The organism is Paraburkholderia sp. BR10937, from assembly GCF_040965695.1.
Taxonomy (GTDB): domain Bacteria; phylum Pseudomonadota; class Gammaproteobacteria; order Burkholderiales; family Burkholderiaceae; genus Paraburkholderia.
Genome location: NZ_JBFRCL010000012.1, coordinates 57,672 through 115,122 on the forward strand (window position 1 = coordinate 57,672; position 57,451 = coordinate 115,122).

Here is a 57,451-nt window from a genome sequence, read left to right on the forward strand (position 1 = left end):
CACCGACATTTCGATGTCGCCGTGCGCGGTCATGAAAATGATGGGCATGTCCACTTCGTAGCGGTGCGCACTCTGCTGAAAGGTGAGGCCGCTCTCGCCGCGCAGGCGCACGTCGAGCAGCAGGCAGCCCGGCACGTCCTCTTTCGGCGCCAGCAGGAACTCGTCGATGCGCGTGAACGTGCGGGTCGCGAAACCGGACGAGCGCAGCAGGCTGGAAAGCGCCGCGCAAATCGACTCGTCGTCGTCGATCACGTAGACCACTGCACCTTCTACCCCTGGCGCACTACGAACTGTGTTCTTTTCCATTACCGTTCCCCATGCAGCCATGCACGTTGTCTCCGCCGGATCTTTCATCAATCGCGCGCAAGCGGATCGTCCATCGACTCGACATCGCCTTCGATCTGCAGCGACCGGACTTTTCGCACCAGCTCCGCCGTCGTGCGCGCGGCGAGTTTTTTCATCGCTCTCGCACGGTAGATCTTCACGGTCATCTCGCTGAGTTCCAGCTTGCTCGCGGCCGCCCTGTTCATATATCCCGCCGCAACGAGCAAGGCAATGTCGCGTTCGCGCGGCGTCAAGGTCGAAAACTGCTCTCTGAGCGTGCTCGACTGATTCAGTTTCATCAAACGCGCCGCGTCGCGCTGCAATGCCTCGGTCACGGACTCGATCATGTCCTGCTCGCGAAACGGCTTGGTCAGAAAATTGATGGCGCCGCCTTTCATGGCGCGCACCGACATTTCGATATCGCCATATCCGCTCATGAAAATGATCGGCATGACGATTTCGTTTTCCGCCGCCCAATCCTGAAACTCGAGCCCGCTCTCGCCTTTCAAGCGCACGTCGAGTATCAGGCAGCTCGGAACATCGCCCTGCACGCGCTGGCAAAATAGCACCGTCGACGGGAAGGTCTCGACATGAAACCCCACCGATTCGAGCAGGCTCTTGAGCCCTTCCCTGAGCTTTTCGTCGTCGTCGACGACAAAGACTTTCGACGCGTCCGGTTCCGCGCAAGCCCGATTCGCGTGTTTCGCGTGGTTCATCGCGTCGAACCTGAAAGGCGATATCGATCCATTGACACCGCTGCTCATCGCCGGTCGTCCTGATTCGCAATGGTCATGAGAGCCTTTGCCTCGGTGGCCGTGGATAAATCGCGATGCGGCAATGCCGCCTCGACGTAGAAACTGTCACCCGTGCCCGGACAGAACGTCTTGACGCTTCCGTCAATCACAATTTCGAAATGCACGGACCCGCGCTCGCCACGATCGATATCGATCTGGTACATGCCAAACTCCACCGGTTGCCGATTTCAGGCGTCGAACCAAAGGGAATGCCGCGCGCGAGGTGCACGATTGCGCAACTGTTTTGTAGGCGTTGTCTGCTGAGCGAGAGGCCGTACGGTGGGTGAACCCTCCTATCCCCCTTGCATCTTACCTACGGATTGCGGCAAACCCTATCTATACCTGCGTATGATTCCGGCGGGCGGAGCTCTCCTGTAAGCTTGGGCCGCGTACACGCGACGAACCACAGCCATCCTGCCTTCCAGCACGCCATCGGAGATATTCATTGTGTACGCCACAAGTTATCTGGGTGGTTGACGACGACCCTTCGGTCCGCTCCGGCCTCTCCAGTTTGCTACGCTCACTCGATTACGACGTCGTGACATTCGAATCCGGCGTGGATCTGCTGGCCGCCGCGGGCGCCCGGCACCCGCACTGCATCATTTCGGACGTCCAGATGCCCGGCATGACCGGCGTCGACATGTTTTTGCGCCTGATCGGCGCCGGTATTCGCATACCCACGATTTTCATCACCGCCTACCCCATGCCCGAACTCCAGAGCCAGGCGCTGGACAATGGCGCGAGCGCGTTCCTCATCAAGCCGGTCAGGGCCAGGGAGCTCGCCGCCGCCGTTGCTGCGGCAGCCGCCACCGCAGCGTAAACCGTCCTCGCCGCATCCCGCGGTATAGGACGCTGTTGACATTCGTATAGGGTGAGCGCCACCCAACGTCTGATAGAGCCAGGACGGCCGCCGGTCTATGCTTTCCACCGGGCAAGACCCGCATTGACAACTCCTCGATCCTACTCAACGTCAACAGGTGATTCCATGACGCTTCGCTCCAAGGCGCTGACGGCCGCATTCGCCGTGCTGCTCTCTTCCGCCGCTCTCGCACAAACCACGACGACCGCCGACACGCCCGCGCTCACCAAGCAGCAGATCCGCGCGCAAATGCGTGCCGACCGCGCCGCCAACCACGCGTTGGCGAAGAAGGTTCACGAAGCCCTCTACAAGAACCACGACCTGAACGATACGGACATCGCCGTGTTCGCCAATACGCGCACGGGCAAGGTGATCCTGGCGGGTACGATTCTCGACGAATCGCAGGACCAGGTCGCTCAGGACGTCGCATCGAAAGTGCCGGGCGTGCAGTCGGTCGCGACCAAGCTGACGCTCTACGCAGCACCCTGATGCCCGCGTTGTCGCCGTAAGCGCGTGCGCCGGCCACGCCGGCGCACGTCAGGATTCAACCCGGTTGTGAATCAGGCGGCAACGGCCTCACCCAGCACGGCGCTCGCTTCGTCGAGCAGTCCGGGCATGGCGGTATAGCTCGCGTGCGTGAGGCGCAGCACGCCCCCTTGTGTGCAGACGCCCACGACCTGGTCGTCCGCGAACCCCGAACTCACGATCGGCCCCCACAGCGCCTTCAGTGCGAAGCCTTCGTAGGTCGAAGCGACCGGTTCGCGGCCGAGGTTCGACAACAGCACGTCGAACGCCAGCATGTGCGAAAGAAAACCCGCTGCATCTTCAATGGACGGATTCGACGACATGAACGCATCCAGCGCTTTCGTTTCCTGCACGACCGAGGCGAGCGTTTGCGCGGGTGCCAGCGATGCCTTGACCTCCCGAGCCGCCTGCCAGAACGGCGCGCCGCGCGGACGATCGTCCACCGTCACGGTCTGCGTGATGTACACGCCGTTGGCCTGGCCCATGCCGCCCACGGTGCGGCGCACGTCGATCGGCGACACGGTACGCACCGGCCGCTCGCGCCACGCCCGCGACAAGCGCCGCCCCGCTTCATGAACCGCCGCCGCGACCGCGCCGTGCACCGTCGTGCGCTCGATGCGCGAGCGCTCCACAACGGCGCGCGTGAGCTGCGCACTGAGAGCCAGCGCGGCGACCTCGGCGCGCGCGCCAGTGGCCGCGCGGAACCGCTTCGGCTCGGGTGCCGGCGCCATCGCGCCGGATACGGTGGCCGTGGTCATTTGCGCTCTCAGCAGGCTTTCCAGTGGTTGCACGAGGGGCAGGCTCATGAGCGAGCCGCCCGCGAGCGCGCACAGCAAGTCCTGCATCACAGAGGCGCCGCCCATGCCGTCCAGCACCGAGTGATGGGCGGCAAGAATGACGGTCGAGCCGCCCTCGCCCTGCAACAAGGTTGCGCGCACAAGCGGTGCAGTCGACCAATCGAACGGCGTGTTCACCTCCCTCGCCGCCTCGACTTCCCACGACGCCCGCGCATTCTCCACCACGCGCAGCGGAATCCGTGCGTCGGGATCGCGATAAAAGGCAGGAGCAGCTTCACCCTCGGCGACGATCCGCGCAACGAGCAAAGGATGCCGCTGCTGGAGCGCAAGCAACGCAGCGCGCCAGGCGCTGGGCTCGAACACGCGGTCGATTTGCGCGACCAGCGCGAAATGAATCGAACGATTGCGGTCGAGCAGCCAGAACAGATGTTCCGTACCGCCAAGCGCCCGCACCAGAGCGGGGTCCTGTTTCAGGTTGTTTTCGCTATCCGTTTGTTGATTTCGCATCTGAATTCCGTGTTCTTCAAAAGGGAGGGAAACGTTGAACGCAATCGCTTCCTCACCCAGAACACCTCTCGAGCGTTACGCATTCCACGGTGCATTCGAAAATCAGCACGACGATTTGTGTCGCAATTTGTCTGGCGTCCGGCATTGATACAAAGATTTTCAATAATCGTCTGACCAGACATATGACAGATACCTTCTCTGGTTTTAATGCGTTGTGCCTCCTGCCCGCCTTGCGCCCGTCTCGTCTTGAAGGGAAAGATGTCTGGCGATATTGGGCGCGTATGGAATTTCGTTCGCCCGCCGGGTGTTCTGGTCAAGGCGACGGTTTTGCCGTTTAACCCTATCGTCGAAAAATGAAATCTACCGAGACGATGACTGTCGCCGAATTGTCCGCGCTGCTGCCTGCCATGCTTCCACGCCTGTGGGCATTCGCGCTGCGCATTTCGGGCGATCAGCACGATGCCGAAGATCTCGTGCAGCGCGCGTGCGTGCGCGCACTCGAACGTGCTGATCAACTCGCACCGGGCACGGCGCCGCTGAGCTGGATGTTCTCCATCGTTCAGTCCACGTGGCTCAGCGAACTGCGGGCCCGCAACGTGCGCAAGCGCTCGGGCACGGAATGGGATGACGGTCTCCTGGAGACCGTTCCCGATCCCTCTGCACGCACACCGGAAGAACAGGTCATGAACGGGCAGATCATCCGCGCCGTTCAGCAATTACCCGAGGCACAGCGCATTGTGATGCTGCTCGTCGCGGTGGAAGGGTTAAGCTATAGCGAAGCCGCCGAGGTGCTGGACGTGCCGATCGGCACGATCATGAGCCGGCTTTCGCGGGCACGCCAGGCCATCGGCGCCCTGTTCAACGATCAGAAAAAAGAAAAACGCGCGAAAGACGCGGCGAACAGCAAGGAAATTGGGGCATGACAATGGATGACATCCTGCTCATGGCTTATGTCGACGGCGAACTCACGCCGCGTGAGCGCGAGGACGTGGAGAAGACGATCAGCGTGTCGCCCGAGATCGCGGAGCGCGTCGCGCTATTCGCGGCCTCGGCGCTGCGGTATCAACACGCTTTTGCGCACCAGAAGCTGCCGCCGGTTCCCGAGCGGCTCACGCTCGAGATCGCGCAGCTCAGCCGCGCATATACTGAGGCACCGGAAGCTTCGGGCAGCGACGGACGCAGCGCTGCCGAACCTGGGGGGCTTGCGCGGCTTTTCGCGCGCTTGCCCTTTCGCTTTCCGCCCAAGCCATCGCTGCCGGGTCTCGCCATGACGTTCGCCGCGAGCGCGCTAAGCTGCGCACTGGTGCTGCACTTCGCGACGGACTGGGCGCGCAGCGACCGCGGCGCAAGTGCCAGCGCGTTGCACGCCGCGGCAGCGAGCGTTTCGCCGTGGGTCGCGGCGGCGGGGAACTATCAGCAGCTTTACACGCGCGACACCGTCGCCTTCGACGCGCTCACACCGGAGGTGGCCTCGCAGGTGATCGCGCGGATTCACAGCGACGACGGCGTGCCGATACGCGTGCCCGACCTGCGCCCGGCGGGGCTCACGTTCACGCGCATTCAACGGCTGCGTTTTCACGACAGGCCGCTCGTGCAGATCGTGTATCTGCCCAAAACGGGTTTGCCCGTGGCCCTGTGCGTCATGAAGGACGAAAAGCCGGACGCGGGCATGACGCATGAGCATGTCGAAAGCATGAACGTTTTGATGTGGCGGCGCGCCAACCTTAGCTACGCGCTGATAGCGTCGCTCGACGACGATCAACTGCTGGCAATCGGCAAGCAGATTGCCAAAGGCCAGACGGACGCAACCATAGGCCAGCTGGTGCCGCGCGGCAACGCCGCGGGTTGAATGACTTCGCGCATTATCCGTTATTCCGGATTCCGAATTGTGTCGGGATATCTCTCCCCCGGCGATAACAACGCAGCGTAGACCAGACCAGCACACCAGCTGGAATAAACACCGATAACGGACTGTTCTGATTGCGCGGCCGGACAGCTCGCCCTCCGGGGCGAATGCACTGGCTCAACCTTCATGTTCAGTCAGGCGCCGCCAGCGGCTCCGTTACGTTATCGGCACATCATGACTTCCTTTTCCCGCATGCTGCTCGTGTATGACGGCACGAGCGAGGCCCAGGCCGCGCTGCACCGCTGCTCGCAGCTCTCGCTCGCCTTGTCCGCGCCCGTCGACGTAGTCGCCGTCGTCGATACCGAAGCGGTGAATGCGAGCTCCGGCGGTCTGCTGACCGACGTTGCCTATACCCACCTCGAGGAAATCGCCCGCAACACGCTGAGCGATGCCGTCTCGCATCTGGCCAGTATCGGCATCGCCGCGAACGGCTACGTCAAATACGGGCGAATCGCCGATGTCGTCGCGCGCCACGCGCAAACGTTCAACCCCGATCTCATCGTGCTCGGTCATCGCGCGCAAGCGAGGCGCTGGTGGAGCGGGCGTCCCGCTCATGCCGATCTCGCCGAGCGTCTGTGCGGAACCACGATCGTGACCGTGACGCTGGCGTCTGCTTAGTCATGCGTAACACAGCGCCGGTGGCCCGACGATTCGATCAGCCCGTCTCACATTGCCACAAGCGGCAGCGTGAGACGCGCCTCCAAACCGCCTGCGCGCCGGTTTTCGAGTTCGAGCTCGCCGCGCATCGCGAGTGTGAGGCGTCGAGCAATGGCGAGCCCAAGCCCCGAGCCCGACGCCGATGCCGCCGTTTCGGGCGCGCGATACCACGCGGCGAACACCGCTTCCAGACGGGCGGGAACGATCCCAGGCCCCGAATCGAGCACCGCCAGCACGAGACGCTGCGCCTCGACCTTCACGCTGAGACGGACATCCACACCGTAGCGCAGCGCGTTGTCGATGAGATTCACGAGCACGCGGCGCAGTGCATGGGGACACGTCACCACCGGACGCCCCACGCGCCCCTCGAGCTCGACGGTGCGCCCGGCGTCCCGATAGTCGGCGATCAGCGCGCCGAGCAGGCTGTCCGCATCGACGGATCGCATGGGCTCCTGGGCGCTGCATTGCATGCGCGCGCAGGAAAGACTGCCCTCGACCAGTTCGGTCATCTCGGCGAGATCGCGGGCGAGCGCGTCTCTCACCGGCGCGTCCTCCACGAGTTCGGCGCGCATGCTCATGCGCGTGATCGGCGTGCGCAGATCGTGTGCATAAGCGGCAAGCACGTGCAGCAGTTCGGCCTGGCGGCGCGCGCGCTGGCGTGCGCACACATTGAACGCGCGAGCGAGACGCGCAGCGACAGCGGGCTCCATGTCTTCGGGCAGGATCGCTTCCGCACCTTCGCCGAAGCCGCGCTCGACCATGGCCTCCATGCGTTGAATGGACACGTGCAGGTCGACGAACTTCAGCACCGCGAGCGCCGCTACCAGTATGGCGGGCAGTGCCAGGGGCAAGCCGGAGCGCGCAAGTACTTGCCACGGGACGCCATGCGTCGCGTACGAGGCGTAGGCACAGGCCGCCGCAAGCAGCACCCATGCGGGCCGCGACCACGCCTCGAAAGACCGCGGCGCACCGCAAGGTGGTGAAGCGCGCCCGGTGGTTGCGTTCAGGGATGCGTTAGGGGAATCCGTTGGGTCGATAGCGTGCGCGTTCATTTCCGTTCTCCTGTACTGACCAGGCCTTGTCGGGCCGGGCCGCTTTGCACCACAGGGGAACGCGCATTTAACAGACAGCCGGCACCTTGCCCGGAAACATCTGCTTCGTGGTACGCCCCTGCCCGGCAGCGCCAGAATAGGGCACGTGATGCGCAAGGCGCCATTATATGAACGTATAGGCTCGGACCTACGGATGGGTAAAACCGCGCGTTTCGTGCCCCGCACGCCAAAGAAGTTGAGCGTACGGGACACGCCAGGCTTTATGCGAGCTTGCGCATCGGCCTGAATCCGGCGCGAACCTCCTGCGCGAACAGCAGCGGCTCTTCCCACGCAGCGAAATGACCGCCCTTGTCGACCGTGTTGAAGTAGACGAGATCGTGATAGCTGCGCTCGGCCCAACTGCGCGGCGCCTGATAGATCTCACCCGGAAACACGGTAATCGCCGCTGGCAAGCCGATATCCACCGCGTTGAAGTTATTCGAGTGATCTTCCCAGTAAATCTGGGCCGACGACGTTGCGCTGTTGGTCAGCCAGTAAAGCGAAATATCGTCGAGAATTTCGTCGCGGGTCAGCGAGCGCTCGGGAACGCCGCCGCTGTAGGTCCATTGGGAGATCTTGTCGTACATCCATGCCGCCTGGCCCACCGGCGAGTCGGCCAGGGCGTAGCCCACCGTCTGGGGGCGCGTCACCATCATGGCCGAGTAGCCGCAATTGTCGCGATAGAACACATTCAGCTTGTCGTATGCACGTTTCTCGTCCGGCGAGAGACCCGCAGGTGCAGGCTCGCCCAGCGCGAGCAGCCGCGCGATATCGGGCGGCACGGTTGCCGGCATATTCACGTGAATGCCGATCAAGCCCTTGACGTGCTGCATGGCCATGCGGTGCGAGACGACCGAACCGCAATCGCCCCCCTGGGACACGAAACGTGTGTAGCCAAGGCGCGCCATCAGTTCGCCCCACGCGCGCGCGATATGATCGGAGCCCCAGCCCGGCGCGGTCGGCTTGCCCGAAAAGCCGAAACCAGGCAAGGACGGCACGACCACATGGAAGGCGTCGTCGGCGCTCCCGCCAAAGGCGGTCGGATCGGTCAGCGGTTTGATGGCCTTGGTCAGTTCGAGAATCGACCCGGGCCAACCATGCGTCATGATCATCGGCAGCGCATTCTCGTGGCGCGAGCGCACATGAATGAACTGAATATCCAGCCCGTCGATTTCCGTGATGAACATGGGAAATTCATTGAGTTTCGCCTCGCCCTTGCGCCAGTCATAATCGCTGCCCCAATACTGGACGAGTTGCTGCATGCGCGCGAGGCGAACGCCCTGAGATTCATCGGCCACTGTTTCTTTTCCAGGCCAACGCGTATTGGCGAGACGCCGCCGCAGATCGACCAGCGCGGCGTCCGGAATATTCGCCTTGAATGGACGTATTTTCGCGGCCTGCGTGTCGGCGTAAATCGCTTTGGGAAAGAGCGCAAGCGCGCCAACCGCGGCCGTCGCGGCAAGCAGGCTGCGTCGCATCGGGGAAAAGTCGTTCGAAGACATTGCTGGCATCCTGTTTATAAGGAATAGTCGAATTCACGTGGCGACATCGCAACGAGTGTCTTTCACGCTGACGATCGCTCCTGGAAAGTCGCCCCTCATTAAAAACAGGCAATGTATCTCGCGTTTGTCGGCTATGTAATGTTTCGTACGCCACGTAAAAAATGCAATCAAGCCAGTTATATTTCGGATTAAGACGGGAATACCAATATACGAAGGTATGTGGCAGCTTATCCTTAATTATCTGTCGCCTCAATCCAGAATGGCATGGCCCGATCGTCTGCTTCCGACTACTCTGCTGGCAGCGGTAGAAACGCGCCGCTGCTCCGCTTATGACGATCATGGAAAAAATCGATCACGTACTGGTTGTCGACGACGATCGCGGCATACGCGAACTGGTTGCCGGTTATCTCGAACGAAACGGCATGCAGGTCACGACCGCGTGCAACGGCAAGGAGATGCATGAGTCTCTCGCCAGGCATACACCCGACCTCGTCCTGCTCGACCTGATTCTGCCCGGCGAAGATGGGCTCACACTCTACCGCGGCTTGCGCGAAAGCCGCCATCGCGCGCTGCCCGTCGTGATGCTTTCGGCGCGCTGCGATGTCACCGACCGCATCGTCGGGCTCGAAATGGGCGCGGACGACTATATGGCCAAGCCATTCCAGGCGCGCGAACTGCTCGCCCGCATCCGCGCCGTGCTGCGCCGCACGCGCATGCTGCCGCCCGACCTGCAGCCCGTGGACGACACACCGGTGCTCGGTTTCGGCGAGTGGCGCCTCGACACTACCGCGCGCCATCTGCTCGAATCCGACGACACGGTCGTCACGCTCAGCGGCGCCGAATATCGCTTGCTGCGCGTGTTTCTCGACCACGCGCAACGCGTCTTGACGCGCGACCAGTTGCTCAACCTCACGCAGCGGCGCAACGCCGATCCATTCGACCGGTCGATCGATTTGCTGGTGAGCCGGCTCAGGCAAAAACTCAATGACACGGCGCGCGCGGCGCGTTACATCAAGACGCTGCGCAACGAGGGCTACATTCTTTCCACGCCGGTGACGGTTCACCACGACGCGAGCGACGCCGCGCAAGCCAGCCGCGCCTGCGTGGACAGCGAAGCGCTCTGCGTCTAGCGGCCCCGTTCGCGCCCTCTTCGTCTCGGCTCTCGTCGCCGCTCCCGCACTCGCCTTCGCCCAGTCGCCGGACACGACCGTCACGCGCGCGTCGGTTCGCGCGGAACTGGTGCAGTTGCAGAAGGCCGGCTACAACCCGGCCAGCGACAACACCCAATATCCGAAGAACATCGAAGCCGCCCAGATGCGCCTCGACGCGCAGCGAAACGTCGCATACGGCGGTACACCCGCCAATGGCACGGCATCGGGGTCGCGCAACGAAACGGCGCAAACGCCGGCTCCGCAGCAGGATGTCGTCGGTCTCGAGCCGATCTACGGGCACTCGTGATCGATGGCGCCCGCGCCCATGCGAAGTTGGAATGCCGCGGCGCGGAATAAGCGCACTGTCTCGCGTGTTCCTGGAAGATCAGCGCATTGGGGCGCGATGGGAGGCAGGATGCGGTTTTCGGTTCTCGGCGCCGGCGCGGTCGGCTGCTACTACGGCGGCATGCTTGCGCGCCACGGCCACGACGTCGTCTTTATCGGGCGCCACTCGCATGTTGCGGCGATGAGCCAGAACGGCTTGCGCCTTCAGTCGCAAGCGTTCGATGTGCGCCTGCCCGTGCGCGCCGCGACGCAGATCGAAGCGACCGCCGGCGCCGACGTCGTGTTCGTGTGCGTGAAGTCGACCGACACCGCCGAGGTCGCGCGCATGCTCGGCCCGGTGCTCGCACCGGGCGCCATCGTGGTGAGCCTGCAAAACGGCGTCGACAACGCCGCGCTGCTGCGCGCCGCCATCGCGCAGCCCGTCATTTGCGCGGCAGTGTATGTCGCTTGCGAAATGGCCGGTCCCGGACACCTGCTGCACCACGGCCGGGGCGATCTCGCCATCGAGGCGTCGCCGCATAGCGAAGCCCTCGCAAGCGTCCTGCTCGCGGCGAAGATTCACACCCAAATCGCCGCCGACGTGCACGCGACGCTGTGGCAAAAGCTCATTCTCAACTGCGCCTATAACGCGGTCTCCGCCATCGTCCAGTTGCCGCTCGGCGCCATGACGCATCGCGACGCGCTGCGCGAAACCATGCGCGAAGTGGTCGCCGAGTGCCTTGCCGTCGCAGCCGCCGAAGGCGTCCATTTCGAGCACGATGCCACGCGCATGGTCGAGCAGATCGAAGCGACGATTCCCGCCACTCAGTATTCATCCACCGCCCAGGATCTCGCGCGCGGCAAACACAGCGAAATCGACTTTCTCAACGGCGCAATCGTGCGGCGCGGTATGATCGCCGGTATCGCGACGCCTGCCAACCGCACGCTCCACACCCTCGTCAAGGTGCTGGAAGGGAAACCCACCGCTCACGCCTAACCGTCTCCCACAGCCATGCAATTCTCCGACTTCTCCTCGCCCGCCTTCTACGCCAATCCTTATCCCCTGTACGAAAAGATTCGTGCAGCAGGGCCGATTCTGCCGGTTGGACCCAGGGCATTCGTGACCGGGCGCTTCGAGATCATCGACGCCTTGCTGCGCGACCCGCGCATGGGCAAGACCTATCTGCAAAGCGTGGCCGCGCGCTACGGCGAGGCGGCGGCCGCGCAGCCGGTGTTCCAGTCGCTGAGCCGCACCCTGCTGATGATGAATCCGCCCGTGCATACACGGCTGCGCGCGCTGTTGATGCAGACGTTCAACGCGCGCGGCATCGAGAAGCTCACTGCGGTTGTCGAGGCGACGACGCATGAACTGCTCGAACGCGTGGGCACGCACGCCGAGTTCGATCTGGCCAGCGACTTCGCGCTCCCCTTGCCGGTGCAGATCATCTGCCGGCTGCTCGATGTCCCCGTGGCGGACGCGACCGCGCTTGGCGACGCGGCAAGCCAACTCGTCGCGGCATTCGATCTCGCGCCGCTCGACGAAAACGGCTTGCGCGCGGCCGACGAAGCCGCGCTCACGCTCGAGCATTACTTTCACGGCGTCATCGAGCAGCGCCGCGCACAGCCCGGCGACGATCTGGTTTCCGCCATGCTCAGCGTGGAAGACGACGGTTCGCGGCTCAGCGACGAAGAAGTCGTATCGAATGCCGTGCTGCTGTTCATTGCCGGCCACGAAACGACGTCGAACATGATTGGCAACATGATGATCGCGCTCTTTCGCCATCCGCAGCAGATGGAGGCGTTGAAGCAGGAGCCGAAGCTGTTGCCGCGGGCGATCGCGGAGTGCATGCGCTACGACGGCGCGGTGCAGATGCTGGTGCGCACGGCGCTCGAAGACATCTCGCTCGGCGAAGCCGCGCTCGCGCGCGGCTCAGTGGTGTTCATGCTGATCGGCTCGGCCAACCGCGATCCTGCCGCATTCCCCGCGCCCGACACGCTGGACTTCGCGCGCAGCGCGAGCACGCCTTCGGTCGCGTTCGGCGCGGGCATTCACTATTGCCTGGGCGCGCGGCTCGCCGCGCTCGAACTGGACGTCGCGATGCGGTCCCTGCTTGCCCGCTTCCCGGCAATCCGCCCTGTGGATCTCGACGGGCTGGTCTGGCACCGACGCAACAATCTGCGCGGCGTGACGTCGTTGCGCGTCTACACGCGTTGATTCCGTCGGCCGCCATTGCGGCGCGCGGGGCCTTATTGCTTCGTATCTTCGGGGCTATACGTCACGTACAGCTTCGTATAGCCCTGCGTGTCGAATTGGCCCGTCCAGCCTTTGGGCAGCGTCACGGCTTCGCCCGTGCCGAAGTTCAGCACCGAGCCGTCCGACGAGGTGAGCTTCACGCCGCCCGAAAGGAAATACAGAAACTCGGTGTAGGCGAGCCCCTGCGGTCCCTTGATGACTTCGTGCGACGGACCCGACTTGAACACGCCCGTTTGATAGGCCTTGTCCGGCGATGTAAAGCCGACCACGTCGGTCATCTGCGTGCCGTTTTCAACCGACTTTTGCGCGTCCTTGCGGTTGAAGACGGCGCCGTCGAGATCGGCTTTCGAAAGCTTCACAGGTTTAATCGTCTGCGTTTGTGCCTGCGCGCATGAGCACGCCAGCGAACAAACCGCCAGAACTGCAGCGAGAGCGGATCTACGAGTCTTGGCCATGACCATGAGTCATCCGTTGAATATGCCTGGGATCGCAAGCGTTGGAAGGGCCGCTACAGATGCTGAACCTGCAGCATGGCATCGGCAAACGCCTTGGGCGCTTCCTGCGGCAGATTGTGGCCAATGCCGCCGCTGATGTCGCGATGCTCGTACTTTCCCGTGAACTTCCCGGCGTAAGCCGCCGGCTGCGGATGCGGCGCGCCGTTGGCGTCCCCTTCCATCGTGATGGTGGGCACCGCGATCGTGGGCGAGAGCGCCAGTTTCTTTTCGATATCGTCGTACTTCGCCTCGCCCTGCGCGAGACCCAGCCGCCAGCGGTAGTTGTGAATCACGACCGCGACATGATCGGGGTTATCGAAAGAAGCCGCCGTACGATCGTAGGTGGCATCGTCGAAATGCCATTGCGGCGAAGCGAGGCGCCAGATCAGCTTGTTGAAATCGTGGCGGTTCTGTTCGTAGCCCGCCACGCCGCGTGCCGTGGAGAAATAGAACTGATACCACCAGGCCAGTTCGGCCTGCGGCGGTAGCGGGTTGGCGTTGGCGGCCTGGCTGCCGATCAGATAACCACTCACGGAAACGAGCGCCTTGCAGCGTTCGGGCCACAGCGCTGCGATGATGTTGGCCGTGCGTGCGCCCCAATCGAACGCTCCGAACACGGCCTGCTTGATCTTCAGCGCGTCCATGAACCCGACGATATCGACGGCGACAACGGCTTGCTGGCCGTTGCGCGGCGTATCGGCGGAGAGAAAACGCGTCGAGCCATAGCCGCGCAAATACGGTACGAGCACGCGATGCCCCGCCGCCACGAGGATCGGCGTGACCTCGGCGAAGGCGTAGATATCGTAAGGCCAGCCATGCAGCAATATGACGGGCGGGCCATTCTTCGGCCCGGCATCGACGTAGCCGATGCTCAGGTGATTCGCCTGCACCTGATGAATCTCGCCGAATGAGGCCGCCGGCGCGGACTGCGCGCGCGCCAGCTCGCTCAAACCCGCGCCCACCAGCGCCGCGCCTGCGAGGCCCGTTCCCAGAATACGGCGGCGACGTTCATTGATCTGTTCCGACATGATCCCTTTTCTCCCGGCAATCGAAGTCAAGTGAATATTGACGCGCGTTTTAACGAAGATTCGTTCGCGCGAGTTCGACGATCTCGTCGCCGCGGCCGCTAAAAATCGCGCGCAGCATATACAGGCTGAAACCCCTCGCGTGCTCCATTTCCACTTTGGGCGGCATGGCGAGTTCATGCTTCGAAATCACGACATCGACGAGCGCGGGGCCCGGATGCGCGAAGGCCGCCTTCAGCGCGCCCGCCAGGTCCTCCGACTCCTCGACTCTCGTCGCGTAAATGCCCGCACCCTGCGCAATCGCGGCGAAATCGGTCTTGTCCAGATCGACATTCGCATCGAGGTAGCCGGCTGCCTTCAGTTCCATCGAAACAAAACCGAGCAAGCTGTTGTTGAACACGACCACCTTGATCGGCAGACCGAGCTGGCGCGCAGTCAGCAGATCGCCAAGCAGCATGGAAAGCCCCCCGTCGCCCGACAGCGAAACGACCTGACGCCCGGCATATGCACCTTGCGCGCCGAGCGCCTGCGGCATCGCGTTGGCCATCGAGCCGTGATTGAACGAGCCATGCAACTGCCGCTTGCCATTCATGGTCAGATAGCGCGCGGCCCACAGCGCTGGCGTGCCCACATCGGCGGTGAAGATGGCGTCTTCGCTCGCGGCCTCGTCGATCAGTCTGGCGAGGTATTGCGGATGAATGGGCCGGCCGGGTGCGGAGGGCGTGGCGAGATCGTCGAGGCCTTGGCGCGCCGCCTGATAATGCTTGCGCGCATTCTCGAGAAATTGCCGATCGGCCTTGCGGGCGAGCATGGGCAAGAGCGCCGCGATCGTCTCGCGCACCGTGCCCACCAGCCCTAGCTCGAGCGGCGCGCGGCGGCCCAGCTGCGAGCCTTTCCAGTCGATCTGGACGACCCTGGCATTAGTCGGATAAAACGGGCGATACGGGAAGTCCGTGCCCAGCATGACCAGCGTCTCGCACGAGGCCATCGCGTGGTAGCCGGAGCTGAAACCGATCAGCCCGGTCATGCCCACGTCGTACGGATTGTCCCACTCGATAAACTGTTTGCCGCGCAGCGCGTGAACCACCGGGGCGCCCAGCGTATCGGCAAGCGCCACGACCTCGTCATGCGCGCCGGCCGTCCCGCTGCCGGACAGCAGCGTGACCGCATCCGATTCGTTGAGCAGCGCGGCGAGCCGTTCGAGGTCCGCTTGCGCGGGTACGATCGCAGCCGGCGCCGAAGCTTCGCTCCAGCCGATCGACGCCTGCTCGAGTTCTTTCAATGCCACGTCGCCGGGCAGGACGATGACGGCCACGCCGCGTTCCTCGATGGCGGTGCGCATGGCGCGCGCCAGTACACGCGGAAACTGCTCCGCGTTCGTCACGAGTTCGACGAAGTGGCTGCATTCCTTGAAGAGTTCCTGAGGATGCGTTTCCTGGAAGTAGCCAAGGCCGATTTCAGTCGAGGGAATATGCGCCGCGATGGCGAGTACCGGCTGATGATTGCGGTGCGCATCGTACAGGCCGTTGATGAGATGCAGATTGCCCGGCCCACAGCTGCCCGCGCAAACCGCGAGGCGCCCCGTCGATGCAGCGTCGGCGCCCGCGGCGAATGCCGCGCTCTCTTCGTGGCGCGTGTGCATCCAGCGGATCGAATCGATCTTCTGGAGGCTCGCCGAAAGGCCGTTCAGGCTGTCGCCCGTCACGCCCCAGATCCGTTCGACGCCGGCTGCGGCGAGCGTGCGCGCGAGATAGTCCGCGATCGTCATTCTGCCCATGAATTCCCTCTCTACACGATGTGGGGGTTGCAAGCAATCGGAACAGCGTGGGGCGTCGCGAGTGAATTCGAGTGAACGAATTCACTCGCAAGCTGATTTACGAATCTTTCGTTATCCCCAATAATTGCCGTGAGCATTCATGTTGCGTGGCTTGACACGGGCACACAGGAGACGCGACAGCGTACCATCGCGCCGGGAGACGGCACTATACCGCGATCGGTTGAGCATACTATACGCAGGTATAGGCTGCGCGATGCGTGGCTAGCGCTTGCGATCGCGCGGCGACGGCAAGCCCAGCTTCGCCGCCATATGGACCAGTTCCGGTAGAGAATCCGCGTTCATCTTTTGCATGACCTTGCCGCGGTGCATCTTCACGGTAATCTCGCTGATGCCGAGTTCGCCGCCTATCTGCTTGTTCAGCAAACCCGAAACCACGAGCGCCATGACTTCGCGCTCGCGCGGCGTAAGCGCCGCATAGCTGTCGTGAAGCGCGCGCCGTTCCATGTGGCCGTCGAGGGCTTCGCAGCTGCGCTCGATGGCGTCGCGGATGGCCTGAAGCAAGGTCTCGTCGTTGAACGGCTTGGTCAGGAATTCGACCGCGCCGGCCTTCATGGCCTTCACTGTCATGGGCACGTCTCTGTGCCCCGTGATGAAGATGATCGGCATGTCGGGCCGGTCGGCAGCAATGCGCTGCTGCAGTTCCAGCCCATCGACTTGCGGCAGCGACACGTCCAGCACCAGACAGGTGGGCGCGAACACGCGCGGGTGAGCGAGAAAATCTTCGGCGCAGGCGAAGATCTGTGCGGGCAGCCCCGCACTGCTCAACAAGAGCTCCAGCGATTCGCGAACGGAAATGTCGTCGTCGATGACGAATACCACGGGTTCGGCTTGCGAACCGCTTGACGGCAAGGCGCCTTGGCCCGCGCTACCTGCTCTACCGGTTCTACCTTCAGGCACGTTATTCCTCTTTATCGCCCCGAAGCCCTGAAACGCCTTCAGTTCTCGCCGAGCGCCAGCTTGAGCGCCGCGAGAAGCGCCGTATCGCTGAAGGGCTTGAACAGGCAATCGCACGCGCCCTGCGCGATCAGGCGATCGCGAACGGCTGCGTCTTTGTGAGCCGTAATGAAAACGACCGGCACGTTCTTGCCAAGACGTTTCAGCTCGCGAAAAAGCCCCAGCCCGCCCATACCCGGCATGTTGATGTCGAGGACCAGACAACGGGTTTGATCGACGACTTCGGACGCGAGAAAAGCCTCTGCGGATGAGAACGCGCTCACGGCATATCCGAACATACTCACCAGATCGGGAAGCGACTCCCGCACTGCTTCGTCATCATCGACCAACGTTACCAGCATGATTGCCCGCAATCAAGTCTCGTTGAGACCGCTACCCCGTATCCCTGAGGATGCGTGAACCCGGGTGGAGAATCTACGATACCTTGGTATCACTCGAATAAAAAAATCGGTCCGCTGCCGCTTCAAAGCCGCTCTGAAGCGACGGTCGCCGACCGCCGGCCCCTTGCACGCGCGCCGCCGGGCTGCCACGCAGCCTGGGTCTGCGGGCACACCTTCGAGGCCATGATCACGAGTTCCGGCAGCGAACCCGCCGCCATTTTCTCCATCAGCCTGCCGCGGTGGCCCTTGACCGTGATCTCGCTGATGCCAAGCTCCGCCGCCACCTGCTTGTTGAGCAAGCCGCGCACGACGAGCGTCATCACGTCCCGTTCGCGACGCGTGAGCGCGCCATAGCGAGCCTGCAGCGCGCGGTTTTCGCTCTGCGCGTCGAGCGTCGCGCGGCTGCGCTCGATGCCGTCGCGAATGGCGTCCAGCAGCGCTTCGCCGTTGAACGGCTTGGTGAAGAATTCAATCGCGCCGGCTTTCATGGCCCGTACCGTCACGGGTACATCGGGATAGCCGGTAATGAAGATGATCGGCATGTCGGCACGGTCGGCCACGATTTGCCGCTGCAAGTCCAGACCGTGCAGATCGGGAAGCGAAACATCGAGCAGCAGGCAACTCGGCCCGCAAACGCGCGGGTGAGAGAGAAATTGACGTGCGGCGCCGAACACCTGCGGCTGCCAGCCTGCGCTGCTGATGAGCAATTCAAGCGATTCGCGCACGGACACGTCGTCGTCCACCACGAATACGACTGGAAGCGCCTGCGAGACGCTCGCGGAACGTTGTCGTTGCGTTTCGCCAGGTCTTTGCATGGCCTACCTCGGTAATATCCATCGCCGCGCCACGCTCAGGCGCCAGATGCCAATGGAACCAACACCGCACGATGCCCGATGCCATCGCACGCGTCCATCATACGGAGGTATGTATACGCGCCGCCGCAACCGCGCGTGAGCGTCATTTACGCGCCATAAACGGGCAGCGAGAACGAGAAGATCGCGCCTGGACCGTCCGTCGGGGTCCCGGCCCAAAGGCGCCCATTCAGGCTTTCGATGATCGAGCGGCTGATCGCGAGACCGATGCCCATGCCGTCATGCCGGGTCGTATAAAAAGCATCGAAAAGCCGCTCCACGTCTTGCGGGTCGAAGCCGATTCCCGCGTCCCGTACGCTCAGGCGGACCGTTTCGTCCGGTCCGGCTTCGGTCGTCACCGTCATGCGCCGGGGCCGGTCGTCCACCGTGCTCATGGCATCGGCGGCATTGCGCAACAGATTCATGATGACCCGCTGCACCTGCACGCGGTCGCAGCCCGCACAAGGCAGGCCGTCGGCGAACTCCATGCGCACGACGACGCGCGCGCGGTCGAGGTCGCTCTGCATGAGGGCGACGATGTCCCGCGCGGTGCGGCCGAGATCGACCGCTTCGATCGTGGCGCTGCGCCTCGTGAAGAGCGCGCGCAGCCGGGCGATCACATCGGCGGCGCGGTTGCCGTCGCGGATCGTGCGCCGCGCCGTCTCCTGCGCGCCTTCGATGTTGGGGGGCACGGCCGCCAGCATGCGCAGGCAGGTGCTCGCGTTGGTCACGATGCCCGCGAGCGGCTGGTTGACCTCATGGGCAATCGAAGCCGTCAAGGCGCCCAGGCTCATCACCCTCGCCACATGCGAAAGCTCCGCGCGCGCCTTGTCGAGCGCCTCTTCCGAGCTGCGCCGCTGGCTGATATCGAGCGCCGTGCCGCTATATTCCTTGCGGCCCGGGCGGTCCGCTGCACGGTGGGCGATCAGATGCAGATGCTTGACGCTCTGGTCCGGCATCAACAGGCGGTGCTGGCACTCGAGATCGCTTGCGCCGCGCCGCCCCTGCTCGATGAACTGCGCGACGAACCCCATATCCTCAGGGTGAGCGCGCCCGGCGATGCGCTCCAGCGTGACGGGCGTGCCCGGCTCGAAATCGAAGATGTGGTAGATCTGCTCCGACCAGGCGATCTCATCCGTATCGGCATCCCATGAAAAGTTGCCCATTCTGGCCAGCGCCTGGCCTTCGGCGAGGAATGCCTCGCTGCGCCGCAACTCTTCCTCTGCGCGCTTGCGATCGTCGATGTCGATGTTGATGCCATACCATTTGACGACGTTGCCATCCTGGTCGCGCAACGGACTCGTGCGAAACAGAAACCATCGGTACTGGCCGTCGTAGCGCTGCATGCGCGCTTCCGCGGCACCGGGCATGCGGCTCGCCATGATCGCGGCCCATGCGGCCATGAGCCCCGGAAGGTCGTCCGGATGAACCGCCTTGGTCCACTCGTGGTCCTGCACCTGCGAGAGCGTTCGCCCGAGATAATCGAGGTAGTACTGGTTATAGAATTCGCCAGTCCCGTCCGGGCGCGCCGACCACACGAGTGCGGGAAGCGCGTTGATGGTCTCGTTGAGGTGACGCTCGCTCTCCGCGAGCGTGATTTCGGCCCGCTTCCTGTCTTCGATATCGATGCACAGCAGAAACCAGCGCAGAATGTCGCCCGCGCGATCGCGCAGCGGAAATCCGCGCACGTTGACCCAGCGGTAAACGCCGTCTGCGCGCCGGTGGCGGCTCTCGACGTTGTATGTTTTGCCGCTTGCCAGCGAGGCTTCCTGCGCCGCAATCGCCGCGTCGAGATCGTCGGGATGGACGATTTCGTGGCTGCGCCAGGCCTTGAGTTCCTCGAACGACTTGCCGAAATAATCGAGCGTGAGCTGGTTCTGGCCTTCGACTTCGCCCGTCGGCGAGGTCACCGTGACCGGCACGGGAATGCTATCGACGATCAATTGCAGGTCGAGTGCCCGCCCATCGAGCGCTTCTTCGGCGCGCCGCCAGTCGTCGATATCGTTGCAGGTCCCGCACCAGCGGACGATTTGCCCGGCGGCGTCGCGAACCGGACTGATCTGAATGTCGAACCAACGCTCGTGGCCGTCGAAACGACGCAGACGCGCCGTGATTCCGCCAGGCTCCCCGGAAGCGAGGATGGCGCAGCCCCGCTCGAGCAGTTCCGGCAAGTCGTCGGGACTTACCGCGTCCTGCCATTGCGAACCGGATGATGCCGCGAGGCCAAGGCCCGTATATTCGGACCATTTGCGGTTGACGAAATCGACCCGGCCGTCAGGCAGCGCAGTCCATGCAACCATTGACAGCGCATCCAGCACGATGCCGGCATCAAGGGCCAATCCCATCATCTTTCTGATATTTGCGAGCAGGCGTCAGAGCGTCAAACCTGCGCCAAAGTCCGCGCTCAGAGGCGTTTTTTCGCGAGTTGTCCGGTCTGACCAGAGAATTTCGGGATTATTGCATGCGAAAGCAGGCGTCGCAACCGCGCCTCGTTCCGGCGATGTCGCGTGATTTCGTTGCGAACGCATCGAGTCGATGCCACGCCACCGGCGCAGCATCCGTTGCGCAATAGACTGAATGCTCAGTCGGCGATTTCGACGATCAATTCGATCTCGACGCAGGCATTGAGCGGCAACTCGGCGACACCCACCGCCGAGCGCGCGTGCACGCCCGCTTCGCCAAACACCTTCGCGAGCAATTCCGAAGCGCCATTCGTCACGAGATGCTGTTCGGAAAATTCCGCTGCCGAATTGACGAAGCTCGTGAGCTTCACGATCTGCTTGACGTGGTTGAGGTTGCCGACTTTCGCGTGCAGGGTCGCAAGCAGATCGACGGCAATCTTGCGCGCAGCCTCGCGGCCTTCTTCGGTGCTCAGCGTGGTGCCCAGCTTGCCGGTCACGACCGCGCCGGCATCGCGCGGCAGGTGGCCCGCCAGATAGACCGTGGCGCCGCTGCGAACGCTCATGGTGTAGGCCGCGGCCGGGGAACTGACCTGCGGCAACTCGATGCCCATGGTCTTGATCGTCTCGTAGACGTCGCACTTTTCCATCGCACTCTCTCCAGGTGGGTTGTTTCATGGCGGAGTGCAAAAGATAACCGCAATGGCTGAAAACCAACGCTAGATCATCGGTTGATGAGCGCATCCCAACGTTTGGTGGAACCTAAACCCCGGTATTACCGGACGGCCCCGAGTGTTCGACCCCGAGCGCAACGATGTTGCGCACCAGTTCGGCAACGGAGCGCACCTTCATCTTGCGCATGGCCTGCCCCCGATGGATCTTGACCGTGACCTCCGCAATGCACATCCTCGCCGCGATCTGCTTGTTCATCAGCCCCGCCGCGACGTGGACCAGCACCTCCCGCTCGCGCGGCGTCAGTGCGTCCCAGCGCTCGCGCGCCTGCACGAGCGAGAGGTCCGCTTCCAGACGCTGCGCGTCGCGCTGCAGCGCGGCGACCACGGCGTCGATCATGTCCTGATCGCGAAAGGGCTTGGTGAGGAAGTCGATGGCGCCCGCCTTCATCGCCTCGACCGTCATGGCAATATCGCCGTAGCCCGTCATGAAGACGACCGGCATGGGCGAGCGCTGCTGCGTCAGAAGTGCCTTCTGCAGCGCCAGGCCGCTTTGACCGCGCAAGCGAACGTCGAGCACCAGACACGACGGTCCCGTACTCCTCGCCGCTGCGAGGAACGCTTCGGCGGAGTGAAAGGCGTGGACTTCCAGGTCGATCGAGCGCAGCAGGCTCGCGAGTGCGCTGCGCACCGAATCGTCGTCGTCCACGATGTAGACGACTCCGGCAGGGGTAGTGGCGCAGGGGGCAGCCGACCAGGCGGTCACAGTGTTTAGCATCTACGATCGTGTTCTGCAGTTGTTACGGTGTGCGAATGGAACGCTCACGGACACCTCCCAGTACCCTTGGGACGCCGATGCCTGACTCACCCGTTGAAGCGCCGGCCGCAGGCCGGCGGCCGATAGATGGCGCAAAGCTTGCAACGCCACGCCCCTGAAGCTTACATCGCGCATGCTGGCGAGGCTCTAGTACTTTGGTATTGGGGAGTCCGGCCGCGCCGATGCAGCCCGATCGTTTGGCGGGGGAGACGAAAAGGGATCGGGAAATCCCAGATAATGAGTTTTGCGCCTTATTTTAATGTCTTTGCGGCGCCATGCCCGGTTATTCCGGCTATTCGGGCGATTCGGAGTCGGCCAGGCGAGCGCCCCACGCCTCCAGCGACGCGGCGAGTATCATCGCCCCCGAATTCAACGGGACCTTGTAGCGGCGCGCCAGCGGCCGGAAAACCGCATCGCCGCGCTTGATGTGCTCGCCGGACAGCACACAGATGCCCGACTTTCTGGCGATCGCGCGTTTCCAGACCTGCTCGCGGTAGCTGCAGCGCGTCGGGTCGCTCCACGAGAGCGTAAACGACGAATTGGCCAGCCGCTCTTCTATCTTGACCGTGCAACTTGCGTAGGTGCTGTGATCCGCGGCGCGCAGATCGCTGCGCGTGCGCACTGCGGGCGCGCGGCGCGCAACGCTGGTTCTCGAAGCCGGCGAGGCCAGCAGGCCCGAGACCACGTGCGCCCACGGATTGCGCGTGCAATCCGGCGCTGCTGCGGCGGCGTCGCCATCCGGCGTGTGTGTTCGATCGTTGGGGTCATCGGCATCACGCGGCTGCGCGAGGCGCAAGTTTTCGCCCGGGCCGCCGCCATCGAGCGCGCCTCCCGCGTATGTCGACCGCCACGAATCCAATCTCACCACGGCTAACTCCCATGTTCTGGATGAGCGTGTATGTCACGCGTGCCCCGTCGCCCGAAACCGGAACGTCCTGCACATTGCGCCCACTCATTGCGAATGACTGAAGCTTAAGGACAAGCGCGGTTGGCCGCTATTCTTCCCGCGCATAAACGGACAGACGCTTTTGGATGACGACCCCATACGTAGGTATACCTTCGTCGTTCAGCACACACAGAATAGCGGCAAGCGGATTACCATAATGGCCTCGCCGTACGACGGCACCGCACGAAATTCATAGAGGGCCTTTCCATGCATCAGCGGCTGTAAGAGGCCCCTGCGCTGATTTATGTCCCGTCTTTCGCTTTCGCAACTTCTTGTCCGGTACGCATTCATCGCGCTCACGCTCGCGGCCTGTGTCGCGGCGTTCGCATGGACCGCGGGCTGGATACACTGGCCCGGCGCCCGGGCCGTGCTCACGCCCGACCGGCTCGTCGACGCATTCGAACGCAGCGCCGGCACGCATCCCGGGTTTCGCCGCAATCATGCGAAAGGCATCTGCGTGAGCGGTTATTTCGACAGCAACGGCAACGGTACGGCACTGTCTCGCGCGAGCGTATTCGAGCGCGGCCGCACGCCGTTGGTCGGCCGCTTCTCCGCGCCCGGCGGCAATCCCGCCGAAGACGACGCGGACACGACCGTGCGCAGCTTTGCGCTGCGCTTCGCGATGCGCGACGGCGAGGAATGGCGCACCGGCATGAATTCCGCGCCCGTATTCGCGGTGCGCACGCCGCAAGCGGTTTACGAACTGCAAGAGGCCATGGAGCACGACAAGCACACAGGCCGTCCCGACCCCGCGAGACTCGACGCGTTCTTTGCGAGCCACCCCGAAACCAGCGCGCTGCGCGACTGGCTCGCCGCGCACCCGCCGGCTTCTACGTTCTATAACGCGAGCTATTACGGTATCGATGCGTTTCGCTTCACCAACGCAAGCGGCAACATGCGATTCGTGCGCTGGAGCGTCGTGCCCGACGTGCCTTACGCGCCGCTAGATACGCGTGATCCGGACGCGAGAGACCCCGACTTTCTCGCCCACGACCTCAAGGTGCAATTGGAATCGGCTCCCGTGCGCTGGCACCTCATGCTGACGCCCGCGGGCGCGGGCGACCCGGTGGACGACGCCACCCGCACCTGGCCCGCCGAACGCGAGCAGCACCGCGTCGATGCGGGTACCATCGTCATCGAGCATGCCCGGTCGCAAATCGACGGCCCCTGCCGCGACATCAATTTCGACCCGACGGTGCTGCCGGTGGGCATCGCGCCCTCGGACGACCCGCTGCTCGCCGCGCGCGCCGCCGCTTACGCGGTGTCGTTCGATCGGCGCACGAGCGAAGAAGCGCACGCCGGCACGAAAGGCCGGTGAAGGCCATTGAAGGCGGCGCGAGCGCAACCCGAACGAAAGCATGGAATAAAGCCCACCGGCAAGGTGTTTCGTTACTAGTTCACCAAAATGGCCCGAGCCGCGCGCCCTTGACCAGACGGTCGCACACGACCGCAACGCACGCCAGTCCGGATTGAACGGGGATCGTGGAGAAAAACCTTCGATGAGCGGTACAGACTTACCGGGGATGCTTCCCGCCATGATTCCGCGGCTTTGGGCGTTTGCGCTGCGCCTGTCCGGGGACCAGCACGACGCCGAAGACCTGGTGCAGCGCGCCTGCCTGCGCGGGCTCGAACGCGCGCATCAGCTTCAACCCGACACGGCTCCGCTGAGCTGGATGTACTCCATCATGCATTCCACATGGATCAACGAGCTGCGAGCCCGCAGCGTGCGCAAGCGCGCGAGCTTCGAGTGGGACGACGATTTCCTCGAAAATCTCCCCGATCCCATCGATAACGGCCCCGAAACACAACTCATGCACAGCCAGATCATCGAGGCAGTCGAGCGCCTGCCCGAAGCCCAGCGTGTGGTGATGCTGCTCGTCGCGGTCGAAGGCATGACGTACCAGCAGGCCGCCGACGTGCTCAAGATACCGATTGGCACCGTGATGAGCCGGCTCTCGCGAGCGCGGCAATCGGTCGGTGCCATGTTCAGCGGTGCGGCACCCAAGGCGCCGCCCGCCCCGCAGCACAAGGACTCACTCGCATGATTGCCGACGACGCACAGTTACTCGCCTATGTGGACGGCCGCCTGTCGCCGGACGAGCGCGCCGCGATCGAAGCGCAGTTGCGCGAGTCCGCCGAGGCGCGCAAGAAGGTCACGCTGCTGCGCACCTCGCAGGTCGATTTCGCCGGTGCCTTCGCCCAGCAAACGCTGCCGTCCGTGCCCGAATCACTGCAGCTTGGCATCGAGGAAATGGTGCGCGCGCAAACCGGGCAACCCGCGCAACCGTCTTCGAGTGCGAACGACGCCGCGATGCCGGGCGCGGAGCAACAACCCTCGGCGCCCGTGAGATCGCGCCTGCGCCGCGTGCCGGTCTGGCTCGCGGCGGCATGCGTGGCGGGCGCGTTCGTGGCCGGCCAGTTCGTGCGCTTCGACGCGCTGTTCGGGCCTGCGGGCCAGGGCTTCGGCGCCTCGCAACTCGCGAGCGCATCGGAGCCGTCGCCGTGGGTGAAGGCGGCGGTTGGCTACCAGAAGCTCTATACGCGGGAAACCGTCGCCTACCGGCAGGACGATCCGGCGCTCGCCGCGAGAGTCGTCGAAGACATCCGCCGCGACGACCGTCTCGCGCTGCGCGTGCCCGATCTGAGCAGCGCCGGGCTTACCTTCAAGTCGGTGCAGCGTCTGCGCTTTCGCGACAAGCCGCTCGTGCAGATCGTTTATCTGCCGCGCAGCGGGCCGCCCATCGCGTTGTGCGTGATGAAGGACGCGCGCCCGGACGAAGCGGTCACATCGCGCACCGTCGACTCGATGGGCGTCACCACATGGCGGCAGAACGAGCTCACCTACGCGCTGATCGGCCAGGCGGGCGACGTCGATCTCGCCGCGCTCGGCAAGCGCATCTCCAACCTCGATACGGCCGCGCTGTTCAGCGAGGCGCAGGAAGCCGTACCGCCGCATAACGGATAAGCGCCAGGGTCGGCGCGGAATAATTTCGCCGCCGGGCTGTTGTGTTGAAGCACCCTCGACCAATGGCTCGGCATGATTCATCGATTGCACCTCTGGGCAGCGGGCATCGTCATCGCGGCGGCGCTTGCGTCGCCCGCGCACGCCGCCTGGCGGCTCGCGAGCACCGATGCACCCGTCGGCGTCGTGCGCGGCGCGAACGTGACCTCGGCAGCAGCGGGCGACACCTTGCGCGACGGCGACCTGCTCGAATCGCGCGATGGCGTGGCGCACCTGCAGGACGAGCACGGCACGCTCGTCGCGCTCGGTCCGCGAACTCGCGCGATGCTCGTGGCCAACGCCCATGTCGCCTTGCTCAGCGGCTGGCTGAAGGTCGCCGCAGCCGCGTGCGCCGCCGCGCCCTGTTCCCAGGTGCGCGTGGACACGGAACCCGGCGCGCTCGATGTTGGGTCGAGCGCGGCGGCGATCATCGCAGCGCCCGCGGGCACGCAAACGGTCAACGTATTCAGCGAAACCGGCACGCAGACCTTCGCGGCCAGGCCGCCCGCGCCGATACCAACCGGCCGTTTCCTGAGCATCGGCAGCCTCGGGCATGTGCAGATATCGGCGCGCCCCACCGACGCTTTCGTCACGAGCATGCCGGTCGCGTTTCGCGACGCCTTGCAGCCGCTCGCCGTCATCAAGCCCGCACACACTGCGCCGCCTTCGCACGTCGCCACTTACGACGACATCGCGCCGTGGCTGGACAGCAGGCTGCCTGCGCGCAAGAGCTTTCCCGCACGCTTTCGCTCGCGTCTGACCGATCGCGCGTTTCGCCACGATGTTCAGGCCCATCTGAACACCCTGCCCGACTGGCGCGCCCTGCTCTATCCGCCCGAGCGCCCAGGCGTTCGCAAAGTGCGCTATCCCTAAGGCTCGAACCTTCACTGCCATGAAGCCCGGACTCTCGCTCAGCGTCAAATTCAACCTGGTATTCCTGATCATCTTCACGATCGCGCTGGTGGCGATCGGCGTGGTCTCCGACCGTCTGCTGCAAAAGCAGGCGCTCGAAGTAACCGCGCACGACGCCAATATCCTCGCGAGCGCCGCATCGTCGATGCAGAGCTACACCGCGGCGCACGTCACGCCGCTGCTCGCCACGCAGATCAAGTACAGCTTCGTGCCCGAATCGATCCCCGCATTTTCGGCCATCGAGATGCTCAAATTGCTGGGCAAGGACTTCCCGAACTTCTCGTACAACGCCACGATGCTCAACCCGACCAATCCGCGCGACCGCCCGACCGACTGGGAGACCGACGTCATCCGCCATCTGCACGATCATCCGGAGCTCAAGGAACTGACCGGCCAGCGCGATGCGCCGGGCGGCCGCTCGTTCTTCCTCGCGCGGCCCAGCAGCATTGCCGACACCGCCTGCATGCAGTGCCATAGCACGCCGAACGCCGCGCCCGCGACGATGATCGAAAAGTACGGCAGCTCGAACGGCTTCGGCTGGACCATGAACGAGGTGATCGGCGCGGAGTTCGTGTCCGTGCCGATGGCGCAGCCCATCGCGCGCGGGCGCGCCGTCTGGCGCACGTTCATGCTATCGCTCAGCGCCGTGTTCGCGGTCGTGCTGATCGTGATGAACGTGATGATGCACGTGCTGATTACGCGTCCCATCCGTGCGCTGTCTCGCACCGCCGACGAAATGAGCCTCGGCAAGCTCGACGCAACCACGCTGCCAACGGGTGGATCGGACGAAATCGCATCGCTTGCGGTGTCCTTCGGGCGCATGCAGACCAGCCTCATCGAAGCGTTCCGCATTCTCGACGAAGAGCAGAGGTAAGCGATGTCCCAAGCCGACGACCTCCCCACGACCTTCGACCGCTACGTGATCGAGCGCGTGCTCGGGCGCGGCGCGATGGGCGTGGTGTATCTGGCGTTCGACCCGCGCATCGAGCGTAAGGTGGCGCTCAAGACCATCGAGCGGCCCGCAGGCGGCGAGACGGATCATGAACTCACCGCGCGCTTTCTGAACGAGGCGCGCGCCGCGGGACGTCTCGCCCATCCGCACATCGTGGCGGTGTACGACTATGGCGAGACGGGCGACACCGCCTTCATCACGATGGAATATGTGCGCGGCGAAACCCTCGCAGCGCATCTCGCGCTGCACGCGCGCGCGGGCACGCAGATGAATCCGCTGGCCGCCCTGCGCTGGTTCGCGCAGTTGCTCGATGCACTCGACTACGCGCACGGCTCAGGCATCGTGCATCGCGACATCAAGCCCGCCAATCTGCTGATCTCGCCGCGCGGCGAATGCAAGGTCGCGGACTTCGGCATCGCGCAACTCGACACGTCCAAGCTCACGCAAACCGGCACGCTGCTCGGCACGCCGAGCTATATGTCGCCCGAGCAGTTCACCGGCGACGCCGTCGATGCACGCTCCGATCTTTTCAGCGCCGCCGTCGTGCTCTACGAAATGCTCACCGGCGTGTGCCCGTTCGCGGGCACGCCGGGCGCCGTGATGCGCAAGATTCTCGACGAGATGCCGCCTCCCCCTTCCGCCGTCGTGCCCGGCTTGCCTGCGTATGTCGACGCCCTGGTGATGAAGGGCATGGAGAAGCGCCCCCAGGAGCGCTTTGCCGGCGCGCGCGCATGGCGCGAGGCGCTGCTTGCGGCACTCGCTGCCGATGTCCATGAGGATGCCGAACGAACCGTGCACGCGCATGCGGCCCTCGAAGCGCCGATCTCCACGCCGCCCATGCAGACCCGGCTCGACCCCGAACTCGTCGCGCACCTGGAGAAGCGCCTCGCGAGCCATGTCGGCCCCGTAGCGTCGCTGCTGGTACGGCGGGCATGCGTAGGCGCGACGAACATCGACATGCTGCGCGAACGCCTGAGCGCTCACTTGCCCACCGACGACGCGCGGCGCGACTTCGATTCGCTGGCGATTCCGGTGGGCACCGGTGCGCCACGCACAATCGGCACGCAGACCATCAGCGACGAAAGCGTCAACGCAGCCACCTCGCGCCTCTCGACGCTTCTCGGCCCCATCGCCCGTATCGTGGCGCGCCGCGCCGCCACCCACGCCACCGATCTGCGCGCCTTCCACACGCAACTGCTCGACGCCGTGCCGGAGCCACACCGCGAAGCGCTGCGCCGCGACTGGGGCATCGACGGCGACTAGTCCGCGATGTCGTACGCGTCGAGCAGATCCACGAACACGCGCGCATCGAGCGCCCCCTCGTGCCGATGCGTCGCGCCATCCGACCGAGTCCACCAGACGCTCGCGCCTTCGCACGATGCCAGCGCGACTGGCTGCTCGCGCAGCGCAGCGAGTTTCGACTCGAACACCGTGAGCGAAAACGAAGGGGCCAGCGTGGACAGGGCCAGCGCGCATGCCTCGTCGTGCCAGCGCGAGTCGACGGCGCGCGCTCCGCTTTCGATCTGGCACGCGATCACGAATGGGAAATAACGCCCCACGGCGTCGATGCCGGGCATGAGCACGCCGGTGCAGGCACAGTCGTCGATCACGGAGGGCGGCGCCGAAAAGCGCCACACGGGCATCTCCAGATAGCGCTCGAGCCAGCCTCCGGCATGGCGCTCGCGTGCGGCCAGCAGGCCGCGCTGCAGCCACGCGTCCCAACGGCCGACGAATGCCGCGGAAAGCCCGCGTCCAACGAAATCGCCATGGGTGCGGACCTTCCCGTAAAAGCCGGCGTCAATTCGATCAGCTGCGTTCATAGCGACGTCGGGCAACGAAAGCCACTGAGCACGCCCGCGCGCAACGGATTGTTCACGCTGCCGGCCACGAGCGCGAGCGTGACCTTGCCGCCGTCGAACGTGGCGTTGAAATGATCGGCCTGTCCGGCCTGCTCGATGCGCGCGGTGTCGAGCAGATGGAACAGCGCCCAGGGTCCTTCCGCGCGAGGCGGCAGCGCAGCCGCGGGGTCGAGTTCGACACGCGCCTGCCCCGTGCCTTTCCCGCTCGGCCACTGGAACGCGGCGGTGGCATTGGGCGCATCGCTCGTCGCGCTCAGTTGCGTGCCGTCGATATCGAGCACAAAGCGCTTCACCGATGGATCGAGCGAGACCACCTTCGCCGAGAAGCGCACGGACACGTCGTGGCCGCCGTCGCGGAACAAGGCATCCCGCAAGGTCGCCGCACGCTGGAACGCCACCGGCACATCGTCAGGAATACCAAGGGATTTTGCCTCGGGCCGCCATTTCCATACGGTGCCGGACGTATCCACCCGATTCTGCAGATTCTTCTGGAAGAACGCGTCGATCAAGCCGCCCGGCGCAAGCACGCGCGCGAAGTCGTCGGGCGCGGCGTCGCGCGTCGAGTTCCTCACGAGCGGGTAGCGGCCGTCGAGCGCCTGCCTGCACGCGGGCGCGACCGTCGTGGCCCAGAGCGTCTGCAATTGCGCACGCTGGCCCTGGATCTGCACGCTATCGGCGTTGCCCGCTACGCCTTGCAGCACCGCTGCGAGCGGCGCGGGCGCGTTCTGCGAGAGCAGCTTCAGGTGGTCGAGCGGACCCGTGGCGGGCGGCGGCAGCGACTGCCTGCGCGCCGTGTCCTCCGCCTGCAGGGTCGCCGCGGCGTCCCTGAGCGCGTTGATGTATTCGTCCAGTGCCGCGCCCGCCAGATCGTGCAGCGCCTGAAAATGCGTATCGACCGGCGTCGGCGCGGCGGGCGGCTCCGCCTGCGCGCCGATGCGGTTCTTGAGCGCGTCGAGCCTGCCGGGCGCAGTGGCCGGCGGCGTAAAGGTCGTTTCGCGCGCGACGCCCTGAATCAGCGCTCGCAATGGCGAATTCGCCGAGCCGAGCAGGTTCGCGATGCGCGCGCCCTGACCCGGTGCGCTGAACGGCACGACGGCAATATCGGCAAGCAATGCGTCCCACTGGCGGATCGCCTCCTCGCTGTAGAGCCGCGTGAGCGCCGCGCGCAATGCCTCGGTGCTTTGCGCATCCGTATGCGTCTGGCCCGCGCCGAGCACCCAGTCGTCCTTCGACAGATTGGCGAGCGCGTCTTCACGCAAACGCACGAACGCGTCGAAGCCCGCACGCGTGTAGGCGCCCTCGATGCCTTGCGTGAGCGGCGCGCCGCTCCTTCTCACGAACACGATCTGTCCGCTCGGCCCCGCTGCCTTCGCCACGGTGAAATCCGCCAGGCGCGGTTGTGCGAGTTGCTGATCGATACGACCCGTCAGCCGCTGCGCGAGCGGCACGCGGTTGAGCACGGCGCGCGCCTGCGCGATCAGGTTCTGATCGAGCGGCAAGTTCGAATCGAACTCGCCACGACGGAACAACGCCTGCAAATGCTGTTCGATGTCTGCGCGCTGCGCGTCGCTCGCGTCTTTCATCGAACCCGCTCGCCAGGTACGCAGCGCCCAGACCTGCAGCGCGTCCGGGTCGAAATGCGACGGGTCGCCCAGCATCAGGTACGCGCGCAGGGCTTCATAGAACGTGGCGGGATCTTCCGCGCTGCCACGGCGAAGCTGGTCCTCCATGCTTTGCACGACGATCGGCAGCAAGGTCTGCCGCAACAGGCGCTGGTACACACGCTGCGCTTCCAGGCCGAGCTTCTCTCGCTGATCGAGGCCAAGGTGCGCCCACCACGGCGTGTCACGCGAAGCGCGCTCCGCTTCGCCGCCGGGCAGATCGCGCGCCGTGTCGAGCAACGGCAGGACCGTAAGCGGACTGTCGCCCGCGCTGGTCTTCTTCGCAAGCTCGGCGAGCGCGGCGGTCTGCTGACGGCTTGCATCGACGAAACGGCGATTCGCGCGGTCGCTCGCGAACAGGGCGATCAGCCCCGCCGCCAGCAGCACCGCGATGCCCGCGATCGCTGCCTGCTGAATGCGCGCGCGCCGCCGCACCGCGCGCGGATCGCTGCCCGCGATGCCCTGCTCGGCGAAAATCACGTCGCGCAGCAGCCGCTTGACGAAATACGCGCGGCCGCTCGAGGCGTCCGCCATCACAACCTCGCGGCTCAAGCCAAGCGATGCGGCCATCGCGCTCATCATGCGGTCGAGCGGACGTCCGCTCTGCGTGCCGCTCGTGAAGTACACGCCACGCAGCGACGGCGCGCGCGCGAAACGCGATGCGCCGAATGCCTCTTCGAGAAACCGCCGCAACGCGCGTTCGATGCCCGCGAACTGCTGCGGGAACGCGTAAATCAGCGCGCGCCGCCGCGCGTCGGTCTCCTGCTGCATGCGTTGCAGCACGCGGCCTTGCAGTTGCGCGTGCAACAAACCAAACTCTTCGGAGAACCGCGCGAGCGGCGCGCTGGCTTCGCCCGCGTCTTGCTCCGATGGGAGCGAAAACGTCATGCCCCACACCTGCTCGCGCTCGTCCCGGCCGAAGTCGTCGAAATACTCGGAGAAGCCTGAGAGCATGTCGGTTTTCGTCACGACGACGTACACCGGCAGATGCACACCGAGTTGCCGGTTCAGTTCGGCAAGCCGCTCGCGGATCGCGGCGGCATAGGTGGCGCGCTGCGCATCGGACTGTTGCAGCAGATCGGCGGCCGAAACCACGGCCATCACGCCGTCGAGCGGACGGCGCGGCCGGTACTTGCGCAGCAGCCCGAGAAAGCCGAGCCATGCGCCGCGATCGGCCTGCTCGTGGCTGTCCTGCGTGGTGAAGCGGCCCGCCGTGTCGAGCAGCACGGCGTGGTCCGTGAACCACCAGTCGCAGTTGCGCGTGCCGCCCACGCCGCCCACCGCCTGCGCGCCGATCCGGTCCGCGAGCGGGAAGCGCAGCCCCGAGTGCGCCAGCGCGGTCGTCTTGCCCGCGCCCGGCGCGCCGACAAAGAGATACCACGGCAAGTCGTAAAGCGCTTCGCGGCGCGGGGCGAGCCACGCGAACAGGCGCCGCATGCCGCGCGCGCCGCCCCCAGGCGCACGCGACTCGCGCAGTGTCTTCAGGGCCGCCTCGAAGCGCGTGCGCAGCGCCGCGACGTCGGCGTCGGCGGCCTTGCGCGCGGGGTCCGGCGCGTGCTTCGCGGGATCGAGCGCATCGGACACGAGGCGCTGCACGAACGTCGAACTGGCGATGCGCGCCTTGGCAAACCGGACGCCCCAATAGAGCGCCCAGCACGCGGGGATGAGCGCGATCACGGTCCAGCGCCGGGCGCTGCTCTCGAGCGGCGCCGTGCCATTGAACGCCACGAGCGGCCCTTCGAACCAGACCAGCGCGCAAAGCGCCAGTACGCCCGCAAACGTCACGACAGCGGGACTTTTGAACCACTGGATCCACTTCATGGCGCGGCTCCCGGCGCAAGGATGGCGATGGTCACGCGGCGGTTGCGCGCGCGGCCCGCCGCGGTGTCGTTCGATGCGACCGGCTCGGTATCGCCGCGGCCTTCGGCGCTCACGCGCGCAGGGTCCGCGAGATGCGCCGCGAGAATCGCGCGCACCGTCTCCGCGCGCGCCTGCGAGAGCGCGACGTTGGAAGGAAAGCGCGCCGACACGATGCGCTGGTCGTCCGTATGCCCGATCACGACGACATTGCCCGGCTTGTCCGCCAACGCCTCGCCGATGCGCTGCACGAGCGGCACGAAACGCGGGTCGAGTTCGGCGCTGCCGGACGCGAAGACCTGCGTGCCTTCGGCGCTGTTGTTGATGGTCACGGTCGTGCGGTCCCCCGATTCGCCAACAGTGACCAGGCCTTGCGCGATTTCCGGCGCGAGAAAACCATCGAGCGCCGACGCGAACTTCGGCGCAGCCTGCGTCTTGGCCGCGAGCACGGGCGCGGGCGCCACGCGAATCCCGCGCAACGCCTCGAACACCGGGTCGGAGAACGCGTTGATGCGCAGCCCGAGCACGAGGCTCGTCGCCATCAGCACGAGGGCCGCGAGCGCCAGCGCGACCCACAGCGGCACGAAACCCGGCGTCCGTTCGCGCGCCTGCTCCGCGGGTTGCCAATGCGGCGACAGCGCGCGCTCGACCGGGCCGCGTTGCGCGCGGATCATCTGTTCCAGGCGTTCGCGAATCTCGTCGAGCTGCCGCTTGCCGCCTTCGATGAGCCGGTAGCGCCCGTCGAAGCCAAGCGCGAGCATCACGTAGATCAGTTCGAGCAGGTCGATATCGGCGGCGGGGGTTTGCGCGAGCCTCTGCAACATGACGAACAGCCGCTCGCCGCCGGAGGCCTCGTTGTGAAACGTCACGAGCAGGCTCCTGCGGCCCCAGACTCCCGCGCCCCACGGCGTCGCCGCGATGGCCTCGTCGATGAAGGTGCACAGGCAATAGCGCGCCGGACCGAGCTGCGTGTCGGGCACGCCGAACGCGCGGCCGTCGGCCTCGAAGCGGCGCACCATCTGGATCAGCTGCGCGCGCAGCGTGTCGAGGTCCGGGTGGCTCGGCAGGCGGCGCAGCGGCAGCGCGAGTTCCAGCAACGGATTGGCCGCGCGCAGCAGCGGGTTGCGCCCGGCGATCGCGGCATCGAGCGGCGCGAGCGCGGGCTCGGCGGCTTGCGGCTTGCGCTGCGGCGCGGGCTCGGCTTCGGCGCCGGCCGCGCGTTCGCGCTTGCGCCCCGGCGTCGGCATGCGGATCGTGCGCGCCGCGTCGAGATAGTCCGCGTCGTCGAGCGGCGCGTTCGTGCTATCGGTCATGGCAAGGGTCCTCTATGCGAGACTTCAATGACGGATGGCCCAGAGTTCCATCGCGAGCCCCGGGAACTCGCCCGCCACGTGCAGCGCCATGCCCGCGGAAGCCGCCAGGGTTGCCCACGCTTCGTTCTGGTCGTCGAGTTCGAAATAGCTGTAGCCTGCATGGAACGGCAACTGGCGCGGCGCGACCGCCAGCGCGCGCAACGCGATGCCTGGCAGCTGCAGGTTCACGAGATCGCGGATCTTTTCGATGCTGCCGATCTTCACCTGGCTCGTGAACGCGGAAATCAGCGTGCCGGCCGGCACCTGCGCCCGTACCGCGAGCACGAAGGTCGCGCCGGTAAAGAGCGTGCGGTCCGCGACCCGCGCCACCCGTAAACCATATTTGCGTTCTTCGAGCGCAATCGCCACGACCTGCGGATCGGCGACGCGCGAGAGCGCGAGCCGCAGCGCATCGATCACGGGCTCGAACGTCTCCTTGAGCCGGTCGTGCCGGTAGGCCGCGAACGTGGGCGGCCGCCGTCCCGCCTGGCTGAAGGTGGCAAGCTCGCCCGCCAGCGCGATGCAAGACTGATAGAACGCTTCGGGATGCAAACCATCCATCGCATTGAAGTGCGTGACGAGCGGCTGCGCGCGATTGACGATCTGCAGCAGAAGGAAATCGGCGATCTCGGCCATGCCCGCGCCGTCGGGTTGGGCGAGGCGCCCGGCGAGCGCTTCGCCGCGCTGCTGAAGCAGCCCGCCCAGTTCGGTCGAGAAGCGCGCGAGGCGCCCCGCCACGCGATAGTCGAGGCAAGGCGCGCAGTAGTCGTCGTCGAGCACGACGCGGCCGTCGCTACGGCGCTCGACCACGTGCGCCACGCCCGCGCACGCATGCGCATTGGCCACCTCGGGCGCGAGCGCGAGGCGCAGGCGCAGCTTGCCGATCTGCAGCAGCGTGCTGGGCGCGTCGGCGTCGTTGCTGTCGTGCACTTCGAAGTCTCCCGCGCCGTATCGCGCGAGATCGTCGGCGTGCCCGTCGCCGCCCGACTCGGGCGCGCCGGCGCGGCGCACCGGCAGCGCCAGCATCACCGTGACGTTCGCGGCATTTTCGGGGATCTCGAGCGGTTCGGGCAGATCGTCGTCCGCGGGCAGGTTGAACGGCGTGCCGTCGGGCAGTACGCCCGCCGCCGCGCGCAACGCCAGTTTGCCGAGCTTGAGCAGCGCCTCGTCGATCTCCAGCGTCGTGAATCCCCAGCCATAGGCGCGCAGGCCGTTCACGCGGCCCGCGAGCAGCGCCTCGACGTGCCGGTCGTGTTGCTGGAGATGCTGCGGCTGAAGGAACATGCCCTCCGACCAGATGACTTTGTTGTTCCAGTACATGCTATGACTCAATCCTTCGGAAATTGCAGCGCGTCGAGTTGAGCCTGATAGGCGCGGCCGAACGGTTCGCCGAAGCGCTGCTGGAAATCGTCGCCCGCGTCGCGCGACACTTGCTCCCACGTCTTCACGAAGCGCTGCCACAGGCGCGCCCGGCGATTGCCGACGAGCGCCTCGAGCCCGGCGGGGGCGTCGAGCGAGCGCTCGATCGCGGCGGGCTCGATGCGCGCCATGGCGTCGTCGAAGGCGGCACGCATGCCGGCGACAAGCGCGAGTTCGTGCGCCTGGATATCGCGGTAGGCGGCGCGCAAGGCTTCGTCCGGAGCGAGATAGCCGCGCCCGCGCGCGCCCAGCATTTGCGTCAGGGCGCGGTCCGCATCGGGGAAGAACTTGAGCGGGTTGTTGTCGCGCGCCTCGATCATCGTCATCGCCATGCGCGCCTCGCGCCGCGCCATCGCACGCGAGCGCAACACGCTCATCGTGCCCTCCGTGGCTTCGCGCAGCAGCGCACCGGTAAGGCGTGCGACTTCCGGCGCGCTCAGGTGGGCGACATCGGCGGGCGCAATGCCGAGGCCCTCCAGCAATGCGTCCAGCACCACGGAGTCGTCCGCGCGCCGGGCCGCGGGGCGGGTCTGCGGCGTCGCGGCGCGTGCGTCCCCGGAGCGGTGCGCCGGTAGCGCAGCCAGCGCTTTTTCCGGCGAGACGTGCTCGAAACTGCGTGACGGCGCGGCAGGTTCGCGCGCCACCCGCGCGGGCGCGTCGCGCAACGGGTCGGCGGAGCCAAGCACGTCCAGTAGCGCCTGATTCGCTTCGCCGCCGAAATGGCCCGGTTCGCGCAGCAGCGGCGTCGCGGCGAGCGGGTCGGGCGTGAACGGCGCGGCGTCGCCCAGGGCCTGCGGCGTGCCGGAAGCGCGCGGCGCGTCCCAGTCGTCGGGGATGAGCGGCGCGCGCGGCGGCGTTTCGAACTCCGGCGTGCCCGGCAGGCTCGCCGCGGGCGGCTGCGTGGGCGTGGGTTGCGTCATCAGCGTTTGATCGAAGGGCGCCCAGCTTTCCTCGCCTTTTTCGAGCGAAACCACAAGCGTATAAGCGCCGATCCGGATCTGGTCGCCATCGGACAACACCGCCTCGCGCGGGCCGTTCAGCGCCTCGCCGTTCAGCAGCGTCGGATTGCTGCCGGCGTCGACCAGCACGTAAGTGTTCCCACGGCGTTCGATCCTCGCCTGCATGCGCGAAATACAGCGTTGCGCGTCGTTCAGCACCACCGTGCTTTCCGGCGCGCGGCCAATGGTTGCGCGCTCATCGACCTCGATCGTGCCTGGTGCGGCGTGCTCGCCGGCTTCGCCGCCCTCTACAGTCAGCGTCAATCTCACGGGGCCTCCTGATTGCGAATCTTGCTCGTGCCGTCGTCGGCGTCGCGAGGCGGCCTGGGCGGCGCGGGCGGCACGGAAAGCGGCACCGGCGGCACGCCCGGGCCGAGAGGAATCGGGAAGCTCGACATCTCGATCGTTTCCGGACCGATGAGGATGTACGCCGCCCCCGCGCGCAGCGCGATGGTCGCGCTCGCCTCGATCTCCACGGCCGCGCCCGCCTTGATGTGTACGGCCGCGCCGGCGTCGAGCGAATACGCCTCGCCCACGAACTGCTCATGCGTCGTCATGCTCGCCACCGAGACGCTGCCAAGCACACGCGATGTGCTGCTGCCCAGCACCGAATCGTTGCGCGCGCCGCGCGTCTCGCGAAACTCGCCGCAGCCGATGCGCACATGCCGCTCGCCGGCGACGTTCATCAGCGCGTCGTGCCTGACCCACGTTTCGTGATCGCGCTCGGCGTGAAAGAACATCTGCTCGCCGCCCTTGCGGTCGTCGAAGCGGACTTCGTTGTAGCCGTTGCCGCCCTTCGTCGACTGGCTCTTGAGCGTGGACACCGCGCTCTGCGCGGGCAGGTCGTACGGCGGCATGTTGGTCGAGTTGTAGACCGCGCCGACGATCACAGGCCGGTCGGGATCGCCTTCGATGAAATCCACCAGCACCTCCTGGCCGATGCGCGGCAGGCACATCGCCCCCCAACGCCGGTTCGCCCAGCCCTGCGCCACGCGCACCCAGCAGCGATCGAGCCGATCCGCGGCGCCTGCCTGCGAAAGCTGCTCCCAGTGGAACTGCACTTTCACGCGCCCGTACTTGTCCGTGAGAATCTCCTCGCCCGGCGGGCCGATCACCACCGCCGTCTGCGGGCCCGCCGCGCGAGGAACGGGCGTGATGCGCGGCGAACGGAACGTGTTGTCGCTGCGAATCGCCCTGAAATGGCAGTCGAACAGCGGCCGCGTGGGGTCGCTCGTGGAGACGTAAGCATCCGATACGATCTCGGCCTGATTCTCGATCACCAGATACTGGCGGTTCTGCGCGCCGCCCGGATGATCGCGCAGCCCGAACAACCCGCCCGCCGCGATACCGCGCGCGGTGGTGTGCCCTTCCATCGCGTCGTTCTGCGCTTGATGGATCTCCACGTTGATGCGCGCGAGCCGTTCGCCGTCGCCCGCTTTCAGATGTCCGCTCAGATGCTCCTGCATCAGATAGCGCGGCGGATCGTAGGGTGCGCTGCGTGTGGCGCGCGAAACGAGCCCTTCGCTGTTGCTCACCGAGGCCTTTTCGAAGTCGTAGTCGTTGACTTCGTAGCGCCCCGTTTCGAGCGTCGCGCCCGCGTGCCAGCGGTACACGCATTCTTCGTCGGGTTCTGGCGTGTCCCAGCCCTGAAACGGCACCGACTCGTAGTGCGCGATGGGCCGATGCTCCCCGCCGGAATCGGCCAGCACGAGCGTATGCTTGCCGCCTGCGTGCTCGAAGAAGTAATGCATGCCCTCGCGCTCCATCAGGCGGCTCACGAAGTCGAAATCCGTCTCGCGGTACTGCACGCAATGGTCGAGCGGCGGATAGCTCGCCGTACAGGCGTTGCGAAAGTCGATGTCGTACGCCTCCAGCACTTGCGCGACGATTTGCGGCGCCGTGCGCTGATGAAAGAAGCGCCGGTGCGAGGCGCGCGTGAGCAGCCACAGCCGCGGATGCACGACCGCCTCATAGCGCGCCATGCGGTTCTTCGTGGCGTCGCCGGGCGCGAGCAGACGCAGCGTCGTGACGATCCCGTTGAACTCGCGCGACCCGCCCGCTGGATAGTCGAGCGTGACAGACAGGTTCTGCCCGAGCACCGCGCCCGGATCGATATCGTTGCGCACGCTCAGGAATGCGATCTCGAAGCGGCTGAGGCGTCCCAGCGCCTCGCTCGCCGACATGCGCAGAAACACCGCTTCGTGGCCGAGCGCCGCACAGGTCATGCGCACATGGCGATCAGTCGAAGGCATAGCCGAACTCCTCTCCCTCGACACTCACGTGCACACGCGCAAGCGTTTTGCCGTCCATCACGCGCGAAAGGAACTCCGTGCTGATGCGCGGCAGCACGCTGTTGGTGAGGATCGCGTCGATCATGCGGCCGCCGCTTTCCATACGCGTGCAACGCTGTGCGATTTGCGTCACCACGCTTTCGTCATAGGTGAACGGCACGCCGTGCGTGAGCGTCACACGCTCAGCCACGCGGCCGAGTTGCAGCCGGATGATGGCACTCAGCATCTCATTGGAGAGCGGGTAATACGGAATGGTCACCATGCGTCCGAGCAACGCAGCCGGGAAGGTCTCCAGCAATTGCGTGTGGAGCTCGCGCTCAATCACCTCCATCGGCGGGCTCGTTCGTGGATCGCGGCACAACTGCGCAATGCATTCGGTGCCCGCATTGGTCGTGAGCAGAATGAGCGTATTGCGGAAATCGATGGAACGGCCTTCGCTGTCGTCCATGCGGCCTTTGTCGAAGACCTGGAAAAACAGCTCGTGCACGTCGGGATGCGCCTTCTCCACTTCATCGAGCAGCACGACGCTGTGCGGCCGCCGGCGCACCGCTTCGGTCAGCACGCCGCCCTCGCCAAAGCCCACGTAGCCCGGCGGCGCGCCCTTGAGCAGCGACACCGTGTGCGCTTCCTGGTACTCGCTCATGTTGATGGTGATGAGGTTCTGCTCGCCGCCGTAGAGCGCCTCGGCGAGCGCGAGCGCCGTCTCGGTCTTGCCCACGCCCGACGTGCCCGCGAGCAGAAACACGCCAACGGGCTTGTCCGGATCGTCGAGGCCGGCGCGCGAAGTCTGGACACGCCGCGCGATCATTTGCGTAGCGTGCTGCTGGCCGATGATGCGGCGGTCGAGCACCTCATTCAGGCGCAGCACACTGCCGATCTCGTTCCTCAGCATGTTGAGCACGGGCACGCCGGTCCAGTCCTGCACGACTGCCGCCACCGCATGGCGGTCCACGCCCGGCAGCACGAGCGGCGCGTCGCCCTGATGCGCGGCGAGCTGCGCCTGGCGTTCGCGCAACGCGGCCAGATCGGCGTGCGGTGCGCCCTCCCGCAGCGCCTCGCGGCGCGCGAGGATGTCTTCGACCATCTCGCGCTCCACCTGCCAGCGCGCGTGCAGATCGGCAAGGCGCGCGGTTTCGGTTTGCAATGCCGCCGCCGCGGCGTTGCGACGCGCCGCCGTGTCGATGCCGATCGCCGCCTCGCGCCCGATCACCTCCAGCTCCGTGTTGAGCGCGTCGATACGCCGCTGCGCGTCGTCGACGGCCGGCGGCGTGGCGTGCTGGCTCACCGCAACGCGTGCGCATGCGGTATCGAGCAGGCTCACCGACTTGTCCGGCAACTGGCGCGCGGGCAGATAGCGATGCGAGAGCTTCACCGCCGCGTCGATCGCGTCGTCGAGCACCTGCACGCCGTGATGCGTCTCGAGCGCGGCGGCCAGTCCCCGCATCATCGTCACGGCGCGCGCCTCTTCGGGCTCGTGGACCTGCACGACCTGAAACCGCCGCGTGAGCGCCGGATCTTTTTCGATGTGCCTGCGGTACTCCGACCACGTCGTCGCCGCGATGGTGCGCACGCTGCCGCGCGCGAGCGCGGGCTTGAGCAGGTTCGCCGCGTCGCCGGTGCCCGCCGCGCCGCCCGCGCCGATCAGCGTGTGCGCCTCGTCGATGAAGAGAATGACGGGATGCAGCGCCGCGTGCACGGCCTCCAGCACCTGGCGCAACCGCGCCTCGAATTCGCCTTTCACGCCCGCACCGGCCTGCAGCAGTGCAACGTCGAGCGCGCGCAGGCTCACGTCGCGCAGCGCGGGCGGCACGTCGCCCGCCGCGATGCGCAGCGCGAGGCCTTCGACCACCGCCGTCTTGCCGACGCCCGCTTCGCCCGTGAGGATCGGATTGTTCTGCCTGCGCCGCATGAGGATGTCGACGACCTGGCGAATCTCCGCGTCGCGGCCCACCACGGGATCGAGCCGGCCCTCACGCGCCTGGGCCGTGAGGTCGACGGTGAAGCGCTGCAGGGCGTCGTCGGTGCGATGCGCCGTGTCGGGTTCCTGCGCCACGACAGCCGCCGGCGTCGACGCTTCCGGCGAACCGTCGAGCACATCGGCAAAGTTGGCGACGAGGTCGTCGAGCTTCACGCGGTCGAACTCGCGCGAAATGCCGCGCAATGCGTTGCGAAGCGCAGGCGTTTGCAACATGCCGACGAGCACATGCGCGCTGCGCACCTTCGGCGCGTCGAAGAGCAGCGAGGCATAGACCCACCCGCGCTCCACGGCCTCTTCCAGTTGCGATGCAATATCGCTGACGGAGGCCGCCCCGCGCGGCAGCCGGTCGAGCGCCTCGGTCAGATCGCGCGCGAGCGCGGCGGGCTCGATATGGGCGTGGCGGATCACGCGGTGCAGGTCCGAATCGGGCAACTGCAGCATCTGATGCAGCCAGTGCGCAAGCTCGACATACGCGTTGCCGCGCAAGCGGCAGAACGTGGTCGCGCTCTCCATCGCGCCGAAACTGAGCGTATCGAGTTTGCCGAACAGGACGGCGCGGCTGATGTCTGCCATTGAACTAGTCCTTTGCATGAGAGTGGGTCAACGGACGCAGCTTGAGTTGCGACGCGTCGGCCGTGGCCGCGCGCGCGTGCAGCCAGGTCGTGTAGCCGAGGCGCTGCTTGCGCCCCAGCGCGAGACGCGGCACCTGCGCGCGCCGCAACTGCAGGTTCACGTCCCATTCGAGTGGATCGCGCACGTACAGACGCACCCAGTCGGCGAGCCGCGCGAGGCTTGCGCCGCCCGGCAGGAAGCGCTCGTAATCGTCCAGCGAAAGCGGCCCGAGCACGACGCGGAACTTGTGCTGCCGATCGAAGACTCTCGCCCCGAGCATCGTGCCGACGCCCATACGGGCGTTTTCATCGCGCGAACCGACGCGCGTCAGCGCAGTTTCTGGCAGCCTCATCCAGTGCCCCACGTTCTGCACGACTTCAGCCGGCAAGCCAAAAAAGCGCGACAGCACAATCCGCAAGCCCGTTGCGTGGCGCGTGGGCCCCGCGAGGAGCCCCGCGAAATGCAGTTTGGCAAAATCGGGCACGGTGTCGCGATGGCGCAGCGCGCCTTCGTTCAGGCCAAACACGGTGCCCACGTAGGCGGAGAACCGGTCGTCGTCGTCACGGTCGAGGCTCACGACCGGCTGCGCCGTGGCCCACGCGCGATAGAACAGCGAGGCCATGCGGTGATGAAAAACGTCGAGAAAACGCGCGAAAGTCGGATCGCCGGCGTTACGCGCGCGATGACGCACGTATTCGGTCAGATGCGTGGGCATCGGTCCATTCGGGCCGAGCAGACCGAAGAAGTTCACGGCGAGCTGCGGTGCCGTATCTCGCGTGCTGGAGAAGTGGCGCAGCGCCGTCGGAAAGAAGATCAATTCGGGCTCCTGACCGAATCGTACCGCGTCGTCGCGCGGGCGCAGCGACGACCCCACGCGCGGCAACCCGCGATGCGCGCATTCGACCAATCGCACGGCCTGAAAGAAGTCGAAGCGGTTCGCCTCGGCGGAAAAGCGCTCGAATAGCATCACAGCGTCCGACATTGCCCGCTCCCCGGCGCCCAGCGCATGATTTCACCGCGTGTCGTCGACGAGACGAAGGTCTCCGTAAACGAATTCATCGACACGTATTGCTCGAAGAAGCGCGCGAGCACCGCGCCGAACAAAAACGCGCTCGCCCCTTCAAAACCGCTCTCGTCGAGCAGCACATCGAGCGCGAGGCCGCGCCCGAACACGATCGGCCCGCGCGACGGCAGGCGGCGCGTGACCGCCCGCGTGCCGATGGAGCGCAGGCCTTCGATCTGCCGCGCGGCCGCGCCGTCGCCTTCGGGCGCGTAGAGCGCAAGCAGGTCGCGCATGGCGCGCGCGCCGCTCCCGTTCGCGTCGTCCACGAGCGACGCGTAGTTGAGCGACAGGTGGCTCAGGAGACGCCACGCGACTGCCCCTTGCGCATAGGATGGCAACGGGCGGCTCGGCCCGGCGACACAGCGCACGCCGGAAACCGGCGCTTCGAGTTCCAGGGTGAAGTCGGTTTCGCCGCGTCCGAGCGGCAGGGTCAGTGTGAGATCCCGGTTGGTGCACAGCACGCTGACAGCGAGTTGATGGAGATCGCCCGGATACGGCGCTTCGTGCGTATCCACCAGCGCAATCCAGGTTTCGCTGCCCGCATACGACGAACGCGCGCCGCGCTCCTGCTCGCGGGCGGACGGCAGACGCTTCTCGCGCCGCACCTGATAAAACGCCGTGTCGGGTTCGCCTGCGCCGAGATCGCGCATGCGGTAGAACGGCTGAAACTCGACCGGCGCGCTGCCCCCCGGGCGATGGCCCGTCACGCCTTGCACGCGATAGACCTCGAAGTCGCGCGGCCGCGTGCGGTCCACCACCACGTGATGCTCGAACTGCTCGCTCGTCACCGCGATACGATCGGCGCGGCGCGCAAAGAGGTTGATCGCGGGCGTGCAATGGAGCGCGAAATTCTCGTGGTCGACCCGTTGCTCGAGCGCGGAATCGCCCTTCGAAAGCAGGACAACCAGCTCGATCTCGCGGCTTTCACAGCGAGCGAAATGCGCATGCAATCCATCGATGCCGACGAACATGAAGCGCTGCGCGAAAGCGAAATACTCCTGCAGCAGGCGATAGCCCGGAAACGATTGATCGCTCACGGGCAGTAGCGCTTCGTCGTCGGAGAAGCCGAGCGGGCGCAGCGACGAAGGCGGCAGCACACCAGTGGGCGTCGCGATGCCGAGCGTCGAGCCGACCAGCAGTTCATGGAGTTTTGCCGCCGTGCCGTCGCTGCCGCGCAGATAGATGGGCAGATGATCGATGGCGAGGTCGTTGATCGAGCGTTCGCCGAGCGCGCGCAGTTTGAGGCGCAGGCCGGCCTTAACGCCGCGCGGCATGGCGGCGACGCCGCCGGGCAGCGCGCCGGTGTGCGTGAACAGGCGCGCCTCCACCAGTTCGAGCGGCGACAAGGTCAGCGCGTGCGCCGTGCGAAACTCGCAGCGCGTCGCGCGCTCGCCGTCGAAGCGGCCCTGCAGGGGCGTGCCGCGTGGCACGGCAACGCCGTCCGCAAGCGCGGGGTGAGTCTTGTCGGGCTGCAGTTGCACGACCGTCATCGCGGGCGTCGGCGCGAGATAGTGCGGATACACCAGTTCGGCGAGATGCTGTGTGAAGCGCGGAAACTCCGCATCGATTTTCATTTGCACGCGCGCGGCCAGAAAGCCGAAACCCTCGAGCAACCGCTCCACATAGGGATCGGCACAATCGAAACCTTCGAGACCCAGGCGCCCCGCGATCTTCGGAAACGCCTTGGCGAACTCGCCGCCCATCTCGCGCACATGCTGCAGTTCGCGGCTGTAGTACTGGAGGAAGTCGGGGTTCATCGGGGCGTCACCTCTTCGTACACGTTCGCCTTGCCGGCCTCCAGATCGAGTTCCGTGCGCAAATACAGCCGCTCGGGCACCGGATGAGCATGGAGATCGCCTTCGACGATGAACGCCAGCGCGTGGTGTGCGATATCCACGCCACCGGACTTGGCGCGCACGCGCAACGTGCCGCGGACGATGCGCGGCTCGAACGCACCGATGGCTTCGGCAATCAGCCGTTCGATCCGCGTGACGTCCACGTCCGACGCGCACTTGCCCGCCAGCTCCGCGAAGCCGAAGTTGAGTACCGAGTCGGCCACGCACGGATAGCGCGCGATTTCCTGTGCCGACGCGATGCCCCGCGCATTGAGCAGCCAGCCGATATCGCGCATGACGCTCAGGCGCTGCGCTCGCGCCGAACTGGCCCGATGCTCGCGGACTTCGCTGGTCGCTTCGGGCGCATGGTCGGTCAGCCGCTCCAGCAGCGAGGGCTGCACGCGTTCGGCGTTTCTCGTGCGCATGATCCGCTTACGCCGTCGCGCTGGCCGGAATGTTCCACTTGCACTCGACCACGCCGCCGAGCGCCGAGCCGGTGGTCGGGTCCTGCTGCTGGTAGGTCACGTGGAACTTCTCGAAGTTGAGCGTCACCGTTTCGGTGAAGCGGTCCTCGCCGTCCGAGCCGCCCGTCGCGTAGTTCGTGACGAGCACCTTTTCGAGGTCGATCGTGTAGTACTCCAGCGGTTTGGTGCCGCCCGCCTTGCGTACGGTGAGTTTGCCGGTGGGGAAGTGCTTGCCCGTCACGCACGCGGTCATGATGGCCGGCGTGGCATGATCCGTGTACTTGGTGATCGACAGATCATGCACGTCGACCTTGCCGCCGCCACCGCCCGTGCCGAGGTGCATCGTGCCGGACTGATCCATGCTCCAGCTCCAGGAGAGCACGTCGATCTCGTCCTTGTGAGTCGAATCCAGCGACTCGCCCGTGACCGTGCCAAGTTTCAAAAAAATATCGACTGCCATTTGGATTCCTTATTGATCGGGTTGGTGCAGATTTGATGAAGGCGGTCGCTCAGGCCGCTTTGGCCGACGGCAGCCGCGAAACGAGCCGCAAAGAAACCGTCAGGCCTTCGAGCTGATAGTGCGGACGCAGATAGAATTTCGAGGTGTAGTAGCCCGGATTGCCCTCCACCTCCTCGACCACGACTTCCGCCGCCGCGAGCGGCCGGCGCGACTTGGTCTCTTCCGACGAGTTGGCGGGGTCGCCGTCCACGTACTGAAGAATCCAGTCCTGCAGCCAGCGCTGCATGTCGTCCTTCTCCTTGAAGCTGCCGAGCTTGTCGCGCGCAATGCACTTGAGGTAGTGCGCGAAACGGCTGCAGGCGAACAGATAAGGCAGGCGCGCGGCGAGGTTCGCGTTCGCCGTGGCGTCCGGGTCTTCATATTCGATCGGCTTGTTGAGCGACTGCGCGCCGATGAAAGCTGCGATATCCGAATTCTTCTTGTGGACGAGTGGTATGAAGCCGTTCTTTGCCAGCTCGGCTTCGCGGCGGTCGCTGATGGCGATCTCCGTCGGGCACTTCATGTCGACGCCGCCGTCGTCGGTGGGAAACGCGTGGACCGGCAGATTCTCCACCACCCCGCCCGACTCGATGCCGCGAATGCGCGAACACCATCCCCACGTCTTGAACGAGCGGTTGATGTTCACGGCCATCGCGTAGGCCGCATTGGCCCACGCGTACTTCGACGCGTCCGCGCCCGCGGTGTCTTCCTCGAAATCGAACTCTTCCACGGGGCTCGTTTTCGCGCCATAGGGCGTGCGCGCGAGAAAGCGCGGCATGGCAAGGCCGATATAGCGCGAGTCTTCGGAATCGCGCAGCGAGCGCCATGCGGCGTGCTCGGGCGTCTGGAAGATCTTCGTGAGATCGCGCGGATTCGCCAACTCCTGCCACGAGTCCATCAGCATGACGGCGGGGTCCGCGCCTGCGATGAACGGCGCGTGCGCGGCGGCGGAAATCTTGCCCATCTGGGTGAGGAAATCGACGTCGGGGCCGCTGTTGTCGAAGTAGTAATCGGCCACCAATGCGCCGTAAGGCTCGCCGCCGAACTGGCCGTACTCTTCCTCGTAGAGCCGCTTGAAGAGCGGGCTCTGGTCCCACGCCACGCCCTTGTACTTGCGCAGCGACCGGTGCAGGTCGGCCTTTGAAATGTTCATCACGCGCAGTTTGAGGCTCTCGTCGCTCTCGGTATTGGTGACGAGGTAGTGCAGCCCGCGCCATGCGCTTTCGAGCTGCTGGAACGGCTCTGCATGCAGGATGACGTTGATCTGCGCGCTCAGCTTTTCGTCGATGCGCGCGATCAGCGCTTCGATGGTCGCGAGCGCATCGTCGGACACGCGGTGCGTGTCGAGCAGCGCCTGCTCCGCGAGCGTGCGCACGGCGCTTTCCACCGCTTCGCGCGCTTTCTCCGTGCGCGGACGGAATGCCTTCTGCAAGAGCTGCTGAAACTCGCCGGAGGGGCTTTGCGCGTCGGCTTCCTGCCTTTCTGGCTGCGCGAACGCGGATGGATCGAGTTGGGTGTCTGCCATGCTGGGTCCTTTATTCAGAGTCTGTCGCGTCCTGCCGCTTCGGCGCGGCGGCCAGCGCATTCATCAGCGCGGGGTCTTCGAGCAGGCGGGCGACGAGCTTTTCCGCGTCGGTCTTACCGTCCATATAGGTCAGCAGGTTCTGCAACTGGCTGCGCGTTTCGAGCAGCCTCGCGAGCGGCTCGACGTTGCGAGCGATCGCGGCGGGCTCGAAGTCGTCCATGCTCGCGAAGGTCATGTCCACGCCGATCTTGCCCTCGCCGGTCAGCGTGTTGTCGACCTGCATCGCCACGCGCGGCTTCATCGAGCGCAACCGTTCGTCGAAGTTGTCGATGTCGATCTCCAGAAACTTGCGTTCCGCAACGGGCGGCAGCGCTTCCTGCGGGTGCCCCGAGAGATCGGACAGCACACCCATTACGAAAGGCAAGTTGACCTTCCTTTCCGAGCCGTACACTTCCACGTCGTACTCGATCTGCACGCGCGGCGCCCGATTGCGCGCAATGAACTTCTGACTGCTCTCCTTGGCCATTTGACCGTTCTCCTGGTTGAGTTGCGTTGCGGTGCGGCTTCGCTCATTCCGCCGGCGTTTCGACGGCAGCCGTACCGACCACCTGGGTAAGTTGCGCGAGCCCTTCCGGCGCGAGGTCCTTCAAGAGATCGACAAACGACTTCTCGACGAGTCCGCGCGCCCTTTCGAGCAGTAACGGCACGGGGCTGGCAGGTTCGTGTTGCGCGTACCAGGCGCAAATGCGCCGCAGCGCGGCGGCCACGTCGGCGCGGCTGCCGATTGCATTGGTGGGTGCATTACTGTTGGCGCCGACGGGCGACGCGACACCGGTCTCTTCTGCGTGATGCATTTGCGCCTCGTCCCGGTGCACGCCCACGCCCGTTGCAAGCAGCAACGATGCGCGCTCCAGCAACGCCTTCAACGAGGCGAAATCGAGCGATTGAGTCGCGCCGACACGTTCGGCAAGCGTCGCTTCGATCGCGCGGACGCTGTCGTACGCGGTGTCGAACGCCTTCTTCGCGCTGCGCGCGGCATCAGGCGACACAGCGATCGACGCTTCGATCGCCGCGAGGCTCATCGCCGTGTGCCCTTCGGGTGCGACGGCTTCGCCATTCGCATACGACCACTCGCGCAGCGTGACCGGGGAAATACCTCCCAGCAGTGGGCTATCCATGAGACCGGCGAGCACGCCGCCGGCTTCCGTCCACGCGGCAAGCGCGTTGATGCGGGCCGTCGCGTCGTCGCCGTCGCCGTCGCCGGCGTCGAGTTGCGGGTGCACGTGCTCCCAGTGGCGCTCCAGCAGTGCGGCAGTCAGGACAAGGCCGTCCGCAAGACCGGTAATGCCCTCGCGAACCCAGCGCGCCCGCGCCAGATGCATCACCACGCGAAGGTCTCGCGTGCGCGCCATCAATGCGGTGCCCAGCGCATCCGCAGCTTCCCAGTCGGGCGGGACCGCAGCCACGAGCGTGGCGCCATACTCGGCCTCTGGATGCCCGCTGACCGCTTCTTCGAGTTCGCGCAATTGCGCGTCATATTCGAGGTCGGGGCCGCAGGGTTCGGCCTGCGTGAGTGGCTCGAGCCACGCGGTCCAGTCCTGATGCGTAATGAAATCGATGGTCATGGCAGGTTGAATCGATTAATTTTGCATTCCGAACTAATTGTCGATCCATCTTTCCTGACGGACCGTACAGTGATCGGTCTTCTTACTTATAGAAGATGTAATTTGCGATATAGGGCGAACTACCCGACTCGTGCTCGACGGTACAGGGCGCAGCCGGCTTTACGCCGCCAACCGTCCTGACCCGTTGCACGTAGCGCACCGGGGCGAGCATGCCCTGCGATCCGGTGGAGTGCGCTTCGAGCAGCAGTTGCGGCACACTGCCTGGCGTATCACTGGGCGCTTGCGCGACGACTTTTCCCTCGATGCGGCTGCCGTCGCGCGCTTGCCACGACGGACCGGCCGAATGCTCGATCACCTCGGCGCCGTGTGCGTCGTAGAGCGTGGCGCGCGGCTGCCGGAAGACCCAGCCGAGCGCGTGATCCGCACCGTACTCGCAGGCGTAGATCTGCACGCCCGCTGCGGTCGTGCTCAGAAACGGCTGTGCTCCCGGCATGTCGACCGATTCGGCTTGTGCGGACGGTCCGCTCATCATCGAAATCAGCCCAGCCCCAATTGCAATGTGCTTCCCGCGTGAGAGGCGATGCATGGAGACGCTCCTTTGGCTCCGCAGGTCGATCCAGTTCGATCCGCTCTTCCACAACAGCCCGGCGCGGAAAACTATTCCATTTGTTTTTGCAGCCGGGTGCCAGGCACGGGCGGGAATATCTGGAAACGTCCGGCTGTTATGGCTGCATCCGCAATTGAAAGGAGCAGGCCATGAAAGCCCGCATGACGATTTCCAGTCTCGCTGTGCCCGTGGAGCGGATCAAACCCATCGGCGGGCGCTCCTCCAGGGGCACCGCAGGTCATCAATTCGACCTGACGTTTCGCGCCGAGGTCAAGGCACCCATGCTCGGCAAACTCATCGCCGCTGACATCGAATGTCCTCAACTGGAATGGAACGAGTGCATCGAATGGTTCAGGTTCGACACCGCGACGCAGAAATGGGACTTCGAAGGCAGGATCGTACGGAACATGTATGCGCACAATCGCGAGTCGAATACCTTCAGAAACTGGCATAGGTCGCGTTATACGATCGCGACCGATGTGACCAACCATCCGCCCGCCGCACTCATGGCCATGAAGCGCGAGGAGGATGCCAGGAAGTGGATTGCGCGCCATGGCTTCAGCTGGAATCTCCACATCCGGGACATTCCCCAGATGGGCGTGCTCGGCGGCACGGGTGGCGGCGGTGGCCTGAGCCTCGTCACCGGGGATACGCGTCGCCGTGTCATCTATTTCGATCTGGGCTTCGAGGGCCAGCGGGAGCGCGCGCGGCTAGTGCAGATCCTGGAGACACAGCAGGGGCGGCTCACGATTCATCACCTGATCCGCGGCGACATCGAGAAGAAGACCGTGGATGAACTCTCGAATCTCGAGCGCTGGCGCTTTCAGTTGCGCACGAGTCACGGCTAACGCCCGTGCGGGCTCCGCAACCTGCAATCAATAACTGGCCGGCTTCGGGATCATTCCGTGCGGGTGCGCGTGGCCGTGCCCTCTGTCCGGCGTCGTGACGGCCAGCCATATTCTGCCGCCTGCCAGGCGAGCAGCCCGGGCAGATAGAACATCAGATCGCGCACGCGCCTTGCGCCTGCGAGCGCGAGGCAAGTGGGCGCATCGAACCCCAGCAGTCCGCCGATTATGACGAAACCGCCCTCCTGCACGCCAAGGCCGGCCGGCACCAGAAACGCGATGCTGCTCAGCATCTGGATCAGGGCTTCGATCACGAACGCCTGCACGAAGGTCGCGTCCGTGCCGAGCACCCGCAACGCGATCCAGATTTCGAGCGCATAGCCGAGGCATTGCAGCGTCTGCCAGACGAGCACGTAGCGCACGACTACGCCGGTCTGGCGCCAGATCAGCTTGAGGGATAGATCGACGCGCGCGGACTTGCCCACGAGATCGACGATCTTGCCGCTCGTGACGCGGTTGAGCGTGCGTGCCGCGCGCTCGAACGGCCGCGCATGCTGCACGAGCGCAAAGAGCACGAGCAGCGGGATGAAACCCGCGAGGCCCCATGCGAGCCGCCCTACGAACCGCGCGGTATCGGAAGAGGAATGTTCGAGCAGATAGCCGGCTGCGAGCAACGCAAACAGCACCTGGCTGATCAGCGTGAGCTGCATGTCGGCGATGAGGCTCGCCACCGCCGTGGCCGGCCGTACGCCCGCACGGCCAAGCAGACGGAACGACACGAGTTCCCCGCCCACGCGTGCAACGGGCAGCAAGCCGTTGATCGACTCGCGGATCCACACGAGTTTGAGCATCGTCGTGAACGACGGACGCTGCGCCGCGCGAATCAGGCTGCCCCAGTCCCATGCATTCGCGCACATCGGCAGGATATGCACGATGGCCGCCAGCACGAGGCCCATGCCCGCGCCGCGCAACAGTTGCAGCACTGCCGCGGGATGTTCGCGCCATACGAGCCATACGGCGATCGCAAGACCGACCAGGGCGGCGATACGTCCCATGTGCTTCATCTGCGGGTATGCTCCCGTCTCATTGTGCCCCCCAATCTACTATGACGCTCAGGTCTCGTGGACTGGCGAAAGCATGCCATTCCTGTCGACGCGAAAGCGCGTGCCGCGCCAAACGACGCCAGACGAACAAAAGCTCGCGACATAGATCGCGAACTGGACCATTTCCCAAAGGGGTAAGCATAGCAGTCCGCTGGACTTGTCGCCGGTCGCGCGATCGGTCCGCCAGATCAGCCACGCGCGCGCGCACAACGCCACGGCGGCCAGTATCCACGCGGGCGCTGCACCACCGGACAAGGCCACGGCAAGCATGGCGAGCGCGAACGGATGCATCAGCACGGCGCCCAGATGTCCCGAGCGGTCCGCCGCGCGAACGGTGCGACTCCAGCGCAGTTCGTGCGCAAAGAGCTTGGCGAACGTATTCTCTACGCACGCGTGCCGCACGAGAATGGGCGGAATGGAAACTTCCGCGCCGGCGCGGCGCACGGCTTCCCCAATCGCATGATCTTCGGCGAGATGATGCGCGAACTGCGCCAGACCGCCAATGCGGTCGAGCATTTCACGCGTCATGGCGATGGACTGGCCAAAACACGGCCGCGCGCGCCCGATGGCGAGCCCCGTGACGACGCCGGGCAGGAAATGATAGTTCGTCAAGGCCGACGCCACGCGCGGCCAGAATCCTGGCGCGCACAGGCCCCGGTAAACCGCGCTCACGAGGCCGACACCCGGTTGCTGCAGCGCCCCGACCACCTGGCGCAGATAGTTCCTGTCGACGAGCACGTCGCTATCGGCAAAGCACAGCACGTTGTGCTCGGCCTTTTCGAGCATGTTCACGAGATTCGCGATCTTGCGGTTGGGACCGTATAGGCGCGCATCGGCGACGACCGTGATGTGTGCATCGGGATAACGCGCGCGTAGCCGCTCGATGGCGTTGAGCGCCTCATCACGCGCATCGTGAACGCCGAACAGATACTGGACTTGTCCAGGATAGTCCTGCTCGAAAAAGCTGGCGAGGTGCTCCTCGAGGTGCCATTCGTCGCCGTGCAGCGGCTTGGCGAGCGTGATGGCCGGAAAGTCCTGCGGCGTCGCCACCTCGCGTGCGAAGAAACGGCCGACCAGCGCGCTCGCCGTACAGGTATAGATAATGCCGACCACGGCGCAAAGACCGCTCAGGACCGCGAGCGAACCGAAGAGCAGATGCGAGAAGCCAGGCAATTCAGCACGCATGACTTCGATTGCCGCAGAAGCGACCGCAAGCACCGTCACGGCCATCGCAACGATGGCGCCCGTTCGCCCCGTCGCATGCGCGCGGTCCATCATGCCTCGTGTGCGCGCAGGAAGCGGAAGAACTCCACGCCTTCGCGCAGACGCCGCTTCATCATGTCCCAGCTCGTGAGCATCTCGCGCACGATCTCCCAGATCTTCGACGGGCGGAAATAGAACTGGCGATAGAACTGCTCCAGGTGGTGATAGATCTCGTCGCGCGACAGGTGGGCATAGCCGATCGCCGCGAGCTGCACGCCCTCCTTGCTCACCAGGTTGATGGTCTTGTTCTCTTCCATCCAGCCGTTTTCCACGGCCTGTTTGTACAGCGTCGTGCCCGGATACGGCGCGGCCAGCGACACCTGAATCGTATGCGGATTGATTTCCTTCGCGTACTCGATCGTCTTCCTGATCGTGTCCTGCGTCTCGCCCGGCAGCCCCAGAATGAAGGTGCCGTGCACCTTGATGCCGAGCGTCTTGCAGTCGGCGCTGAAGCGGCGCGCGAAGTCCGTGCGCACGCCCTTCTTGATGTTCACGAGAATCTGGTCATCGCCCGATTCGAAGCCCACGAGCAGGAGACGCAGGCCGTTTTCCTTCATGATCTTGAGCGTCTTGTACGGCACGTTCGCCTTCGCGTTGCACGACCACGTCCAGCCGAGCTTGCCGAGGCCAATGGCGATCTCTTCAGCGCGGGGCAGGTTGTCGGTGAAGGTGTCGTCGTCGAACATGAGCTCCTTGACTTCCGGCATGTTCTCGCGGATCCACTTCGCTTCCGCAAGCACGTTCTCGACCGAACGCGTGCGGTAGACGTGGCCGCTCACCGTCTGCGGCCACAGGCAGAACGTGCAGCGCGACTTGCAGCCCCGGCCCGTGTAGATCGACACGTACGGGTAGTTCAGGTAGCCGATGAAGTAATTCTCGATCTTCAGGTCACGCTTGTAGATCGGCGCGACGAACGGCAGCGAGTCCATGTCTTCCAGCACCGGACGGCCCGGGTTGTGCTCGATCGAGCCGTCCTTCGCGCGCCACGAAATGCCCTTGACCTCGGCCAGCGGCATGCCTTCGGCGATTTCCTTGCAGGTGAAATCGAACTCCTCGCGGCAAACGAAATCGATCGCCTCGCTCGCCGTGAGCGAATTGTGCGGATCGACCTGCACCTTCGCGCCCACCAGCCCGATGACGATCGACGGCTTGCGCTTCTTGAGGTCTTCGCAGAAGAGCGCGTCGGTCGGGAACGACGGCGTGCTCGTGTGGATGATGACGAGGTCGTACGCGGCTGCAATCTTCAGCGTCTCTTCGACACCCAGGCCGTCGGCCGGCGCGTCGAGCACGCGGCTGTCGGGCACGAGGGCCGCGGGCTGCGCGAGCCAGGTGGGATACCAGAACGAGCGGATCTCGCGCTTTGCCTGGTAGCGCGAGCCCGCGCCACCGTCGAAGCCGTCATACGACGGGGCCTGCAGAAACAGCGTTTTCATATTCCTCGTTTGTCCGCGCAGTATGGTGAAACCCGGTTAGCGATCGCGTGCGCCTCTCGGCTTGCACGGCCGGCGTCCCGCGCCGTGCAATTCCCTCGAAATGCATTACACAAAACATTCGATCGGCATTCCGGCTCGCATGTTTGTTATCGAATTGAAGGCATGGGCGCCACGGGTGAACCCTAGGATATTAAGCCGAAAATCTGATGCTGACCTTAAGCGCTTTCCCTTCTTCCGATGTATTGAAACATGTTAAACCTCCAGTGTGACGCATTGATATGACAGTTTTCATCGCACCGCGCCAATTGATGTCCGTTGTGATGGCAATCAGTTACACGCCACGCATAACCCGCCCTCTGGCATCTGGAAATCGCGTCAATCGAACCAGGCCACGCAAGTCGTGTGCCATTCCGTAGTTGCGCCTCGCGTATTCCTCGGAAGAATTGACCGGCAAGGTTTCATCTGCTTTGCATCGCCTCCGCCATATCGGACAAGTTTTCGCTGATCACCGACATCGCGTAAAAACGCCTCACAATCGGGTTACGATGCAGCAAACGGCGCGACTGCGAGTCCCCGCCGCGATTGTGCGAGCGGTTTGGCGCAGCCAACGCTGCCCGGCAGGTCAGGACGACTGTCCGGGATTTCATGCAGGCCAGGCACCCGTGGTGCGCTGCCTGCTCAACCAAGCGCCACCGTGAGCCGTCACTGTCCATGCGTATACTGTTCGTCATCGGCAACCTGGGCGACTATCACGTCCCTCGCTACGAGGCTCTCGTCAGCGCGGCCTCCAGTCGCGGCCACCAGGTGGCGCTGCTCGAAGTCTTCGCGCGCTCGGGCGTCTACGGCTTCCCGCAGGAACGCCGCGCGGCATTCTTCGCGAACCGCCCGCGTATGGCGGAAACGCTGGTCGAGAACGGCGCCGACAGCGACGGGCTCGGCGCGCTCGACACCGCACGCCTGATTGCGAAGGTCCGCAACTTCGAGCCCGACGTGGTCATCACGCTCGGCTACAACACCGGCTATTCGGCCGTGCTCTGTTTCCTCAGACATCTCACGCGGCGCTTCAAGCTCATCTACATGTCGGACTCGAAGGCCGACGACGGACTGCGCCAGCGCGCCAAGGAGCGCCTCAAGCGTTTCATCGTGAGCCGCTTCGACGGCGCGCTCGTCGCGGGCGAGAAGCATCGCCGTTACGCGCAATCGCTTGGCATCCCGAAGGAACGATCCCGCATCGGTTTCGACGTGATCGATGTCGACTATTTTTCGGATCTCGCGCAGGCCGCGAGCGTCAACCCGGAGGCCGTGCGATCCCGCTTTGGCCTGCCGCAGCGCTATGTGCTGTGCGTGAGCCGCTTCGTCGCGCGCAAGAACGTCGACGTGCTGATCGACGCCTACCGAAAATCCGGGGTGTACAACGAAAATATAGGCCTCGTGCTGGTGGGTCAGGGTCCGCTCGAAGCGCAATTGCGCGCGCGCATCGATTCGCTCGGCCTCACGCCGCATGTGACGATACTCAACTCGCTCGCCAATCAGGAAATGCCGAATCTCTATGCGCTCGCGGAATTCGTCGTACTCGCGAGCGAATTCGACCAATGGGGCCTGTGCGTGAACGAAGCGTTCGCGGCCGGGTGTCCTGCCATCGTCACGCGCACCTGCGGCGTGGCTGGCGAAGTGGTGATCGACGGCGTGAACGGTTTCGTGGTCGAACCGCGCGACGTCTCGACGCTCGCGCAGCGTATCGGCGAACTGGGCGGCGAGCCTGAACTGCGCGAACGCTTCGCCGCCGGCGCGCAAAGCACGATCCGGCGCTGGACCCCCTTGCTCTTCGCCTCGAGCGCGCTGGAACTTGCCGAGGTCACGACCCGCCGCGCAAGCGATCCCGCGCGGCACGAACTCGTGTAGCAGCGCGCCACATAGTTCGCTACACGACGTCCCGCCGCTCAGAGATTGGGGGCGAACACGCGCCCGGGCGCGATTTTCCGTTTAAGCGTACGCATCAGCAGATAAACCGTGCCGTGGCGCTCGACGCCCAGCCGCTGCGTGAGCGTCGCGCCGAATCCATTGAGGAAGCTGAATGTCGACGGGCTCGAAAAGCCGTCGAAGTCGAAGGTGAGCTTGCGCTCCAGCGCGCGGCCAATGCCGGTCCACAGCAGCAGGCTGATCGAGCCGCTGTGTGCGTCCTGCGCGCGCGACGACAGCAGGTAATACATGGCCTGATGGTCCCAGACGAGGCCGACCGCCGCCACGAGCTTCCCGCCTTGCCCGAAGGCGCCGAGCAGCACCCCCGCCTTGCGCTCGACGAACGCGTTGACGAGGTCGCGCATGACCACATCCCCGTATGCGTTGGTACGCGAACGCGCTGCCAGATTCGCTTCGTAGAACGCGATGAACTCGGCGGGCGCGATGTCCGGCACGACGGTCAATTCACGGGAGGCGCTGCGGATCACGTTGCGCGTCTTGCTGTTCAGACGCTTCCATGCTTCGTCGGCCGTCGTGTTCCGGTCGATGCGGAACGTATAGCGCGCCGTCACGGTAAAGCCGTGCAGCGCGAACGCCAGGGCGTCGTCGATGCGCGGGTCGAGCACCTGAAAAAAGCTGTCACAGTCGGGCAACTGCTCGATCAGCTTGCCGGTGACGTCGAGTTCATGATGCAGTTGGCGGGCCTCGCTGCCCGTCACGGACTTGATGACCGGCCCGAGCGTGCGCGTGAGCGGCGGCAGGTGCGAGACACGCCACAGTCGCGTGCGCTGCATCGCGTACGGCATCTCGCCGATGACCTCGTCGTCCTGCTTCACCACCGCAAGCTTCCAGTCGCCTTGCGTGGCGATGTCGAGCCACCAGCGTTCATGAAAGATCGAAGGCGCCGCGCGTACCGGCACCGGCGTAGAAGTCGCAGCCGGTGCCTCGAGAACGGGCAACGTCCGGTCGTTTATGGTCGTCATCGATCACCGGTATATTCTGACTGCAAGCGCTGCGGGATCACACATGCGCTCCACCTCCCCCAGCACCCACGCTCCTCAATGACTTCTCGTCGACGTGGCAACGGCATGTACTCAATATGACAGTTCACGCGCCGGGTGGTTTTGTCCCTCCCGGGTCTTGCAAGACTATACGCAAGACGGCGCTTCGGGCGCTTCTGTTTTCGTTTCCGCGGTCACCTGCTCGCGCTGAGATGGATTGCAAAGCTCCATGGCGGCGAACTGCCATTTCGTACACCGCCTTCAGTCTACGA

Annotated in this window: 51 protein-coding genes and 1 pseudogene (1 of these 52 running past the window's edge); 17 read left to right on the forward strand and 35 right to left on the reverse strand. The window is 65.1% G+C overall.

The genetic code is table 11. The features are described 5' to 3' along the window. The 3 genes in view from AB4Y44_RS12400 to AB4Y44_RS12410 are tightly spaced (at most 47 nt apart) and all read right to left on the reverse strand, a layout consistent with a single transcriptional unit that may run on beyond the window. Positions 1-306, reverse strand: partial view of a response regulator gene (locus AB4Y44_RS12400; protein ID WP_342923363.1) — the 5' portion only. 351 nt of this gene lie to the left of the window's left edge; the window shows 306 of its 657 coding nt (coding positions 1-306); it begins with the start codon at positions 304-306; the stop codon falls past the left edge of the window. A 47-nt stretch (positions 307-353) separates the two neighbouring features. Next, positions 354-1,040 carry a response regulator transcription factor gene (locus AB4Y44_RS12405; protein ID WP_368699694.1) on the reverse strand — a complete coding sequence of 229 codons (687 nt, stop codon included), beginning with the start codon at positions 1,038-1,040 and terminating at the stop codon, positions 354-356. Between the two features lie 44 nt (positions 1,041-1,084). Beyond that, positions 1,085-1,282: a hypothetical protein gene (locus tag AB4Y44_RS12410; RefSeq protein ID WP_342923365.1), complete on the reverse strand. Its 198-nt coding sequence runs from the start codon at positions 1,280-1,282 to the stop codon at positions 1,085-1,087. Positions 1,283-1,587: 305 nt separating this feature from the next. On the opposite strand from AB4Y44_RS12410, the gene AB4Y44_RS12415 reads away from it, so the two are divergent. Both AB4Y44_RS12415 and AB4Y44_RS12420 read left to right on the forward strand, forming a co-directional pair. Further along, entirely contained in the window at positions 1,588-1,938 is a 351-nt protein-coding gene (locus AB4Y44_RS12415; RefSeq protein WP_368699695.1) for a response regulator, read from the forward strand. Positions 1,939-2,103: 165 nt separating this feature from the next. Further along, positions 2,104-2,466, forward strand: a complete 363-nt coding sequence (locus AB4Y44_RS12420) for a BON domain-containing protein (protein ID WP_368699696.1) — start codon at positions 2,104-2,106, stop codon at positions 2,464-2,466. Positions 2,467-2,537: 71 nt separating this feature from the next. Here AB4Y44_RS12420 and AB4Y44_RS12425 read toward each other — a convergent pair whose 3' ends face one another. Further along, positions 2,538-3,806, reverse strand: coding sequence for a condensation domain-containing protein (locus AB4Y44_RS12425; protein ID WP_368699697.1), 1,269 nt, complete (start codon positions 3,804-3,806; stop codon positions 2,538-2,540). 371 nt (positions 3,807-4,177) lie between these two features. Between AB4Y44_RS12425 and AB4Y44_RS12430 the strand changes: the two genes are divergently transcribed. From AB4Y44_RS12430 to AB4Y44_RS12440, 3 genes are all read left to right on the forward strand, one after another. After that, positions 4,178-4,729, forward strand: coding sequence for an RNA polymerase sigma factor (locus AB4Y44_RS12430; RefSeq protein ID WP_368699698.1), 552 nt, complete (start codon positions 4,178-4,180; stop codon positions 4,727-4,729). After that, positions 4,726-5,655, forward strand: coding sequence for an anti-sigma factor (locus tag AB4Y44_RS12435; protein ID WP_368699699.1), 930 nt, complete (start codon positions 4,726-4,728; stop codon positions 5,653-5,655). Before AB4Y44_RS12430 ends, AB4Y44_RS12435 begins: the two co-directional genes overlap by 4 nt. A 231-nt stretch (positions 5,656-5,886) precedes the next feature. Continuing rightward, entirely contained in the window at positions 5,887-6,330 is a 444-nt protein-coding gene (locus AB4Y44_RS12440; protein ID WP_368699700.1) for a universal stress protein, read from the forward strand. Between the two features lie 47 nt (positions 6,331-6,377). On the opposite strand, the gene AB4Y44_RS12445 is transcribed toward AB4Y44_RS12440, so the two are convergent. Together AB4Y44_RS12445 and AB4Y44_RS12450 are read right to left on the reverse strand one after the other, a co-directional pair. After that, on the reverse strand, positions 6,378-7,421 hold the full coding sequence (locus tag AB4Y44_RS12445; RefSeq protein WP_368699701.1) for a sensor histidine kinase: 1,044 nt from the start codon (positions 7,419-7,421) through the stop codon (positions 6,378-6,380). Positions 7,422-7,681: 260 nt separating this feature from the next. Further along, positions 7,682-8,962, reverse strand: a complete 1,281-nt coding sequence (locus AB4Y44_RS12450; RefSeq protein WP_368699702.1) for an epoxide hydrolase family protein — start codon at positions 8,960-8,962, stop codon at positions 7,682-7,684. A 338-nt stretch (positions 8,963-9,300) separates the two neighbouring features. On the opposite strand from AB4Y44_RS12450, the gene AB4Y44_RS12455 reads away from it, so the two are divergent. The 4 genes and pseudogenes from AB4Y44_RS12455 to AB4Y44_RS12470 all read left to right on the forward strand — a co-directional run bounded on the left by AB4Y44_RS12455 (position 9,301) and on the right by AB4Y44_RS12470 (position 12,652). Then, the gene (locus AB4Y44_RS12455; protein WP_342923373.1) at positions 9,301-10,092 is read left to right on the forward strand and encodes a response regulator; all 792 of its coding nucleotides are present in this window, start codon (positions 9,301-9,303) and stop codon (positions 10,090-10,092) included. A 7-nt stretch (positions 10,093-10,099) separates the two neighbouring features. Next, positions 10,100-10,420 (forward strand): annotated as a pseudogene (locus AB4Y44_RS12460) (DUF4148 domain-containing protein); the annotation flags it as partial. A 108-nt stretch (positions 10,421-10,528) separates the two neighbouring features. Then, complete coding sequence (locus tag AB4Y44_RS12465; protein ID WP_368699703.1) at positions 10,529-11,434, forward strand: ketopantoate reductase family protein; 906 nt, start codon at positions 10,529-10,531, stop codon at positions 11,432-11,434. A gap of 15 nt (positions 11,435-11,449) precedes the next feature. Beyond that, a complete protein-coding gene (locus AB4Y44_RS12470) occupies positions 11,450-12,652 on the forward strand; it encodes a cytochrome P450 (protein ID WP_368699704.1) in 1,203 nt (400 codons plus the stop codon). A gap of 32 nt (positions 12,653-12,684) precedes the next feature. On the opposite strand, the gene AB4Y44_RS12475 is transcribed toward AB4Y44_RS12470, so the two are convergent. From AB4Y44_RS12475 to AB4Y44_RS12520, 10 genes are all read right to left on the reverse strand, one after another. Next, positions 12,685-13,050, reverse strand: a complete 366-nt coding sequence (locus AB4Y44_RS12475; protein ID WP_368699705.1) for a cupin domain-containing protein — start codon at positions 13,048-13,050, stop codon at positions 12,685-12,687. Between the two features lie 149 nt (positions 13,051-13,199). Then, entirely contained in the window at positions 13,200-14,213 is a 1,014-nt protein-coding gene (locus AB4Y44_RS12480; protein ID WP_368699706.1) for an alpha/beta fold hydrolase, read from the reverse strand. A 49-nt stretch (positions 14,214-14,262) separates the two neighbouring features. After that, positions 14,263-15,987, reverse strand: a complete 1,725-nt coding sequence (poxB, locus tag AB4Y44_RS12485) for a ubiquinone-dependent pyruvate dehydrogenase (protein WP_368699707.1) — start codon at positions 15,985-15,987, stop codon at positions 14,263-14,265. Between the two features lie 261 nt (positions 15,988-16,248). After that, the gene (locus tag AB4Y44_RS12490; RefSeq protein ID WP_368699708.1) at positions 16,249-16,896 is read right to left on the reverse strand and encodes a response regulator transcription factor; all 648 of its coding nucleotides are present in this window, start codon (positions 16,894-16,896) and stop codon (positions 16,249-16,251) included. A gap of 86 nt (positions 16,897-16,982) precedes the next feature. Further along, positions 16,983-17,354: a response regulator gene (locus AB4Y44_RS12495; protein WP_342923381.1), complete on the reverse strand. Its 372-nt coding sequence runs from the start codon at positions 17,352-17,354 to the stop codon at positions 16,983-16,985. Positions 17,355-17,464: 110 nt separating this feature from the next. Then, positions 17,465-18,196 carry a response regulator transcription factor gene (locus AB4Y44_RS12500; protein WP_368699709.1) on the reverse strand — a complete coding sequence of 244 codons (732 nt, stop codon included), beginning with the start codon at positions 18,194-18,196 and terminating at the stop codon, positions 17,465-17,467. 146 nt (positions 18,197-18,342) lie between these two features. Further along, positions 18,343-20,532, reverse strand: coding sequence for a PAS domain-containing protein (locus AB4Y44_RS12505; RefSeq protein WP_368699710.1), 2,190 nt, complete (start codon positions 20,530-20,532; stop codon positions 18,343-18,345). Positions 20,533-20,813: 281 nt separating this feature from the next. Then, positions 20,814-21,281: a RidA family protein gene (locus tag AB4Y44_RS12510; protein WP_368699711.1), complete on the reverse strand. Its 468-nt coding sequence runs from the start codon at positions 21,279-21,281 to the stop codon at positions 20,814-20,816. Positions 21,282-21,393: 112 nt separating this feature from the next. Further along, on the reverse strand, positions 21,394-22,080 hold the full coding sequence (locus AB4Y44_RS12515; RefSeq protein WP_368699712.1) for a response regulator transcription factor: 687 nt from the start codon (positions 22,078-22,080) through the stop codon (positions 21,394-21,396). A gap of 331 nt (positions 22,081-22,411) precedes the next feature. Next, positions 22,412-22,987 carry a DUF3331 domain-containing protein gene (locus AB4Y44_RS12520; protein WP_342923386.1) on the reverse strand — a complete coding sequence of 192 codons (576 nt, stop codon included), beginning with the start codon at positions 22,985-22,987 and terminating at the stop codon, positions 22,412-22,414. A 322-nt stretch (positions 22,988-23,309) separates the two neighbouring features. On the opposite strand from AB4Y44_RS12520, the gene AB4Y44_RS12525 reads away from it, so the two are divergent. The 6 genes from AB4Y44_RS12525 to AB4Y44_RS12550 all read left to right on the forward strand — a co-directional run bounded on the left by AB4Y44_RS12525 (position 23,310) and on the right by AB4Y44_RS12550 (position 29,193). Further along, on the forward strand, positions 23,310-24,383 hold the full coding sequence (locus AB4Y44_RS12525) for a catalase family peroxidase (protein WP_368699713.1): 1,074 nt from the start codon (positions 23,310-23,312) through the stop codon (positions 24,381-24,383). A 181-nt stretch (positions 24,384-24,564) separates the two neighbouring features. Continuing rightward, a complete protein-coding gene (locus AB4Y44_RS12530) occupies positions 24,565-25,110 on the forward strand; it encodes an RNA polymerase sigma factor (protein WP_368699714.1) in 546 nt (181 codons plus the stop codon). Beyond that, positions 25,107-26,030 carry an anti-sigma factor gene (locus tag AB4Y44_RS12535; RefSeq protein WP_368699715.1) on the forward strand — a complete coding sequence of 308 codons (924 nt, stop codon included), beginning with the start codon at positions 25,107-25,109 and terminating at the stop codon, positions 26,028-26,030. The genes AB4Y44_RS12530 and AB4Y44_RS12535 overlap by 4 nt, the downstream gene beginning before the upstream one ends. A gap of 72 nt (positions 26,031-26,102) precedes the next feature. Continuing rightward, the gene (locus AB4Y44_RS12540) at positions 26,103-26,939 is read left to right on the forward strand and encodes a hypothetical protein (protein WP_368699716.1); all 837 of its coding nucleotides are present in this window, start codon (positions 26,103-26,105) and stop codon (positions 26,937-26,939) included. A gap of 19 nt (positions 26,940-26,958) precedes the next feature. Next, entirely contained in the window at positions 26,959-27,852 is an 894-nt protein-coding gene (locus AB4Y44_RS12545; RefSeq protein WP_368699717.1) for a DUF3365 domain-containing protein, read from the forward strand. Positions 27,853-27,855: 3 nt separating this feature from the next. Beyond that, complete coding sequence (locus AB4Y44_RS12550; protein WP_368699718.1) at positions 27,856-29,193, forward strand: serine/threonine-protein kinase; 1,338 nt, start codon at positions 27,856-27,858, stop codon at positions 29,191-29,193. Here the strand turns inward: AB4Y44_RS12550 and tagF are convergent. The 15 genes from tagF to AB4Y44_RS12625 all read right to left on the reverse strand — a co-directional run bounded on the left by tagF (position 29,190) and on the right by AB4Y44_RS12625 (position 49,554). Continuing rightward, complete coding sequence (tagF, locus tag AB4Y44_RS12555; RefSeq protein WP_342923393.1) at positions 29,190-29,750, reverse strand: type VI secretion system-associated protein TagF; 561 nt, start codon at positions 29,748-29,750, stop codon at positions 29,190-29,192. The two genes, AB4Y44_RS12550 and tagF, sit on opposite strands and share 4 nt — an antisense overlap. Next, complete coding sequence (gene tssM / locus AB4Y44_RS12560) at positions 29,747-33,271, reverse strand: type VI secretion system membrane subunit TssM (RefSeq protein ID WP_368699719.1); 3,525 nt, start codon at positions 33,269-33,271, stop codon at positions 29,747-29,749. Before tssM ends, tagF begins: the two co-directional genes overlap by 4 nt. Further along, positions 33,268-34,620, reverse strand: coding sequence for a type VI secretion system protein TssL, long form (tssL, locus tag AB4Y44_RS12565; RefSeq protein WP_342923395.1), 1,353 nt, complete (start codon positions 34,618-34,620; stop codon positions 33,268-33,270). The genes tssM and tssL overlap by 4 nt, the downstream gene beginning before the upstream one ends. 24 nt (positions 34,621-34,644) lie before the next feature. Further along, the gene (tssK, locus tag AB4Y44_RS12570; protein WP_368699720.1) at positions 34,645-35,979 is read right to left on the reverse strand and encodes a type VI secretion system baseplate subunit TssK; all 1,335 of its coding nucleotides are present in this window, start codon (positions 35,977-35,979) and stop codon (positions 34,645-34,647) included. A gap of 8 nt (positions 35,980-35,987) precedes the next feature. Further along, complete coding sequence (gene tagH, locus AB4Y44_RS12575) at positions 35,988-37,346, reverse strand: type VI secretion system-associated FHA domain protein TagH (protein WP_368699721.1); 1,359 nt, start codon at positions 37,344-37,346, stop codon at positions 35,988-35,990. Next, complete coding sequence (locus AB4Y44_RS12580) at positions 37,343-39,328, reverse strand: type VI secretion system Vgr family protein (protein WP_368699722.1); 1,986 nt, start codon at positions 39,326-39,328, stop codon at positions 37,343-37,345. Before AB4Y44_RS12580 ends, tagH begins: the two co-directional genes overlap by 4 nt. Then, a complete protein-coding gene (gene tssH / locus AB4Y44_RS12585; protein ID WP_368699723.1) occupies positions 39,315-41,918 on the reverse strand; it encodes a type VI secretion system ATPase TssH in 2,604 nt (867 codons plus the stop codon). The genes AB4Y44_RS12580 and tssH overlap by 14 nt, the downstream gene beginning before the upstream one ends. A 4-nt stretch (positions 41,919-41,922) precedes the next feature. Then, the gene (gene tssG / locus AB4Y44_RS12590; protein ID WP_368699724.1) at positions 41,923-42,939 is read right to left on the reverse strand and encodes a type VI secretion system baseplate subunit TssG; all 1,017 of its coding nucleotides are present in this window, start codon (positions 42,937-42,939) and stop codon (positions 41,923-41,925) included. Beyond that, on the reverse strand, positions 42,924-44,777 hold the full coding sequence (gene tssF, locus AB4Y44_RS12595) for a type VI secretion system baseplate subunit TssF (RefSeq protein WP_368699725.1): 1,854 nt from the start codon (positions 44,775-44,777) through the stop codon (positions 42,924-42,926). Before tssF ends, tssG begins: the two co-directional genes overlap by 16 nt. Beyond that, positions 44,774-45,280, reverse strand: a complete 507-nt coding sequence (gene tssE, locus AB4Y44_RS12600) for a type VI secretion system baseplate subunit TssE (RefSeq protein WP_368699726.1) — start codon at positions 45,278-45,280, stop codon at positions 44,774-44,776. Before tssE ends, tssF begins: the two co-directional genes overlap by 4 nt. A 7-nt stretch (positions 45,281-45,287) precedes the next feature. After that, the gene (locus AB4Y44_RS12605) at positions 45,288-45,779 is read right to left on the reverse strand and encodes a type VI secretion system tube protein Hcp (protein ID WP_342923403.1); all 492 of its coding nucleotides are present in this window, start codon (positions 45,777-45,779) and stop codon (positions 45,288-45,290) included. 49 nt (positions 45,780-45,828) lie between these two features. Continuing rightward, positions 45,829-47,343 carry a type VI secretion system contractile sheath large subunit gene (tssC, locus tag AB4Y44_RS12610; protein ID WP_368699727.1) on the reverse strand — a complete coding sequence of 505 codons (1,515 nt, stop codon included), beginning with the start codon at positions 47,341-47,343 and terminating at the stop codon, positions 45,829-45,831. Between the two features lie 10 nt (positions 47,344-47,353). Next, positions 47,354-47,869, reverse strand: a complete 516-nt coding sequence (tssB, locus tag AB4Y44_RS12615; protein ID WP_342923405.1) for a type VI secretion system contractile sheath small subunit — start codon at positions 47,867-47,869, stop codon at positions 47,354-47,356. 43 nt (positions 47,870-47,912) lie between these two features. Then, on the reverse strand, positions 47,913-48,968 hold the full coding sequence (gene tssA, locus AB4Y44_RS12620) for a type VI secretion system protein TssA (protein WP_342923406.1): 1,056 nt from the start codon (positions 48,966-48,968) through the stop codon (positions 47,913-47,915). Between the two features lie 82 nt (positions 48,969-49,050). Next, complete coding sequence (locus tag AB4Y44_RS12625; protein WP_342923407.1) at positions 49,051-49,554, reverse strand: DUF3455 domain-containing protein; 504 nt, start codon at positions 49,552-49,554, stop codon at positions 49,051-49,053. A 209-nt stretch (positions 49,555-49,763) separates the two neighbouring features. On the opposite strand from AB4Y44_RS12625, the gene AB4Y44_RS12630 reads away from it, so the two are divergent. Continuing rightward, positions 49,764-50,423 carry a hypothetical protein gene (locus AB4Y44_RS12630; RefSeq protein ID WP_342923408.1) on the forward strand — a complete coding sequence of 220 codons (660 nt, stop codon included), beginning with the start codon at positions 49,764-49,766 and terminating at the stop codon, positions 50,421-50,423. Between the two features lie 50 nt (positions 50,424-50,473). On the opposite strand, the gene AB4Y44_RS12635 is transcribed toward AB4Y44_RS12630, so the two are convergent. The 3 genes from AB4Y44_RS12635 to hpnJ all read right to left on the reverse strand — a co-directional run bounded on the left by AB4Y44_RS12635 (position 50,474) and on the right by hpnJ (position 54,219). After that, a complete protein-coding gene (locus tag AB4Y44_RS12635) occupies positions 50,474-51,484 on the reverse strand; it encodes a lysylphosphatidylglycerol synthase domain-containing protein (RefSeq protein ID WP_368699728.1) in 1,011 nt (336 codons plus the stop codon). Positions 51,485-51,532: 48 nt separating this feature from the next. After that, positions 51,533-52,708: a bacteriohopanetetrol glucosamine biosynthesis glycosyltransferase HpnI gene (gene hpnI / locus AB4Y44_RS12640; RefSeq protein WP_368699765.1), complete on the reverse strand. Its 1,176-nt coding sequence runs from the start codon at positions 52,706-52,708 to the stop codon at positions 51,533-51,535. A gap of 89 nt (positions 52,709-52,797) precedes the next feature. Next, positions 52,798-54,219, reverse strand: a complete 1,422-nt coding sequence (hpnJ, locus tag AB4Y44_RS12645; RefSeq protein ID WP_368699729.1) for a hopanoid biosynthesis associated radical SAM protein HpnJ — start codon at positions 54,217-54,219, stop codon at positions 52,798-52,800. 711 nt (positions 54,220-54,930) lie between these two features. On the opposite strand from hpnJ, the gene AB4Y44_RS12650 reads away from it, so the two are divergent. After that, entirely contained in the window at positions 54,931-56,121 is a 1,191-nt protein-coding gene (locus tag AB4Y44_RS12650) for a glycosyltransferase family 4 protein (RefSeq protein ID WP_342922811.1), read from the forward strand. A 38-nt stretch (positions 56,122-56,159) separates the two neighbouring features. On the opposite strand, the gene AB4Y44_RS12655 is transcribed toward AB4Y44_RS12650, so the two are convergent. Further along, positions 56,160-57,161, reverse strand: coding sequence for a GNAT family N-acetyltransferase (locus AB4Y44_RS12655; RefSeq protein WP_368699730.1), 1,002 nt, complete (start codon positions 57,159-57,161; stop codon positions 56,160-56,162). Positions 57,162-57,451 lie beyond the last annotated feature (290 nt).

Coding starts and splice junctions, on each gene's coding strand:
- AB4Y44_RS12405 (WP_368699694.1), bottom strand. CDS start 1,040: ATGAACCACGCGAAACACGCGAATCGGGCTTGCGCGGAACCGGACGCG.
- AB4Y44_RS12410 (WP_342923365.1), bottom strand. CDS start 1,282: ATGTACCAGATCGATATCGATCGTGGCGAGCGCGGGTCCGTGCATTTC.
- AB4Y44_RS12420 (WP_368699696.1), top strand. CDS start 2,104: ATGACGCTTCGCTCCAAGGCGCTGACGGCCGCATTCGCCGTGCTGCTC.
- AB4Y44_RS12425 (WP_368699697.1), bottom strand. CDS start 3,806: ATGCGAAATCAACAAACGGATAGCGAAAACAACCTGAAACAGGACCCC.
- AB4Y44_RS12430 (WP_368699698.1), top strand. CDS start 4,178: ATGACTGTCGCCGAATTGTCCGCGCTGCTGCCTGCCATGCTTCCACGC.
- AB4Y44_RS12435 (WP_368699699.1), top strand. CDS start 4,726: ATGACAATGGATGACATCCTGCTCATGGCTTATGTCGACGGCGAACTC.
- AB4Y44_RS12440 (WP_368699700.1), top strand. CDS start 5,887: ATGACTTCCTTTTCCCGCATGCTGCTCGTGTATGACGGCACGAGCGAG.
- AB4Y44_RS12445 (WP_368699701.1), bottom strand. CDS start 7,421: ATGAACGCGCACGCTATCGACCCAACGGATTCCCCTAACGCATCCCTG.
- AB4Y44_RS12450 (WP_368699702.1), bottom strand. CDS start 8,962: ATGTCTTCGAACGACTTTTCCCCGATGCGACGCAGCCTGCTTGCCGCG.
- AB4Y44_RS12455 (WP_342923373.1), top strand. CDS start 9,301: ATGGAAAAAATCGATCACGTACTGGTTGTCGACGACGATCGCGGCATA.
- AB4Y44_RS12465 (WP_368699703.1), top strand. CDS start 10,529: ATGCGGTTTTCGGTTCTCGGCGCCGGCGCGGTCGGCTGCTACTACGGC.
- AB4Y44_RS12470 (WP_368699704.1), top strand. CDS start 11,450: ATGCAATTCTCCGACTTCTCCTCGCCCGCCTTCTACGCCAATCCTTAT.
- AB4Y44_RS12480 (WP_368699706.1), bottom strand. CDS start 14,213: ATGTCGGAACAGATCAATGAACGTCGCCGCCGTATTCTGGGAACGGGC.
- poxB (WP_368699707.1), bottom strand. CDS start 15,987: ATGGGCAGAATGACGATCGCGGACTATCTCGCGCGCACGCTCGCCGCA.
- AB4Y44_RS12500 (WP_368699709.1), bottom strand. CDS start 18,196: ATGCAAAGACCTGGCGAAACGCAACGACAACGTTCCGCGAGCGTCTCG.
- AB4Y44_RS12505 (WP_368699710.1), bottom strand. CDS start 20,532: ATGGTTGCATGGACTGCGCTGCCTGACGGCCGGGTCGATTTCGTCAAC.
- AB4Y44_RS12510 (WP_368699711.1), bottom strand. CDS start 21,281: ATGGAAAAGTGCGACGTCTACGAGACGATCAAGACCATGGGCATCGAG.
- AB4Y44_RS12515 (WP_368699712.1), bottom strand. CDS start 22,080: ATGCTAAACACTGTGACCGCCTGGTCGGCTGCCCCCTGCGCCACTACC.
- AB4Y44_RS12525 (WP_368699713.1), top strand. CDS start 23,310: ATGTCCCGTCTTTCGCTTTCGCAACTTCTTGTCCGGTACGCATTCATC.
- AB4Y44_RS12530 (WP_368699714.1), top strand. CDS start 24,565: ATGAGCGGTACAGACTTACCGGGGATGCTTCCCGCCATGATTCCGCGG.
- AB4Y44_RS12535 (WP_368699715.1), top strand. CDS start 25,107: ATGATTGCCGACGACGCACAGTTACTCGCCTATGTGGACGGCCGCCTG.
- AB4Y44_RS12540 (WP_368699716.1), top strand. CDS start 26,103: ATGATTCATCGATTGCACCTCTGGGCAGCGGGCATCGTCATCGCGGCG.
- AB4Y44_RS12545 (WP_368699717.1), top strand. CDS start 26,959: ATGAAGCCCGGACTCTCGCTCAGCGTCAAATTCAACCTGGTATTCCTG.
- AB4Y44_RS12550 (WP_368699718.1), top strand. CDS start 27,856: ATGTCCCAAGCCGACGACCTCCCCACGACCTTCGACCGCTACGTGATC.
- tagF (WP_342923393.1), bottom strand. CDS start 29,750: ATGAACGCAGCTGATCGAATTGACGCCGGCTTTTACGGGAAGGTCCGC.
- tssM (WP_368699719.1), bottom strand. CDS start 33,271: ATGAAGTGGATCCAGTGGTTCAAAAGTCCCGCTGTCGTGACGTTTGCG.
- tssL (WP_342923395.1), bottom strand. CDS start 34,620: ATGACCGATAGCACGAACGCGCCGCTCGACGACGCGGACTATCTCGAC.
- tssK (WP_368699720.1), bottom strand. CDS start 35,979: ATGTACTGGAACAACAAAGTCATCTGGTCGGAGGGCATGTTCCTTCAG.
- AB4Y44_RS12580 (WP_368699722.1), bottom strand. CDS start 39,328: ATGCCTTCGACTGATCGCCATGTGCGCATGACCTGTGCGGCGCTCGGC.
- tssH (WP_368699723.1), bottom strand. CDS start 41,918: ATGGCAGACATCAGCCGCGCCGTCCTGTTCGGCAAACTCGATACGCTC.
- tssG (WP_368699724.1), bottom strand. CDS start 42,939: ATGTCGGACGCTGTGATGCTATTCGAGCGCTTTTCCGCCGAGGCGAAC.
- tssF (WP_368699725.1), bottom strand. CDS start 44,777: ATGAACCCCGACTTCCTCCAGTACTACAGCCGCGAACTGCAGCATGTG.
- tssE (WP_368699726.1), bottom strand. CDS start 45,280: ATGCGCACGAGAAACGCCGAACGCGTGCAGCCCTCGCTGCTGGAGCGG.
- AB4Y44_RS12605 (WP_342923403.1), bottom strand. CDS start 45,779: ATGGCAGTCGATATTTTTTTGAAACTTGGCACGGTCACGGGCGAGTCG.
- tssC (WP_368699727.1), bottom strand. CDS start 47,343: ATGGCAGACACCCAACTCGATCCATCCGCGTTCGCGCAGCCAGAAAGG.
- tssB (WP_342923405.1), bottom strand. CDS start 47,869: ATGGCCAAGGAGAGCAGTCAGAAGTTCATTGCGCGCAATCGGGCGCCG.
- tssA (WP_342923406.1), bottom strand. CDS start 48,968: ATGACCATCGATTTCATTACGCATCAGGACTGGACCGCGTGGCTCGAG.
- AB4Y44_RS12625 (WP_342923407.1), bottom strand. CDS start 49,554: ATGCATCGCCTCTCACGCGGGAAGCACATTGCAATTGGGGCTGGGCTG.
- AB4Y44_RS12635 (WP_368699728.1), bottom strand. CDS start 51,484: ATGAAGCACATGGGACGTATCGCCGCCCTGGTCGGTCTTGCGATCGCC.
- hpnI (WP_368699765.1), bottom strand. CDS start 52,708: ATGCGTGCTGAATTGCCTGGCTTCTCGCATCTGCTCTTCGGTTCGCTC.
- hpnJ (WP_368699729.1), bottom strand. CDS start 54,219: ATGAAAACGCTGTTTCTGCAGGCCCCGTCGTATGACGGCTTCGACGGT.
- AB4Y44_RS12650 (WP_342922811.1), top strand. CDS start 54,931: ATGCGTATACTGTTCGTCATCGGCAACCTGGGCGACTATCACGTCCCT.
- AB4Y44_RS12655 (WP_368699730.1), bottom strand. CDS start 57,161: ATGACGACCATAAACGACCGGACGTTGCCCGTTCTCGAGGCACCGGCT.